Source organism: Myroides odoratimimus (assembly GCF_030326305.1).
GTDB lineage: Bacteria > Bacteroidota > Bacteroidia > Flavobacteriales > Flavobacteriaceae > Flavobacterium > Flavobacterium odoratimimum_A.
Map to the genome: position 1 here is coordinate 1 of NZ_JACAKB010000002.1, position 57671 is coordinate 57671.

The 57671-nt window shown below is 32.9% G+C and carries 50 protein-coding genes and 1 pseudogene (1 of these 51 running past the window's edge); 13 read left to right on the top strand and 38 right to left on the bottom strand.

The features are described 5' to 3' along the window. From HX049_RS01665 to chrA, 5 genes are all read left to right on the top strand, one after another. Positions 1 to 270 (top strand): alpha/beta fold hydrolase (locus HX049_RS01665; protein WP_435793522.1); only part of this gene is annotated, 270 nt, incomplete at its 5' end. A 381-nt stretch (positions 271 to 651) separates the two neighbouring features. Then, positions 652 to 1686, top strand: a complete 1035-nt coding sequence (locus HX049_RS01670) for a PLP-dependent aminotransferase family protein (RefSeq protein WP_286413562.1) — start codon at positions 652 to 654, stop codon at positions 1684 to 1686. 83 nt (positions 1687 to 1769) lie between these two features. Then, positions 1770 to 2207, top strand: a complete 438-nt coding sequence (locus HX049_RS01675; RefSeq protein WP_286413563.1) for a GNAT family N-acetyltransferase — start codon at positions 1770 to 1772, stop codon at positions 2205 to 2207. Between the two features lie 58 nt (positions 2208 to 2265). Beyond that, entirely contained in the window at positions 2266 to 2703 is a 438-nt protein-coding gene (locus HX049_RS01680) for a carboxymuconolactone decarboxylase family protein (protein ID WP_016649729.1), read from the top strand. A gap of 394 nt (positions 2704 to 3097) precedes the next feature. Further along, entirely contained in the window at positions 3098 to 4222 is a 1125-nt protein-coding gene (gene chrA, locus HX049_RS01685; protein ID WP_286413564.1) for a chromate efflux transporter, read from the top strand. A gap of 19 nt (positions 4223 to 4241) precedes the next feature. On the opposite strand, the gene HX049_RS01690 is transcribed toward chrA, so the two are convergent. The 8 genes from HX049_RS01690 to HX049_RS01725 all read right to left on the bottom strand — a co-directional run bounded on the left by HX049_RS01690 (position 4242) and on the right by HX049_RS01725 (position 9732). Then, a complete protein-coding gene (locus tag HX049_RS01690; protein WP_286413565.1) occupies positions 4242 to 4808 on the bottom strand; it encodes a lipocalin family protein in 567 nt (188 codons plus the stop codon). 108 nt (positions 4809 to 4916) lie between these two features. Continuing rightward, positions 4917 to 5951: an ACR3 family arsenite efflux transporter gene (gene arsB / locus HX049_RS01695; RefSeq protein WP_286413566.1), complete on the bottom strand. Its 1035-nt coding sequence runs from the start codon at positions 5949 to 5951 to the stop codon at positions 4917 to 4919. A gap of 3 nt (positions 5952 to 5954) precedes the next feature. Further along, positions 5955 to 6569: a low molecular weight phosphatase family protein gene (locus HX049_RS01700; RefSeq protein ID WP_286413567.1), complete on the bottom strand. Its 615-nt coding sequence runs from the start codon at positions 6567 to 6569 to the stop codon at positions 5955 to 5957. Between the two features lie 17 nt (positions 6570 to 6586). Further along, positions 6587 to 7039, bottom strand: coding sequence for a DUF6428 family protein (locus HX049_RS01705; RefSeq protein ID WP_286413568.1), 453 nt, complete (start codon positions 7037 to 7039; stop codon positions 6587 to 6589). 61 nt (positions 7040 to 7100) lie between these two features. Further along, positions 7101 to 7430, bottom strand: coding sequence for an ArsR/SmtB family transcription factor (locus HX049_RS01710; protein WP_283828345.1), 330 nt, complete (start codon positions 7428 to 7430; stop codon positions 7101 to 7103). A gap of 90 nt (positions 7431 to 7520) precedes the next feature. Next, positions 7521 to 8327, bottom strand: coding sequence for a twin-arginine translocase subunit TatC (gene tatC, locus HX049_RS01715; protein WP_006266561.1), 807 nt, complete (start codon positions 8325 to 8327; stop codon positions 7521 to 7523). Positions 8328 to 8359: 32 nt separating this feature from the next. Further along, positions 8360 to 9178, bottom strand: a complete 819-nt coding sequence (locus HX049_RS01720) for an alpha/beta hydrolase (protein ID WP_006266560.1) — start codon at positions 9176 to 9178, stop codon at positions 8360 to 8362. 242 nt (positions 9179 to 9420) lie between these two features. After that, positions 9421 to 9732: a hypothetical protein gene (locus HX049_RS01725; protein WP_006266559.1), complete on the bottom strand. Its 312-nt coding sequence runs from the start codon at positions 9730 to 9732 to the stop codon at positions 9421 to 9423. 291 nt (positions 9733 to 10023) lie between these two features. On the opposite strand from HX049_RS01725, the gene HX049_RS01730 reads away from it, so the two are divergent. Further along, positions 10024 to 12327 carry a hypothetical protein gene (locus tag HX049_RS01730; RefSeq protein WP_286413569.1) on the top strand — a complete coding sequence of 768 codons (2304 nt, stop codon included), beginning with the start codon at positions 10024 to 10026 and terminating at the stop codon, positions 12325 to 12327. Between the two features lie 190 nt (positions 12328 to 12517). Here the strand turns inward: HX049_RS01730 and HX049_RS01735 are convergent, their stop codons facing one another. From HX049_RS01735 to HX049_RS01785, 11 genes are all read right to left on the bottom strand, one after another. Continuing rightward, positions 12518 to 13510 carry a hypothetical protein gene (locus tag HX049_RS01735; RefSeq protein WP_006266556.1) on the bottom strand — a complete coding sequence of 331 codons (993 nt, stop codon included), beginning with the start codon at positions 13508 to 13510 and terminating at the stop codon, positions 12518 to 12520. A 138-nt stretch (positions 13511 to 13648) separates the two neighbouring features. Continuing rightward, positions 13649 to 15562, bottom strand: a complete 1914-nt coding sequence (locus HX049_RS01740) for a hypothetical protein (RefSeq protein WP_006266554.1) — start codon at positions 15560 to 15562, stop codon at positions 13649 to 13651. A gap of 92 nt (positions 15563 to 15654) precedes the next feature. Further along, on the bottom strand, positions 15655 to 16368 hold the full coding sequence (locus HX049_RS01745; RefSeq protein WP_006266553.1) for an AAA family ATPase: 714 nt from the start codon (positions 16366 to 16368) through the stop codon (positions 15655 to 15657). 13 nt (positions 16369 to 16381) lie between these two features. Beyond that, complete coding sequence (locus HX049_RS01750; protein WP_006266552.1) at positions 16382 to 16795, bottom strand: hypothetical protein; 414 nt, start codon at positions 16793 to 16795, stop codon at positions 16382 to 16384. Between the two features lie 40 nt (positions 16796 to 16835). Further along, a complete protein-coding gene (locus HX049_RS01755; RefSeq protein ID WP_059051413.1) occupies positions 16836 to 17243 on the bottom strand; it encodes an OsmC family peroxiredoxin in 408 nt (135 codons plus the stop codon). Positions 17244 to 17384: 141 nt separating this feature from the next. Then, positions 17385 to 18221 carry a helix-turn-helix domain-containing protein gene (locus HX049_RS01760; protein WP_006266550.1) on the bottom strand — a complete coding sequence of 279 codons (837 nt, stop codon included), beginning with the start codon at positions 18219 to 18221 and terminating at the stop codon, positions 17385 to 17387. A gap of 70 nt (positions 18222 to 18291) precedes the next feature. After that, positions 18292 to 20391 carry a hypothetical protein gene (locus HX049_RS01765; RefSeq protein WP_006266549.1) on the bottom strand — a complete coding sequence of 700 codons (2100 nt, stop codon included), beginning with the start codon at positions 20389 to 20391 and terminating at the stop codon, positions 18292 to 18294. 14 nt (positions 20392 to 20405) lie between these two features. Beyond that, entirely contained in the window at positions 20406 to 21062 is a 657-nt protein-coding gene (locus HX049_RS01770) for a DUF1266 domain-containing protein (protein ID WP_006266548.1), read from the bottom strand. 2 nt (positions 21063 to 21064) lie between these two features. Continuing rightward, positions 21065 to 24934, bottom strand: coding sequence for a hypothetical protein (locus tag HX049_RS01775; RefSeq protein ID WP_006266547.1), 3870 nt, complete (start codon positions 24932 to 24934; stop codon positions 21065 to 21067). 18 nt (positions 24935 to 24952) lie between these two features. Next, the gene (locus tag HX049_RS01780) at positions 24953 to 25522 is read right to left on the bottom strand and encodes a hypothetical protein (RefSeq protein ID WP_006266546.1); all 570 of its coding nucleotides are present in this window, start codon (positions 25520 to 25522) and stop codon (positions 24953 to 24955) included. Between the two features lie 208 nt (positions 25523 to 25730). Beyond that, positions 25731 to 26126, bottom strand: coding sequence for a hypothetical protein (locus tag HX049_RS01785; protein ID WP_006266545.1), 396 nt, complete (start codon positions 26124 to 26126; stop codon positions 25731 to 25733). Positions 26127 to 26276: 150 nt separating this feature from the next. Here HX049_RS01785 and HX049_RS01790 point away from each other — a divergent pair, with 150 nt between their 5' ends. After that, positions 26277 to 27266: a hypothetical protein gene (locus HX049_RS01790; RefSeq protein ID WP_006266544.1), complete on the top strand. Its 990-nt coding sequence runs from the start codon at positions 26277 to 26279 to the stop codon at positions 27264 to 27266. A 7-nt stretch (positions 27267 to 27273) separates the two neighbouring features. On the opposite strand, the gene HX049_RS01795 is transcribed toward HX049_RS01790, so the two are convergent. Together HX049_RS01795 and HX049_RS01800 are read right to left on the bottom strand one after the other, a co-directional pair. Next, the gene (locus HX049_RS01795) at positions 27274 to 27909 is read right to left on the bottom strand and encodes a response regulator transcription factor (protein ID WP_006266543.1); all 636 of its coding nucleotides are present in this window, start codon (positions 27907 to 27909) and stop codon (positions 27274 to 27276) included. A gap of 3 nt (positions 27910 to 27912) precedes the next feature. Next, positions 27913 to 29889, bottom strand: a complete 1977-nt coding sequence (locus tag HX049_RS01800; protein WP_006266541.1) for a tetratricopeptide repeat-containing sensor histidine kinase — start codon at positions 29887 to 29889, stop codon at positions 27913 to 27915. 286 nt (positions 29890 to 30175) lie between these two features. Here HX049_RS01800 and HX049_RS01805 point away from each other — a divergent pair, with 286 nt between their 5' ends. Then, positions 30176 to 32191 carry a BCCT family transporter gene (locus tag HX049_RS01805; protein ID WP_006266540.1) on the top strand — a complete coding sequence of 672 codons (2016 nt, stop codon included), beginning with the start codon at positions 30176 to 30178 and terminating at the stop codon, positions 32189 to 32191. A 76-nt stretch (positions 32192 to 32267) separates the two neighbouring features. Here HX049_RS01805 and HX049_RS18455 read toward each other — a convergent pair. From HX049_RS18455 to nhaA, 3 genes and pseudogenes are all read right to left on the bottom strand, one after another. Then, positions 32268 to 32456: pseudogene (locus tag HX049_RS18455) on the bottom strand (DUF3179 domain-containing (seleno)protein); the annotation flags it as partial. 108 nt (positions 32457 to 32564) lie between these two features. Continuing rightward, positions 32565 to 33887, bottom strand: coding sequence for a DUF389 domain-containing protein (locus tag HX049_RS01810; protein WP_006266539.1), 1323 nt, complete (start codon positions 33885 to 33887; stop codon positions 32565 to 32567). Between the two features lie 8 nt (positions 33888 to 33895). Beyond that, complete coding sequence (gene nhaA / locus HX049_RS01815; protein ID WP_006266538.1) at positions 33896 to 35218, bottom strand: Na+/H+ antiporter NhaA; 1323 nt, start codon at positions 35216 to 35218, stop codon at positions 33896 to 33898. Between the two features lie 709 nt (positions 35219 to 35927). Between nhaA and HX049_RS01820 the strand changes: the two genes are divergently transcribed. Beyond that, positions 35928 to 36398 (top strand): SgcJ/EcaC family oxidoreductase, encoded by a 471-nt coding sequence (locus HX049_RS01820; protein WP_286413572.1) that lies wholly within the window; start codon positions 35928 to 35930, stop codon positions 36396 to 36398. Position 36399: 1 nt separating this feature from the next. Here the strand turns inward: HX049_RS01820 and HX049_RS01825 are convergent, their stop codons facing one another. The 7 genes from HX049_RS01825 to HX049_RS01855 all read right to left on the bottom strand — a co-directional run bounded on the left by HX049_RS01825 (position 36400) and on the right by HX049_RS01855 (position 45212). Further along, the gene (locus HX049_RS01825) at positions 36400 to 36990 is read right to left on the bottom strand and encodes a helix-turn-helix domain-containing protein (RefSeq protein WP_286413573.1); all 591 of its coding nucleotides are present in this window, start codon (positions 36988 to 36990) and stop codon (positions 36400 to 36402) included. Positions 36991 to 37439: 449 nt separating this feature from the next. Beyond that, on the bottom strand, positions 37440 to 38759 hold the full coding sequence (locus HX049_RS01830; RefSeq protein WP_286413574.1) for a DUF4374 domain-containing protein: 1320 nt from the start codon (positions 38757 to 38759) through the stop codon (positions 37440 to 37442). Positions 38760 to 38789: 30 nt separating this feature from the next. Next, entirely contained in the window at positions 38790 to 41132 is a 2343-nt protein-coding gene (locus HX049_RS01835) for a TonB-dependent receptor (protein WP_286413576.1), read from the bottom strand. Positions 41133 to 41477: 345 nt separating this feature from the next. Next, positions 41478 to 42404 carry a 23S rRNA pseudouridine(2604) synthase RluF gene (rluF, locus tag HX049_RS01840; protein WP_286413578.1) on the bottom strand — a complete coding sequence of 309 codons (927 nt, stop codon included), beginning with the start codon at positions 42402 to 42404 and terminating at the stop codon, positions 41478 to 41480. A 49-nt stretch (positions 42405 to 42453) separates the two neighbouring features. Beyond that, positions 42454 to 43284, bottom strand: a complete 831-nt coding sequence (locus HX049_RS01845; protein ID WP_286413579.1) for an alpha/beta hydrolase — start codon at positions 43282 to 43284, stop codon at positions 42454 to 42456. Between the two features lie 51 nt (positions 43285 to 43335). After that, positions 43336 to 44115, bottom strand: coding sequence for a zinc ribbon domain-containing protein (locus tag HX049_RS01850; RefSeq protein WP_131541089.1), 780 nt, complete (start codon positions 44113 to 44115; stop codon positions 43336 to 43338). Between the two features lie 2 nt (positions 44116 to 44117). After that, entirely contained in the window at positions 44118 to 45212 is a 1095-nt protein-coding gene (locus HX049_RS01855) for a Nif3-like dinuclear metal center hexameric protein (RefSeq protein WP_286413580.1), read from the bottom strand. 68 nt (positions 45213 to 45280) lie between these two features. Here HX049_RS01855 and lpxK point away from each other — a divergent pair, with 68 nt between their 5' ends. Together lpxK and HX049_RS01865 are read left to right on the top strand one after the other, a co-directional pair. After that, a complete protein-coding gene (lpxK, locus tag HX049_RS01860; protein WP_286413581.1) occupies positions 45281 to 46306 on the top strand; it encodes a tetraacyldisaccharide 4'-kinase in 1026 nt (341 codons plus the stop codon). Further along, positions 46278 to 47090 carry a purine-nucleoside phosphorylase gene (locus HX049_RS01865; protein WP_131540657.1) on the top strand — a complete coding sequence of 271 codons (813 nt, stop codon included), beginning with the start codon at positions 46278 to 46280 and terminating at the stop codon, positions 47088 to 47090. The genes lpxK and HX049_RS01865 overlap by 29 nt, the downstream gene beginning before the upstream one ends. Before the next feature lie 312 nt (positions 47091 to 47402). On the opposite strand, the gene HX049_RS01870 is transcribed toward HX049_RS01865, so the two are convergent. Continuing rightward, positions 47403 to 49178, bottom strand: coding sequence for a MutS-related protein (locus HX049_RS01870; protein WP_286413583.1), 1776 nt, complete (start codon positions 49176 to 49178; stop codon positions 47403 to 47405). A 205-nt stretch (positions 49179 to 49383) separates the two neighbouring features. Here HX049_RS01870 and HX049_RS01875 point away from each other — a divergent pair, with 205 nt between their 5' ends. Further along, positions 49384 to 50115, top strand: coding sequence for a phytanoyl-CoA dioxygenase family protein (locus HX049_RS01875; RefSeq protein ID WP_286413584.1), 732 nt, complete (start codon positions 49384 to 49386; stop codon positions 50113 to 50115). Positions 50116 to 50179: 64 nt separating this feature from the next. On the opposite strand, the gene HX049_RS01880 is transcribed toward HX049_RS01875, so the two are convergent. Beyond that, the gene (locus tag HX049_RS01880; protein ID WP_286413586.1) at positions 50180 to 50488 is read right to left on the bottom strand and encodes a DUF805 domain-containing protein; all 309 of its coding nucleotides are present in this window, start codon (positions 50486 to 50488) and stop codon (positions 50180 to 50182) included. A gap of 260 nt (positions 50489 to 50748) precedes the next feature. On the opposite strand from HX049_RS01880, the gene HX049_RS01885 reads away from it, so the two are divergent. Continuing rightward, positions 50749 to 53121, top strand: a complete 2373-nt coding sequence (locus HX049_RS01885; RefSeq protein WP_286413588.1) for an erythromycin esterase family protein — start codon at positions 50749 to 50751, stop codon at positions 53119 to 53121. A gap of 48 nt (positions 53122 to 53169) precedes the next feature. Here the strand turns inward: HX049_RS01885 and HX049_RS01890 are convergent, their stop codons facing one another. The 5 genes from HX049_RS01890 to HX049_RS01910 all read right to left on the bottom strand — a co-directional run. Then, entirely contained in the window at positions 53170 to 53586 is a 417-nt protein-coding gene (locus HX049_RS01890; protein ID WP_131540653.1) for a hypothetical protein, read from the bottom strand. A gap of 92 nt (positions 53587 to 53678) precedes the next feature. Beyond that, a complete protein-coding gene (locus HX049_RS01895; protein ID WP_286413590.1) occupies positions 53679 to 54710 on the bottom strand; it encodes an alpha/beta hydrolase in 1032 nt (343 codons plus the stop codon). Positions 54711 to 54826: 116 nt separating this feature from the next. Further along, positions 54827 to 56068, bottom strand: coding sequence for a hypothetical protein (locus HX049_RS01900; RefSeq protein WP_286413593.1), 1242 nt, complete (start codon positions 56066 to 56068; stop codon positions 54827 to 54829). 59 nt (positions 56069 to 56127) lie between these two features. Then, complete coding sequence (locus HX049_RS01905) at positions 56128 to 56568, bottom strand: bleomycin resistance protein (protein ID WP_286413596.1); 441 nt, start codon at positions 56566 to 56568, stop codon at positions 56128 to 56130. Between the two features lie 46 nt (positions 56569 to 56614). Further along, positions 56615 to 57671 carry the 3' portion of an NAD(P)/FAD-dependent oxidoreductase gene (locus HX049_RS01910; RefSeq protein WP_286413598.1) on the bottom strand. 200 nt of this gene lie beyond the right edge of the window, so 1057 of the gene's 1257 nt are visible here — the last part of the coding sequence; its start codon lies beyond the right edge, outside the window; its stop codon occupies positions 56615 to 56617.

Below are 57671 nucleotides of genomic sequence, written 5' to 3' on the forward strand. Positions count from 1 at the left end.
ACAATGACAGCTAGTTACACTACTTGGCTTGATCAAGCTAATGATCCTGAAAGATTAAATATAAAACCAGAAAACCTCAATCAATTTAATGGCAAAATTACACTTATTACAGGATCTGATTCTATCTTAGTATACCCTGCTGTTGCAAAACAAATAAAGCAAAAAGTTAATTCACTAGAATTACAGACTATTCAAGGCGCAGGTCATGGAGGACTTATTTCTCATCCTATACAAACTGCTGATTTAATAAAAAATCACCTAACAAAATAAGATATAGATAGAAATTTAATTAGATCAAACAATCCTTAATGGAGTAACCAAATTATAATCAATAATGGTGGATTCAAAAAAATCGAGAGGAATTCATCAGTGAATACCTATTAACTTAGAAGATAGTATATTTACCACTGACCTACGTAGTTTAGATATAAGAATTATAATACTTTACTTGCTAGGTGAACTAGTAATTGATGTATTTAATCTAAAGAATTCCCCGAGGCTTGCCTCGGGGAATTCTTTAGATTAAATCAAGAAGCCTTTAAATGGACAAACAAATTTAAGGATGTTAAGTTAGGTCAAAACTTTCAGAAGACTAAACTTGCTATTGATGATGGGTTTCCAGATGTCCGCCTTGCCCCCATTGATGAGTTAATGCGTGAATACAGAAGTATCTCCAGAAAATTCTATGGACGTAATTATTTAAAATATGGAAGTCCTCAAGGTTCAGAAAATCTAAGGGAGTCATTGTCTAATTATCTCTCTACCACTCGAGGCTTAAATGCCTCTATCAATGATTTACTAATCACAAAGGGTAGTCAAATGGGGATCTATTTATCCGCTCAATTACTTTTAGATCCAGGAGATACTATTGCCGTAGGTATGTCTAACTATCCTACAGCAGATCAGATTTTTAAACAAGCAGGTGCTAACCTTTTAAGGATACCTATAGATCACAATGGGATGGATGTAGACTATCTGGAAAACAAATTAAAAAAACAAAAAATAAAAGCTGTCTATATCATTCCACATCATCATAGCCCTACTACAGTTACACTAAGTATGGAGCGCAGATTAAAGTTTTTAAAATTGGCCAAAGAACATCAATTTGCAATTATAGAAGATGATTATGACTTTGACTTCCACTATGCTAATAAACCTTATTTACCTTTAGCAAGTATAGATCACAATCAAAATGTAATATATCTTGGATCAATTACTAAGACCTTTGCCCCTGCTCTAAGAATTGGTTTTATGACTGGCCCAGCTAACTTTATATATGCAGCCACCGCCTTAAGAGAACTAATCGATAGACAAGGCGATACAACCTTAGAGGAGGCATTTGCCTCGCTTTTTAATCAGGGAGAAATGAATAGATATTACAGAAAAGCACTTAAGACCTATAAGGAAAGACGCGATACATTCTGCTGTTTATTAGATACTAATTTCTCTAATCAAATTACCTTTAAAGTTCCCGAAGGTGGATTAGCTATTTGGGCTATTTTTAATCCAGAGATAGATCTAATGAAGCTATCTCACAATGCATTAAAACAAGGTTTATATCTAGACAATGGTTTGTTTTACAAGAATGAGGTATTTGCAACTAATGGTATTCGTATGGGATTTGCCTCATTAGATGAAAAAGAAATGATAGAGGCTTGTGCTATTCTAAAAAAAGTAATGTATTAAAATTCACTGGGCTACCTATTATTAATAATCTGGCATGTTGAGCTTATTTGACTCTGTTTTAATTTTACCAAAAATATTAAAATATGGAAAATACATTTGAAATTAAAGCTATTGAAACAGCATCAGAGATTCAAAAATGTTTAGCTGTTGCTTTAATCTTAAGACCACATTTAAACAAAGATACTTGGCTTATTACAATTAATGAAATGCTTAAAAATGAAAAATATGCATTAAAAGGTATCTACGACAAAGAAAATATTGTTGCTTTTATTGGTTATAGAAAAATGACCACGTTACATAGTGGCTCTATTATTTATATCGATGATTTATGTACTGTAGAAAGCTATAGAGGAAAAGGATTTGGAGGTAAACTATTAGCCCACATAAGATCTATAGCTGAATCCGAGTCTATGAATGCTGTAGTATTAGATACTGGTTTTGACAATCACACTGCGCAGAAATTATACTTTAAAAATCACTTCGAACTATCTGCAGTTCACTTACATACTTATTTAAAATAATCTATTCTATAGTTTTATTTGTAACTTATATACTTATAATAATTAAAAAAAATGACAAATGAAAAAACGTATTGACTTATCAAATGTAGTATCAAGTGGTTATAAAAGAATTATTGCACTTGACAGTTTTGTTCAGAATTCAGATTTAGACAAAACTCATCTTGAATTAATAAAGATTAGAGCCTCTCAAATTAATGGTTGTGCGTATTGCCTTAATTTACATACACGTGACGCTATGAATCAAGGAGAAACTGCTCAGCGAATTTTCTTACTAAATGCTTGGAGAGAAACGGAACTATTCACAGAAGAAGAGCGTACTATTTTAGCTATGACAGAGGAAATTACTCTAATTAGTGAGCGTGGTTTAACAGAAGAGACTTATGAAATGGCTACAAAGTTATTCAACGAAGAATACATAGGGTTCATTATTATGGCTATCATTACTATTAATGCATGGAACAGAGTCGCTGTTAGTACACATAAACCAATAGATTAATCAAGATGATAAGAAAGATTGGCTTATTTAAATACAATAAACATACAAGTATCAATAAAATCGAATTAGACATAAAACAGCAAAAGTAAATTAACTTAGAGAGCTACTTTTTATTTAGGTGAGTCGATATTACAGAATGCGATCCGAAAGCAATAGATTATGTTTTTAACGAATTAGATATAAAAAGAGATTTTCTCTCGTGTAAAAATAAGGTTTATTTGATAATGTTGGATATACAGGCAATATTAAGATTATTGAAAAAAGGTTTAAGCCTCATTTTGTTTACATTTAGGTAACCTTTGAATATTGAATTATCATTAGTTTTACCCCCGTTCCTATTACACAATAACGTTGAACACGTCAATTGCAATAAAAACTAAAAATAGGAAGCGATATGTCAGAAAAAATAAGCCTAAAAGAAATAGCCAAAGTCTTTACAAAACTGGGAATTATTGGTTTTGGAGGTCCTGCAGCGCATATTGCGATGATGAGAGAGGAAGTCGTTGTACAAAGAAAATGGATGGATGAACAACACTTCTTAGATCTACTAGGTGCCACCAATTTAATCCCTGGTCCTAATAGTACAGAAATGGCCATTCACATTGGATATGACAAAGGGGGATGGAAAGGCCTCATAATTGCAGGGCTATGTTTTATTCTTCCCGCTGTTTTTCTAACGGGTGTACTCGCCTACTTTTATAAATTGTATGGGCAATTACCGCATATACAACCTTTTATATACGGAATTAAACCAGCAATTATAGCCATTATGCTTGGAGCTGTTTTTCCACTAGCTAAAAAATCTATTAACTCCACCTTTTTAGCCTTTTTGGGGCTAATCGTCTTGGTAGCTTCTTTACTGGGGGTTAATGAAATCTTTTTATTGTTTGGGGCTGGATTTTTAGCCTATGCCCTGTTTTATATCAATACGAGAAAGCAAAATACCTTACAAAGCTTGATTGCATTGCCACTCTTACTTAGCATACAAAGTACGTTTTTCACTACAACCAATCGACAGTTATTTTGGATTTTTCTAAAAATAGGTGCTATACTTTATGGTAGTGGTTATGTGCTATTTGCCTTTTTAGATACAGAACTAGTACAAACAGGGTTGTTAACAAGAGAACAGCTGATGGATGCAATAGCTGTAGGTCAATTCACACCAGGACCTGTTTTCTCTTCCGTTACTTTTATTGGTTTTCAAATTAATGGTTTATCCGGAGCAATTCTTTCAACTATTGCAATTTTTTTACCTTCCTTTGTTCTAGTAGCTTTAATCAACCCATTGATGAAAAAACTTCGCAACTCAAAAGGATTATCTGTCTTTTTAGATGCGGTGAATGTTGCCTCTGTCGCCTTGATTATCGCTATTTGTATAACGATGACACGAGATGTGTTGTTGAATTGGCAACCCCTTGTTATTACCCTACTTAGTGGTATACTCGTTTTTAAATTTAAAAAAGTAAATAGTGCTTTTATTGTTTTAGCAGGAGCTTTGTTGGGTTATATCCTCTTTTAATTGTTCGCTTTTCTTGTATTTATTTAGACTTTATTACCGACATATCTTCCTTGTCATGTTCAACCCAAATCAAACGAGATACATCATAACCAATTTCATTAGCTAGTGTCAAGTATTGTTCTTTAATAGCTTCGGGGATACTTTTTTCTCGAGATAAAATCCATAAATAATCAAGATCTTTTCCTGCTATTAGAGCATACCTATAATCTGAATCTAATGCAATGACATTATAACCCGAATAAAAAGGCCCGAAAAAGCTAACCTTAAGTGCCCCTACATTTTGCTCTGCTCTAAATTTAGCTATTCCTTCTGCTTGTTTCCATTCTTTGGTTTTAACATTAAAACCTCGATTTAAAACCTTGACATTTCCGTTCCCGTCCAAGCTATAGTAAGCTGTGGTATTAGTTAAGTCTTTTTCAAAATAAAAATCAAACCGAGCAATTTCATACCATGTTCCCAAATAACGATTTACATCAAAATTTTCAACGGGTTTAGCTTTTTCTGGTATTCTACTTGCATTACATGACACAAACAAAAAAGATAAAATAGTAAAAAAACTTATTCGATAAAACACTTGTAAATTCATAAAAAATTAGTTTATCTCAAAAATAAAAAAATAAATAATGAATTGATTTATTCTAATAATTAATTTAATAGAAACGACTTTACACCATTTAAAAACAACTATATTTTATCACTTTGTATAATATTTCTTTTTCATCCATAAACTCACTCGTACAAGTAAAATCAGTACAGGAACTTCAACTAAAGGTCCGATAACTCCTACAAAAGCTTGGGGCGAGTGAATTCCGAATACGGCAATAGCAACAGCGATAGCCAGTTCAAAATTATTGCCTGCTGCAGTAAAAGAAATAGCCGCATTTTTATCATAATCCACATGTATTGACTTGTTTACGAAGAAACTAACAAAGAACATCAAAACAAAATAGATAACAAGTGGAATAGCAACTTTGATAACTTGCATTGGCAATTGTACAATCTGCTCTCCTTTTAAGCTAAACATAAGCACAATGGTAAACAGTAAAGCATATAAAGTAAAGGGTGAAATAAAAGGGATAAACTTGCGTTTAAACCAATCTTCTCCTTTTATTTTAATTAGGTACTTATGACTTAAAAAGCCAGCTAAAAATGGAATACCTAAATAAATAAGTACACTCTGTACAACATCGCTCATCTTAATTGAAATAGCATAATCCGCAAATCCAAAATAAGAAGGTAATACGTTGATAAAAAGCCAAACAAAAAAGCTATAAAACAGCACTTGGAACACACTATTTAATGCAATTAGTAAGGCAGCATATTCTCGATTACCTTTTGCTAAATCATTCCATACAATCACCATTGCAATACATCTGGCTAAACCAATAAGGATCAACCCTACCATATAATCAGGTTCATCACGCATGAAAATAATAGCCAGAACAAACATTAAAACAGGTCCTACAATCCAGTTTAAGAAAAGAGATAAGCTTAAGACTTTTTTATCCCTAAAAGCCAATGGTAATAAATTATAATCCACATTAGCCAGTGGAGGATACATCATGATGATTAGTCCTATAGCTAACGGAATATTGGTCGTTCCAATAGATAGTTTATCCATCACATTAGAAACACTTGGAAATACATTTCCTAAGAGAACACCAATCCCCATAGCCAAGAAAATCCAAAGGGTTAAGTATCGATCTAAAAATTTCATTCTAACTTGCATGACTTATTTTTTAATTTGTGACACGATGTAAAACATTTCACTTGCAATTTCAAGGCTTCGATTAAAATATTCTACTTGCTGGTTTTCCGTTCCATCAAATGCCTTAGGATCCTCGAATGTAATAGGTATTCTTCGCTCAGCACCTGCTACAAAAGGACAGCCCTCATCCGCCTGTGAACAAGTCATTACCGCTGCAAAATCGCTACTTGGATTAAAAGCGGCATCGTACTTCTTAGAAAAACCAATAATAGGAATTTCATTATCCCCATACTTTATCGCATAAATAGGATTCTCTCCTTCTGCAATTTTGAACACCTCAAGTCCTTGTTCTTTCAGAACGGTAGCAACCATTGGATACATCGCTGTTTGTTCAGTCCCTCCTGAATAACAAATAACATTTGGAATACCATAATAAGCTGCTGCTACTTGCATCCAAATCTGAGCCAAATGACTTCTTCTTGAATTATGTGTGCAGATAAAATTGATTCGAATTGGAGATTTTGAATCAACCTTCGCTTGAATATAAGCCACTAAAGGAGCCAAAACTTCTTTTCTACTATCACTTATCACTTGTGATTCAAGCATAGCGCTAATTGTAGTTGATACTGTTTTATACATCTTTTACTTTTTTACGATTAACAACATCCAGCATTGGGATCGCAACAACTAGTTTGAGCTGCCTGACTACTTGGGATAATTCCACAAGCATCTTCCGCTAAACAAGCAGTCAATGTGTTTTTTAATAAAAAGTGAGTTCCATTAAATGCTAAGAAATACTTCCCAATCGTTTCTTTACCTTGAACTTCTACTTCAATCTCGGCATCAACAATACCCAATTTTGTTTCTGACAACCTGATAATATTTAATAATTTGCCTGCTTTTAAACGGTGCTGATAATCATCTGCATTCCACAATTGAAAGCTTACCTTTACCTCTTCTCTAATTGTTCCCCCACAGTCAATAAACTTTTTTGTTACTTGACCTACTTCTGTTACATGGAAATGCTCTGCGACAAACGTTCCATCTTCAAATTGAAAATCTACTCGGTCTAAATTTTCTAAAACGGCTTTTACTTCTGATAATTTCATATTTACTTGTTTTTAAATTATTTCAATATCGTAATATTACGATGATATGAATTAAAAAATATTAACAGCAATCGTTTGATGCTATTTTTTGAGCGAAGAACAATTCAAACTCCTTGAAAAATTCATTCCATACTACATCGTCAATACAATAACAAACGGATTTACCCTCAATTGTCCCTTTGATAAGTCCACTATTCTTAAGCTCTTTTAAGTGCTGTGAAATAGTCGCTTGAGCCAATCCAAGTTCTTCTACCAAATCATTGCAAATACAAGCCTCTTGATTGATAATATACTGAAGAATGGCAAGTCTTGCTGGATGCCCTAAAACCTTAAACATAAGCGATAATCTATTCTTTTTATCACTAAATAATTCTGATTTTGTTACTCCCATTATTTTATACTTAAAAATACATCGCAATATTACGATGTATATTTAAACTATGCAAGTTTAATTAATATTGATAGCAAATACGATAATAAATTATTCTGTAATGTGATTAGGCTTCATAAACTTTGAAAAGAAAATACTCACTTCATACAATAAAACTAATGGTATAACCAAAATAACTTGACTCAATACATCTGGAGGTGTAATAATTGCTGATGCTACTAAAATCAAAACATAAGCATATCTGCGATAACCTTTGAGTGTATCTGTTGATAAAATTCCCATCTTGTATAATACTAGAATGACAACTGGCAAAACAAACACAATACCTGATGCTAGTATGGTTGTTCTAACAAGAGAAATATATGAGGTAAGATCGATTTGATTGGCAACAATACTACTAATCTCTATATTCATAAAAAAATGAATAGATAAAGGAACTATAATAAAATATCCAAACAAGACACCTATAAAAAATAAAAGACTTGTGATTGTTACAAATACAACACTGTATCTTGTCTTACTATTATATAATTTAGGTTGTACAAATTTCCAAATTTGATACAAAATCCAAGGAAATGAAGCTATTAGTCCAAAGGTAAAACTAGTCCAAATCATAATCATTAACTGACCATCCATTTTTCGATTTTGAATATCAAAATCAATCCCTTCCATATACAATGATGAACTCAAATTAAAAAAATCTATCAAAGAACGATGCCAAATATAAATAGGAAAATTAGGGTTCTTAGGAGCAAATAATATTTGCTCAAAAATAAAGTTAGTATATAAAAACGCTATGCTACTACATAAGACGATTCCAATAAAACACTTGATTAAAAAACTTCTTAAAAGTCCTACAAAATTTAAAAATGTCTTTTTCTTAATACCTCTATCCATATCTGATTATAAAATGCTAAACTACTGCTATTTTAATTATTTAATATCCAAATTAGGGCTTGTTTTTTAGTTGCTCTAAATATAGTTGTATGTCCTTCATTTGGCTCATCTACATAGTGCCACACTAAATTTTTATTTTCATTTTCTGCTAAAATAGTAGCTAACTTATTTGTATAGGGAGAAATATCAGCAGCATTCGATCCTGCAAACCAAAGCTTTCTTTTTACCGCACTATTTTGATCTAAACTAGCTTTTGCGGTTCTAACTAAATAATGATTATTCCACCATAATGAAGGGTCAAAGGCGATATAGTTTGCAAACATGGCGGGTTCAACAAAAAAGGTTTCCATCACAAACAAACCTGAAGCAGATTCTCCTAATATCGTTTTTTCTTCTTTGGTTCTATATCTTTTATCGATTTCCTTAAATAACTCTTCTTTAATAAAGGCTCTAAACTGATTAGAACCTCCTACCTCGGGTGCAATTTCTTTATCTTTTGCAACAGTTGTAAATCCTGTCAAATCTCTTCTTCTTTGTGTATTTTCAATTCCAACTAAGATTACAGCAGGAATTTTTTGCTCATTTATAAGCTCTTCTATGGTAGATGCGATATGAGGAAAATCCTCTCCTATTCCTCCATCAGCCATATAGATTACGGGCAAAGAATCCTGAGTACTCTCATAATTTTTTGGTGTCCATACATTAATAGTTCTTTCTTCTTTTAATTGATTTGATTCTAGTTTAAAAGTATCATGTTTAGGCACTACATCCTGAATTGTACTCTTATAACCACAACTTGCTAATAAAATGGTATAGCATAAACTTAACAAAAACATAATTTTAAATTTCATTTTAGCGTATTTTTTGATTCACAAAATTATTTCAATAAAAAACAGTAATTAATACCATTAACCTATTAATTTTACTATTTTTGAATGTGAGAAATCTCATTCTTTATTTTTACTACTGTAATTCTAAATTAGATAAAAATAATTTTATTCAATATTAGAGATTTACAGCACTAAACTAGTTCTCCTTATTTACTAGTTGTCTTTAAAAGGAGAATGTCTTTTGGGCTTTCTCTTTTTTACTGCTATAGCTTAAATAAACTTAATAAAAATAAAACTGCTACGATTAAACCTGAATACCTAAAAAACTTGACAAAACGATTAAAATCATAAAATAAAGTTTGTCCGTCAATAAGATTAACAATCATTAGAATAGTACAAGTAATAATTACTATTATCAAAAATAACACAGGAGCAGCAATATAAGATATTATATTGGCTGCAGCCCGTTCATTTGTTCTACTAAAGTCCAAGAAACTAAGTAGCATTCCCAAGACACAAAGCACTGTTAAAACAATAGCTATAACATAACCCACATTTCTAAATAAACTCCCCATTTTTATTAAATTTTTCTTTGTTTATACACCATACTAGATGTACCACTATTTAAAAATCACACCCTAAATAATATATTATATATCAATAATATAGTTTAAATAAAAACTCAAAAAGATCGACCTACTTCTTTCTAACTCCTGTATTAATATCACCTAATTCAGTGAATAATATGTCTAAACAAAATATTTACTTTGATCCATAAATATTTTTTACCATTAACTGATTTATACTATTACTCAAAATCCAAAAATAATTTTAAAATCAGAAACAAAAAAACAAAAAAAATTAATATGTATAAGTTTATTGAATCATTACCTGAATACTATGCTACTATTCAAAGTCAAACTAACTTTCCTAAAGACTATATCAATGATTTATTTTTGATTGGAAAATGTAGCAAAGACACAAACACAGTTAAAGAAATCAGACAAACTTTAGAGCAAAATGCTAGTGAGAAAGTTATTAAAGCCTTCAAAATTCGAAAAAAACTAATCAAGTCAATTGGTATTCCCCAATGGTACGAGGTTTTAAATACCTTATTAGAATATGCAAATATATCGGATGATTTAGATGTTGATTTTATGTATAGTAAACTAGGGTTTGATGTACTTGACGTTAGGGATAGTCATGACCCAACTACTCTGATTCAAAATCCAATACTACTAGGGAGGTTCCCCTCAGTTAGAATTATCAACATCGAAACCTTAAACTTTGAACAAGGACTACCTGATGTTTTTGATAAATTTACTCAACTTGAACAATTAAGCATAGAAGGAGAATATACTAAACTTCCAAAATCAATAGAAGACATAACGACACTACAGTCTTTGGAATTGGAGCTTCCTAAATTAACACATATCAAATTTGACTTTACAAAACTAACTGCTCTAAGGTCTTTAAAGTGTATGAACACCAATTGGCCTACTCCAACACTACCTACCCTGCCTAGAAGTATAGAAACGATAGAGTTTTCTTTAGTAAGCACTCTTAATTCCATTGGAGAAGAACTAAATACACTTCCTGAGCTGAACAAAATTAAAATCATGAAATGTCCAGATTTTACTACGATAAGTGACAAGTTAAACGTACCTAGCCTAACTGTGTTGAGCCTTTGGAAAAATGATAGACTCCAGCTAATTCATCCTAAGGTAATTTTTAATGGTAAGATTACTTGTTTTTCTGGAGAATTGATCAACTTAGAACAACAATATACTTTTGATTCACTGACAAACCTAGTAGTTTCAGACCAGGCAATATTAATATATCTATGTCAAAACCCTGAGTCTTTTCCTAACTTAGATAAATTGAGCTTTTCCAATATGGAAAACCTAACGGAAATAAAAGTGCCATGGTCTAAATTCAATAAACTAACGACCGTTACATTTGAAAATTTAATTGGTGATAACTCTTTATCGCAAAATATAGAACAATGTACCTCGCTTAAACACCTTAGTTTTTTTAACTACCAAACAGTGCAACTACCTAAATCAATCGGACGTATTGAAAAGCTGATGTCTGTAACTATAGAACAATCTAATAAACTAATAATAGACACTTGTTTTCTTCCCAGTGTAATAGATGTACTAAAAATCATAAACTGCGCTGAAATTAAAGTATCTAACAAAATTATATGCGTTGGTAAAGCCTCTATTGAAAACTGCAAAGTTGAAAAGCACAGCGATTTATTCAGCTATCTATCCGTAGAACACTTCACATACTTTCCTTTAAAAAACGATACTTATGAAGTAAATGATATCACTAACTTAATGGTTAAGCCTTATACGCTTATTAGTTTGGACACCAATTTGCCAATAGGTCTATTGACTAATGTGCTGGTTAATTGTGAAAACCTAAAAATTTTAAAAATAAACAGTAACGCAATCTTACCTGATAGTTGTCCTTGCTTATCTGTGGATCAAGAGACCAAATTGCACACCTTACAATTAGAAAACGTTGAGCTTGATAACTTAGATCAACTCTTAACAAACAGTCCTTTACTAGAATCTATTAAATTAAGAGGATATGATCATTTCCCCGCTGTTGAATTACCTTATTTAAAAATAGTTGATTTATCTTATTCAAAAATACCTACACTAGAAGGATTAGATGCTCCAAATTTAGAGGTTGTTGATCTATCTTTATGTTATGAATTTGGATTAGCTGGTGCGAATGCTTTGGTCAAATATCCTAAACTTAAAAAACTTAGGCTTCAAGGAACTAACGACTCCTTGTGCTACGTACCTCAAGAACTTACATGTTTACCGTTGCAAGAACTATACTTATCTGGCTATCAAATAGACATGATACCAACCTATATCGGTCAGTTTAAAGAATTGCGTACACTACACCTTACCAACTTTGATACAGAAGGACTACCAAACTCTTTATTAGACCTTAAAAATCTTGAACGTCTTAGTATTGAAGGATGTAATTTCAGCGAACCTATTCCTGCATCATTTAGATCACTTAAATTAAAAAAATTACAATATACTATCAGTAAATTCAGTGGAGCAAATATGAACCCTAAATATTACAACAACCTCATCACCGATGGATATACTGATTTAGTGAAGTGGTTCACTAATGAAGATTAGTCTAAAAAACAATTAGACTTCTAACTGAAAAAAAAACTATTTATATATTACTCCCGTATAACAATTCCTTAGTTATACGGGAGTTCAGTATCTAACAACTATTTAAAAAGATAACTAGAAGTTAAAAAACTAGTTATTCACTTCTTACTTAGCTTACCCTATGAAAACAGAATATATGCAGAATACCTAATTACAAGGATTTACTTACAAGAAAAGGTTCTTCAGTTTGCTCATCTGTAGGAGCAAACATAATTCCAAGTACCTTAGCACTAAATTCTAAATCGTCAATAGCATAAACTGGTGTAGAAACTCTAGTCTCTAATTCACTATCTGCAATGGTCTTGACTTCTACTTTTTCAGGTTGAAAAACCATAAAAGGCTCTTCTATTCCATCTACATACATTTCAATTTTCAAAATACCTCCATCCTCTGGAAGATATGTAGAATGAGTAAAGTTTATAGTCTTGTCAAACAGTGGAGAAATATAAACCAACAACTTGTTATAACCAAATGAAAACTCATTATTTGGATCAGAAGGCGCTTTAATTCGTGTATATTCAATCACATCACAAGCATAATTGCTTACATAAGCTACCTTATCTAATTTTCTTCTATTAAACTCCTTATAGTCAATAGTACTACCTTCTGTATAAGTTTCTCCTTTAGAAGGTGTATATATAGCATAAGCTGTTTGATTTTCAACTGGCATATCAGTAGCAGGAGCCATTGCTTTTAAGTAAACAGACGCTTGATCTTGATCTTCACTGTGAAAATGATCCATCTGCCAAGTTGCTCCCTTCGCTTTAGCTAAGACTGTACTATTTTTCACATAGTAATCTGCCTTGGTCATACTCATCATTAATGCAAAAGCAGCCATAGGTTTCTTATCAAATAAATCTCCCCATGCTAAAAAAGGATTTTCATCTTTTGGCAAATTTGTCATTAGTGTTTGGAACTGTCCATATACGTCCCCTTTTGAATAATCTATTTTATCCAATAGTCCACCGACATTTATTCCCTTAGTATAAATACTCATAACCATCTTTCCTTCCACAAAAGGAGTAGTCACCACTTCACCTGGTACTTCAGGAGTTTCTTTACCAACATTTACAGCATCATTGCTCTCGGTAGAACAAGAAGTCATAATAAACAAGGCGAAAAGGCCTAAAAACATTTTTTTCATATAATACTTACTTTTTACTATTAGGTAAAAATACGTTAATCAGAAATAAATATCAAAACACAAAATAATTCAAAAACATATCTTTTAATCTTGAAAAAACAATTAACCAAACAAACAGTTTAAACTATTTATTATCAATTAATCAGTAAATAAAAAACGGTACTCTGAATCAAAGTATAAGAACTGAGCATCAATAGGAGCCGCTAATAATGAAATATTTGGGTAAACAATATCCTCTGTACTAATAGTTTGCTCATTTAACCATTTATTCTCACTCACATCTTTTAATTTTATATCCACCTTACTACCAAGTCTTTTAACATATATATAATACAAGTTATGCTGATCATCTTCATTTATATAGTTATATAATACCTCGCCTGATATTAAGTAACCCTTCTGAAAAGTTGCTTTATAGGTAATCCCATTTTTATCAGTATAGCTATAGTCACCATTCAATCGCTCAAACTGAACTTCATAACTAATAATCTCTCTTCCTTGATCATTATAGAAGATTCGTCTTATTTTTGAATCCGCAAAAAAATACTCTTTAGCAAACACTAATCCATTGTGCGCTGTATAGGTAGTTTCAATCTTTTTGCCTTTGCGATAAATATCTTCGCGTATATGACTTAATTCCTCCGTAGTTTCACTTCCGTGATACGGCTGTCCATCGCGATAGACAATATATTTCTTTCCTTTACTTATCAATTCATCGATAGCATTTACCTCATTCGCTGAAGCATATTCTAATTCCTGTAACAGCTCCCCTTGTTCATACCATTGCTCCAAACGAAGTTTTTTGTCTTTATATACATTCTTTCGTAGAATCAAAGGTGTATTAGGATAATCTGCATAAATCTCTTGAATACCATCTATAAATCCATTGACATAAGGACTAATGACTACATTACCATCAGAAAATTCGTAAGTAGTTCCATTCCAAGGAATCCCATCTTTATACTCGACACTAGAAATTAACTCACCCTTTTGATCATAAAACCATCCCTGTCCTTGAGCATAATCAATTTCACTTAATTTATAGTATATTCTTGTTTTTACAACGGGCTCAATCTCTTTCAAAAAATTAATTTCCTTTAAAACCCTTCCTTCTTTCTCAGTTTTTATTTGTTTGATAAAAAAATCATCATAGAAATAGACATTTACACCTGTTTTTGTTTGTTCATTATATGTACCTAAATACTCTTCATTCTGGTTGTAATAATCACTACTTATCAAAACATTTAAATCATCTTGACTATACCAGTTTGTTACTCTGAGCTTTCCATCAGTATAATATACATTTTCCTTATAGTACTTTTCATTTTTATAAAACACCTCATGCTGCAATTGAAAAACTGCTTTAGCTTCCAAGTTAAACTTCCCTTGATAAACAATCGCTCTATCTTGATATTTTAAATAACTGACAAACCTTCCTTGTTTGTACTCATATTTATCACCGTTAAGAGGTACAAACTCACCATTATCTGTTGCATAATTTAGCTCTCCTACTACATCGCCTTTCATGTCAAAATACTGTATGGTATCTACTTTCTTAATTGCATATGGCTGGGTACTATTATTATAATAACAAGTTACTTTGATCTGTTTACCTTTTTCATAAGTGTACAAAACACCTAGATCATAGATTTCTCCTGCAAAAGGCTTCCCTTCTTTAGTAATTAAACGATAAGACTTTTTCTTCAATGAATCGAATGATTCAATACTGTATTGATTCCCTTTGTCATCATATTTGTATACTCCCGTAACCTCACCATCATGACCATAAAAAAAACGCTCTCCTTTATAAATAAAACGGAGCATATCTCTCCTTGCAAAACCTTTGGATACAATATATCCTTCAATAGTATAATCTTCAACAGCACTAAACCCTTGCTTATCCATCGGTCTTATTACTTTATAAAAATTTGCCTTTTCTGGACTGACTAACTGAAAATCATCAATAAGCTTAGTATAAAGTGTATCATTTTTCTGTGCATGAACCAGTGTACATAACAAGAAAACGCTACATATAATAATTTGTTTTAACATCAATCTTTTATCTATTATGCGTTAAAATTACAACAAAACAAATAACTTGTTGCTTAACAAACAATTTAGCTATGTAAACTCTCTGTTTATAATTAAATCTTATCTCTAGCTTCCAATTGATTAATCACCTGTTTTTTTATACTAGTAAGAGCATAATCCTTAGCCTCTGCATAAGAAACATTATATTTTCTCTTAAATAAAGCAAAATGAGAAGGAAAATTAGAAATTAATCTATCGTAATAATTATCTAATTGCTCTTGAGAAGGTAGCTCATAGTTTAGTCGTAGTTGAAACCTTCTCATTAGTGCTTGATCAATGATATCAGCGTGATTAGAGGCACATATTAAAACTGAGTTAGGTGAAAAGTAATCGATTAATTGAATGAGGGTATTGACGATTCTTCTCATCTCGCCCACATCTTTATCATCTACAGCCCTAGATTTACCTATTTGATCAAATTCATCTAGAAATAGAACAGCACGTTCTCTACTTGCTTTTTCAAACACTAGCTTAATATGTTGAGAAGTTTCTCCTAATTTTGCCGAAACAATTGTACTCAAATCTAAAATAATAATTGTTTTATTGAGTCTCTTGGCAAGAGCTTTAGCAGTAGTTGTCTTTCCACAACCTGAACTTCCGTGTAAAAATACTTTATTGTTAACAGGAAGTCCTAAATCTGTCAGTTCCGAAAAATAGGTATATTCTTTTACCAACTGATCGAGTATTATACGCTGTTTTTCATCCAAAAATACATCTTCAAAAGCTAGTGCTTCATTATCTTTAATAAGTAATTCTGATAAATTCATTCTATATGCTATATTAATTTAGTTTTTTTATTAGTCCCTCAATCATAGTTAACACCTTTGGGTTATCTGAATAATTCACCCCTAAATCTATAATCTCAACCAATTCTAGCACCTTAGTTTTTGGCCAATATTGATCTACAACAATCCCAATATCAACGCTATACCCCATTCGTTTACTAGTTGAGTAACCGTTTACCCCTACTGTTTCAGCAGTTAAGAATATCCCTACTGTTTCAAAGGTTATAAGTAAAGATTCCCACCCCATCCCGCTGGGTTGAACTTCAATAAAAAGCTGACATTCATTTAATTGGGTAGAAAAATAATTACGTTGCAAAAAAGCGTCTATTATAGTACTTGTATAATATTGAATTTGTTCAGCTCCTATTTCATTGCCGAACTTCACTTGCTTATTACGTCCATCTTTCATGCTATTATATCTGTTTTGGTGTTGAAAATAACAAACATGACTATTTCAGTAATGCTCTGTAAATTGTAGGAAAATTAAAACTGTTTCCAATTGGACACATTTGTTTTGCTTGCGCTACTACTTGCTGAAAAATAGTATTATCTAATCCTGAAATGACTGCCATAATTTCCAAATCAGCTTGTACGATAACCTCATTGTTGTAGGTGATTTCGCAATTAGTTTCTAACTCCTCTATCTTATACGATGCTTGAGTTAATAACAGGGTAAGTGTCATATTGAAACAAGCAGAATAAGCCGCTGCTATCATTTCTTCTGGTAGTGTTACAGCATAATCCTTTTGCTTTAAAAATGAGTAATTCATCTGATTCAACAACTGATTATCAGACACATAATTCCCTTTTCCTTGTTTTAAATCATCTCGCCAGATTGCCTTAATTGATACTTTCATAATATTACTTTAGTTAATTAAAATCCTTGTACACAAAAAGTAGTGCCATTTTAATTCTACAAAAGTATAAGTAATACTCATTTTCCTCAATGGAGAAAACGCCTCAATTATAGGACATTCTCTCCATACTATAATAGTAGCTCAATAAGGTCGCTTGGACAGTTCTTGATTACGTCTAAAAGCTAAGGGAGTATAACTAGTTTGAATCTTGAAATATCTATTGAAATAAGACACATCTTCATATCCTAAAGAGAAGGCAATTTCTTTTACACTTAAATCAGTATAAGCCAACAAGCGCTTTGCCTGTAGTATAAGACGATTAACAATCACGCAACTTGGAGAAATACCACAACCTTTAGTTATCCGCTTATTTAGAACATTAGTAGTCACATTTAGAAGTGCTGCATAATCACCTACCTTATGTAAATTCATATAGTTCCGATCAACTAATTGACTAAATTTTCTTGAAAATTCTTGGTGTTCAGATAATACTCCCGTATTGTTATTTTCTCGTTTTACCCAAGTCCTAGTTGCCTCAATAATAATATATTTTATCAATATTCTAATTTTCTCTTCACTCCAACTATCTGCTAAATCTTTTTCTCTTTCAATTTCAAGAATATGATTGCACAATACCTCATTTTGTTCTTGTTTTAAATAGACATAGGGAGTTGTTAATACATTACTATACAAAATTCCGTCACACGCTAATTCCTGATCGTGAATTTCTACACAATAAAAATCAGCGTGAAAATAGATTAATTTTCCCTTTGATTGATCTAGAATTTGAAAGGCATGTTCTTCATTAAAAAAAAAGAATGCATCTTGTTCACAAGTATAATTGGTAAAATCAATTTGTATTTGGCTCCCTGCTTTCAAGAATAAAATTTTAAAAAAGCCACTATACTGTTGGTCTAGATTAGACAAGTCTGTCGTAATATCAATGGAGACAGTTCCAAAATATAAGTGTTTCATCATTAATCACTAACTAAGTGAAACAAAAATAATTTATTTTTTATCAGCGGACGTTCTACAATAATGAAATTGTTTATTTCTCTCGAAATACACTAGTATACATACTAAGGTATCGGTTACATTCTGACTGATTACCCAATTTTTCTGTATTTATTTTTTGTCGTATTGCATAATGACTAACACTGCTATCTTTGCGCATTGAGGTAACGGGAAACTTGGTAATTAACTCTTTAAAGCTATCATAGGCTGGCTGGGCTAGATCATTTCTAAAGTATATATTTTGTTCCCAATACAACATTTGATAATCTACACTTGTTACGTCTTCTTTTTTTAACCTTTCTATTAAAGCTAATGAATACTCATATAAGGACTCATCATAAGTTGTACGCCAATAAGCTCTGGCTAGATAAAAACCTTTTTCATAGCTAAAATCAGCTGCTGCTTCGAAAGCCTTAGCCGATTCTAAATTATTACCCATAATCCAATAATATAGTGCATTCGAACGATAGTCTTCTATATACTGTGGATCTTGAACAATCATTGCCTCTGTAACCTTAGGTAGTTGCATCTCAGAACTGCTTAAATACTCAGCATCCACCAAGTAATACAAGATAGCCTCATTACTTTTAGATAATTGATTAATCTGATGCAATTGAACAATTAATTTAGCACACTGCTCATATGCTTTCATTTCATAAAGGAATACTACATAATAATTACGCGTCTCCCAATGTTCTGGTCTTGAAACATGGAAACAAGAAAGTCTATATTGTAAAGCTTCTACAAACTTAGGTGTATCGTTCAAGTACCTACACAAAGTCATAATAAGAAAGTTAATACTCAATCGATAAGGGCTATCTTCTTTTAATTTCATTGCTACTTCTAATGGTTTTAAGGCTTGACAGTATTGACCTAAACCAAAGTTTCCTTTTCCTTGAAGATATAAAGATTCCCCTGTAGGGAGCGAATAAGTATGATAGGTATTCACTAAACTAAGAACATCATGATAGCTTCCCAACATGTCATAATAGTGAGCCATTTCTAAGAGATAGTTAGGCAAACTGGCTCCTTTATATGCGGCCTCTATCAAAATACCTAATGCTGTCTCATCTTCAGGATTTCGCATCATGGTCAAAATACTTCCTTCTGTTAATAAGATACTAGGGTGTTCTTCTACAACTACCTTAGCTACATTGACATATTTCAAGGCTAGATCTAATTCATATTGATGCTTGTGATAAAGTGCTTTATAGTTATAATAATTCACAACTAACTCTCTGTCTTCACAACTATAAGATTTAAAAAAATCTTCAACGTATTGTTCTGTCAACTCTCGCATATCAACAGGTATTACTTCTTTAAAAGCTATTACTTCCATAACTTCCGCCACCTGTACTAACATACCACAGCTATAAAAACAATCAACTAGGTATATTCCCGCTTGAGCACTCAATAATGTCTTACTCCACTTTTGTTCCCATAAAGTGACACACTCCTCTAAATCAAAAATGTCTTTAGCAACATACTGCGCTATTGATAATTCATTTACTTGCTTATCAGATAAATTAAAACGACTTTGATTAAGTAAATCTTCTATGACGCTATGTACTTGTGTCTGCACAGCATAATCTACTAAAATATCAATTTCTCCTTCTTCAAGAATTTCTTTACTTAATAGTTGTTTACTATAATTCACCTGTAAATCCCATAAGCGAAGACGAAGATTATTTGCTTCTGGATAAACAGATAAAGCATGATGTAAGCACCCAATGGCTACATCATACTTTTGTATCTCTTCCATCTTATTAGCGTATCCTAAAAGCAGAGCTAAGCTATTAGGATGATAATCTAATGCTCGCTCATAAAATGCAATATCACAATATTGCTCTAACCCTCCAATAAGCTCAAACTCTCTCAGTTGTTCTGCTCCATAATACTCTAAAACAGAAAGGGCCAGCATTACTTTATCATAGTCGAAATTATCCGAACCAATAAATCGGGTAAAAAACTCAATATAAAAACGATAAAAAGAAACTTCCTCTACGCTTTCTACTGGTGATTTCTCTTCTTGATGAAGATATTCATATCCTTCAATCAACGCTTGTTCACAGGATTGATAATCTCTTTCATTAATACTCTGAGCAATAAAAGTAACTAACTCTTTAAAATTCATTTCTCTTTTTACTTTTAACTAGGATTACTATTTAGCTGATCATTTTGTAACTCGCGTACTATATTCCAATAATTTCCTTTTCGAGAAAAGCTAGTAGGGTTTGCTTGTAAAGAAGCTTCATAAAATTGAATTCCCAACATGATATTTTCCTGTAGTTCTCTTCCATTTACAAATACACGCGAAATGTATTCAGCCAACTCACAATGTCTAGTATAAACTTCCTTCTCTGTTATATATCCCACTACCCCACCTATTCTACAAACTAAACTATAGAGTGCATAATTAAATCCTAAAATACCATAACCTACAATAGCATAGCGTTGTGGATATAATAAACGATATCTATTTTTCAAGTAAGCGCCTTCTAGTTGCTCTAGATGCTCCGCAAAAGCAACCTCATCAAAGTGATATATCTCTTCAATAATATCTTTTACATTAGCATGAAAATACTCACCTTTTTTTAAATTATGTAAGAAAACACGAAACGACTTACTATTCTTGATTTGATGCATTTGCATAAACCTTCGCATATCATAAACATGTTCTTCATTATTTGGATCTAAACCGAAAGGCGTGTCTAATAAAACATCTTGAAAATAATACAACAATAGACCATTAGATATAGATTTTGGATTATTTAAAAAACTACTTAATGCTATACATTCACTCATAACTACGCTTTTAATTGATTTACTAATACACTTAATGCTTGAGAATAATCGGCTGTATAAACACCAGATTGAACCATTGCTTCTATTCCTATAGCATAAGCTCCACTATACATCGTACCATGTAACAATTGAGCAAATACCATGCGAGCCATCGCACCTACTGAAGGATAAGTACCTGATGGGGCTGTCTGTGGATCTAATACAATTAGATATAGTTTTTGATAAAACGCTATAGTTTGATCAACATTAGCAGCCAAGAACTCCTTCACACCAACCATATTGGTCAATATCGGAGAAAAGACAATTGGATTATCAATAGCGCTACGAGTGTAATCATTAAAGTGATAACTAATCATTAGTAAATTTTCTTTGTCAATCGAAAAACTCATCATTAGCCCTGCTATTTCCACATCTGACAACACTGTAGTTACTCCTTGTTGTTCCTCATCAGAAAAGTACTGTTCGCCTTCATCTACTATTGCTTGATTAGCGATCTCATCTATTTGCTCTTGCTGCTGATCACCATAAAACGAGTCTTCTTGCTTCTCTACTTCTTCAAAATGATACTTCTTCAACTCTCTAACAGCCACCTGTAAACGATCTAAGTAATTTGACCAATAACTGTTTTTTTGAATAAAATTGTCAATATAAATAACAAATTCAGGATCAAATTTCTCAGGAGGAAGTTCTTCTAGCATATCGCCAAGATTATCTACAACCAATCTAAAGACCTTTTCTGTTTGATAACTTATATCAACCATCCAATGTTCCTTACCTAGACATCGCAGTAATAAATCTGCTAAAACACTAACTTGCTCTGAAGTCAGCTCATCACTTTTCATTACCCTGAAGGCATCTTTTCTATAGTCTTTTAATAGTTTGCCCACCCAACGCTCATGCTCTCCTTCACTTAGCAAATAATCTTCCAATGCCATATACCCAGTATGTAAGGTAAACCAATTTATTGTTGATTTATCAATGCGTAAGGTAATCTCCACTTGATCACACTCATCATTTAAATCATGGCAACTATCATTCACTAAGGTTACGATATCAATACAACCTTCTAAATTATCCTCATAATAGAAGTCTTCTACAATCTTTAATATCTTCTTGGCGTATAACGACTTAAACTTAACTTCCTCGATTGTATCTAATGTAGCTACCATTTGTTTTAAATAGCCAAATAGAATACTTCTATTACTTTTATGTTGCTCTTCCGTGGGTATCTCTAAATCGTCGAATGTAATTCGTGGCGCTTGAATAAATGCCTCTAAATCACTTCCAAAATCAAGTAATACCAACAACATAAATTGATGAATAGGTTCACTTAAACTTCCCGTTGTTGTGCGATTATCTAACCAATTTAACCACTGATCAGTATTGTGAAAAACAGTTTGGACTATTTCTCGTCCTTCCACTTCTTGATTTACGCCTTTTGCCGTTAATAACCTAGGCAACTTGTATTCATAAGGGCCTATTTCAATATTTTTAAAAATCAACTCAACTAACTGATTTACAAAAGGTTTAAAAACTACTCGATCGCTATAGATAAACCATAGTGTCAAGAAACATAGAGGCAATTGTCCACTTGTTTTTTGTTGAAACTGAACAATGATATTTTTTTGAAACAACTCAGACAACAACTTTTCCTCTATATCAACAGATAGCCACGACACAAGTGCTGCATGCATTTTATACTCCAATGCTATGGGTAGATTAGCTGGGCGACGACTATAATAATACGCTTGTTGATAGTTCCATTGACTATCACAAAGTACTTCCAATAAAGGGTATTGTTTATAACTATCATAAAGACCTAACAGTTCCTGTCCTTGATCTAACACGACAAGACTCTCGATCAACACATCAGAAATAGTATTTGTTAAAGTCATATCTGCCTTTAACACATCTGCGAAGTGATTACCTGATTCACAAATCCAAAGTAGGAAGATATTATAAGGTGAGGAGTCATAGCGGTTACCAATACTCAAACTAGCATTTAACGCAGCTATAAATTCACTCCACTCTCCATTAAAAAAATCATTAATAAAAACATCTGTTGTGGCAAAAGGTCTTCTCTCAAAAGAACCATTGTCCAAACGAACACAATAATGACTATTTAAAACACTATTTTTAAGCTCCTCGTTAGGCAACCATGTATTTGACGTGTCTTCATTAATCAGCAACAGCTCTATAAGCTTAGCAGCTACTTTAAAAGAATGTCTCGGACTCTTTTGAACCAATATGCTTAATACATCAACAACCATTAAACGTATGCCATTCTCTTCCTCACTACTTGTATAATTTTTATAATTATCACCTATAAAAATAAGCATGCGATCTACCGCATCTACACTAGGGAAGTATTCCAACTCACAGACTTTGTTCCAGCCTGCAATAAGATTAAACCCGTCTAAAGTATTGTCAAATTCATTACCTATAAGATATAACTCCTTGGCAAGCTCATCTGTAAACACTAAATGCGCTGGCGCCTCTTCTAATAATTGAATTAGAGAATGACGAAGATTACGGCTAATCAATAAGCTTACAAAGCCTGAGTAATCCAATTCTACTTCCTGATGATCATAAAGACTAATAAAATCCACCCATAAGCGTATTTCATTGTCAGAAAAAGTATCTGTATGACGCTCGAATACAAAATGCGAATTAAACTTTTGAAGCAATAAACCGATGGCTTCATTTACAACTATTTGCCTCGTATATACATCTGTATTTCCTTGATCTTGTAAATACTTATTATACTCAACAAATTGCAGTAAACCATTAAGTTGATAATAATTTAAACCACTCTCTTTTAAGCTTTGAAGCATCAAGTGCTCCTCTCCATAATAAAGCAAATAGTGATACCCTGTAGTTGCTGCACCTTTATTCTTAGCTGTCAATGAAGCCAAACTATCTTGATCATCAACGATTAGTGCACTACTCATAGCTAGATCATAATCCGTATGCGCTGTATAAGCTGGTATCACATCAAAAAGACGAGTCGGCTCCTCTTCTTCTATTTGATTTAAAAAAGAATATAAATGAAGACGAGCTACATCTAAATAAGGCTTAAGTCTATTTATACCTTTTATACGATCAGTTAATTTATCGAAAACTTCAACTAAATCTTTTTCTGGTGAACTTTGCTCAAGATGTTCAAAGGCTTCGTCCACTTTAAAATTTCCAAGGAAACTATTAGGATGAGCAAACCATAAAAAGCCTTCTATACGAACAAATTCATATTCAAACACAGTAGTCAAATCTGCCCATTTCAAATGAATATTTCTATTGACCTGCTCATTGAGGGGATATTGTTTTAACTGAACTAGATTTACTAACTGTCTAACAATACGATGGATACCGTAAGTTTCCTCTTTTAACAAAGAATCCAGTGAAGCTGGCTCAGCTAGCAAATCTTCATACTCTTCTAGTATCTGCTTTGAATATGGAATAAAATTTAGAAGATCCGTTTCCATAGCTATTACAGCCTCATTTATAGGTAATAACAAATAGGGTTCTAACAACTGCAACTGTTGCTTTGCATACTGTATAACTCGATAGTTTTTATAAAACTCATCCTTATACTTTGTAATTTCTGCCTCAGAAAGCTGTTTTATTTTTTCAGGTATTTGCTCCTGATTATATCCTAAACTCTTTAAAATTCTTGCTACTCCAAAGTGTTTTTCTTCTACTACCTTACTTCCACATCCTCTACAAAAATTCCCCTGAGCAGGAGTAAGAGAAGCACACCATCCACAGCGTACATCTACACGAACGCTACCCGCACAAGCCACACATATATCCCCTGGCTGATAATCGCCCGGTTGTGGTGTAGAGCACGATTCACAATAAGTGATAACTGCCATACTATACGAACTATTTTTCTATCTACCTTTTCTAATTTTTGCCCAAATATTTTCTTTTTGAACTGCTGTCATTTCTTTAACTAACTTACCGATAGCTGACTTCGATTCACCTTCCAACTTTAATTGTAAAGCTACCTCATAATCGGAAGAAGCGACAAACTCAGCTCCACAAGAACGGCAAAACTGACCTGGTCCTGTACTCAAACACCAATAACAATTGTGAACTGGTTCTGCTTGAAGTCCACAAGACAAACACAAATCACCAACTTTATAATCCTTCGGCTGCTTAGCTTGACAATGTGCACATTTTACAACATCTGCACTCTCTACGATTACTGCCTCTTGCTTTACCACGGTTTCAGCAACTGCCAAGCTTGCTGCTTGTGTACCTAAAGCCCACTGCATAATTACATGTGCTATTTCGATATCCATAGCTGTAACTTCTATCAAAGTTCGCGTATCACCAATCATAACGAAATCCTCTTTAGATTGAATTCCAGCATCTGCTAATGCCTCAATATCTTCTGTCGTCGCTCCTTTTTTACGCAATATACTTTCTAATAGCTTTGGAAAATTTTCTATACTCATACTTCTAAATTATAGTTGTAAACTAATTAAATACTTCTATAGATATAATTAGTCACTAGGTTATTACTGACTTAGTTCACGATGATTAAAAAATAAAAAGGGAGACTCATCTAATTATGATCCCCCTTTATTATCTATCTAGTTGATATTAACTAAATCAAAAATTAAAAGTCAGACTAAAAATTTTATAAAAAGAATCCTTATATCCTTATAACTTGCTTTCTAAATACTCTCTAATCACTAAATCAGTAAAGAAACCACTATGATGTCCTCCCCAGCAAGCTGTCATTGTTAAAGTTTTTCCAGAAAGGTCTAATTTTTTATTTTCTTCAGCTCCTTCATTTACAATACAGTTTACTTCAATTTTATCCATTGACTCTTGTACTGCTTCTTTCCCAAAATTATCTTTACACACTTCTTTCATTGCATCCATTAAGCGTTGTAAACATACACTTGGCACAAACTTAATATGCTCTAATTCGAAAGTATCCCAGTTGATTTGGATAGGTAGTTCTTTACCTACAATTGCGTTCAATTCTTTTTGATACTCAGTTACGTACTGCTCTTCTATTGCTGTATAAGCTCTTTTTTCTTGTAATCCCATGATTTATATTATTACTATTATTAACATTTCAAAGGTCTTATCTTTGCTATTGGTTTCATAGACCTAAATTCGGTAATTGCGCTTATCACGGAATTCCGTGATATGAAAATTTCCAAAAGTATCTTACCTTGTATTCAAACTTTACAAAAAATGCTAAAAACACTTTTAATAATTGGGTTTTGTTTTCTATCACTAACACTAGCTGTAAATAATCTATCTCTCATTATGGGAGGTATGAGAAAGAAAAAAGCAAATCGTTTAATACAAGAATATCTTGAACATGAATTCAAGGGTCAATTAAAAGCAGTTGAAATTAGACGCTTTTTTAATGCCTCTAATATGAATCCCAATATGTTTTCGGTTATTATCTACGATCATCAATTAGCACAAGTAAGATGGGTTTTATTCTTTGACGCCAAGATTTTAAAAAATGAAAATAGAATTGAACAAGGTGTTTCCTATGCTAAACCAGTAAAAGAACAATACCAAGATGCCTTAGCTGACTACTATACCAAAGAAGATATAAAACTAAAAATGATTGATTTAGATTGTCGTATTGACATTAGTTATGATTCATTAACCATGACATATCTTTTTAACCCAAATCCCAATGAGCTGAAAACGAAAACTAAAAAACTCTTATACTTACTAAATCAACAAAAGGACACACTAAAAATCAATAGTATTTTCACAATTACTATCCATCTTCCAACCTATAATGAGGATATTTTTATGATTGTTATACATAGCATAGAGGACTCATGGCAGGTCAAAGAATGCTTACTAAAACAAGAAACTAATTATTTCAAAACTTTACAAGAAAAATTGCTGCCGAAGCGTATGGATTATTTAGCGGGATTAGACCACCTCTACAGTTCCCATGATTTTTCTTTATTATATGTAGATACAGCTTGTTTCACTAAAGCTGTGTGGGTACATCTGTTAATCGATACAAAAGAAGTAGAACAAGAAAAAAACAGCTATCACAAGACTCCTGTAACAGCTGCTTTATTAGAAACGATTAATCTTACCAACAAAGTAGTCACTCATCGAGAAATCGTACCGATTACTGAACCAAATTCGTTTATTTCTATTTTTGAAGAGATTAAACCATTATTAGCAATAAAGTATACCTTTTAATTATTCACTAATCAAATAGTCCTGATTCAATAGCAAACTTTACCGCTCCTGTAGTTGTCTTAGACCCTGTTTTCAACAAGATATTCTTGCGATGTGTCTCCACCGTATTAACTGATATAAACAGTTTCTCAGAAATTTCTTTAGAAGTCATTTCTTCTGATAAAAGTGCTAGAACTTCTTTCTCCCGTTGAGTCAATTCAATATCTTGATACTTCTTTTTATCAAATACACTTTCCATATAGCGCTGTTTAATAACTTCTGAGAAATATTGCTTGTCATTGATTAATTCCCTTACAGCAACTTGTAACTCCTGCTTATTTGTAAATTTAGGTACAAAACCATCTGCTCCTTTTTGGATTACCTTATGAACAACGCGAGGATTATCAAGCATACTCAAAATTAGAACCTTGACATCTGATTGATTACTCTTTACCCTAGTTAATAACTCTACTCCATCCATCTTGGGCATATTCAAATCGGTAATGACTAATTGTATGTCAAATTGCTCTAATAAACGTAATACTTGTGTTCCTTCTGTTGCTAAATGCACTTGTTTTACTTCCTCCATATCAAGTAATATAGTGTTTAACCCCTCTAAGAACATCAAATGATCATCTGCTATGATTATATTTACTCTACTCACTACTTATTTATTTAAAGGTATATTAATTGTTATGGAAGTCCCATATTTAACATTACTATCTATTTCTATACTTCCTTTGAGTTTTTCTAAACGCTCTCTTATATTGCGCAGTCCTATCCCTTGTTTCTTAACATTGGCAAACCCAACGCCATTATCATGAATAAGAATATTGAGGTGGTCATCGTGTTTGGTCAATTGTACCTCAGCACTTGAAGCCTTAGCATGCTTAACGATATTATTGACCAACTCTTGAACGATGCGATATGCACCAGCCAATACATCATCTGTCAACTTATTAATTTCTGTCTCTGGAAAAAAATAAGCTTTAATTGTCAAATTATTTTTCTGACTTACAGTATCGACGTATTCTTTCAAAAAACTACTAAATCCAATTGAAGAGAAAGCCAGTGGATGCAATTGATGCGATAGCAAACGCAGATCCTTACACGCATTGTTAATTGCTTCTTGCAAACGCTTAGTTTGTTCTCCCGTATCTTGCTGAGAGAAATGATGTTCAAAAGCAATCTTAATTCCTGCTAAATCACTTCCTATTCCATCGTGTAACTCTCGTGCTAATCGAGCTCTTTCTTCCTCTTGTCCTTTCTGATAGCGCTCGATCATAGAAATTTTATGATCTTTAACCATCTCATTAATCTTGTGATTCGCATTTTTCTCAACCTCCACCTGTAGTTGTCTTTGCACTTTCAAACGTTGTAGATAAAAATACATCACAATAATAAAGAGAATTGACACCAAAATAAAACCAATGATAAAAGTATTACGAAGTTGTTTCTGACGAATGACAGCTTGCTCTACTTCTCTAAGCTCTACTTCTTTTAATTCTTGCTCCTTCTCCAGCAACTCTATTTTAGTTTCCTTTAATTCCGTTTCATATTGTTGTTGCAGATCTGCTAAATGCTTCTCTTTCTCAATACTATTAAATTTTGTATTATCGATTATACTTCGATATAAATAATTATATGCTTTTTCATATTGTTTTTGATCTGCATATAGGGAACCTAAATTCAAAAAAAAGTTAGTATTATAGGCTAATATAGAACGTTCTTCAGTAATACTCAATGCTCTCTCAAAATACTTAATTGCTTTCTTTGTATTCCCTACTTTACTCTCACACACTCCTAAATCATTCAATACAATAGCCATATCAGTGACATAATTTAACTCTTCAAGAAGCTTATAAGTATTCTCCAAGTGAGGTATAGCCTCTTTAAACTTATGCTGTTCTACTAATAGTTGAGCAAGGTTAATTTTAACATAGGCCTCCACTGTTTTATTTCCTTCCTCTTGACGAAACTTTAATACAGTCATATAATGCTCCCTAGCTTGATCAAACTTACGCTGCTCTTTCAAAATATTTGCGTAGTTAAACAATGTAGTCAATACCCCATCGGTATCCTCAATAGATTTATACAAATCATTCGCTCTTTTCAAGCTCTCTATAGCCTTATCATATTCATCCTTTTGTATATATAGTGTAGCAACATTCTGATACGCATTTGCCTCTTGAAGTACATCGTCTACAGCTCTAGCTTTTTCAATACATATCATAAAGCTCTCCATTGCCTTGGAGTATAGCGATAAATTCTTATAACTAAGTGCTAATAGATTATAAGCAGCAGGTAAACCTTGCTCCATTTTTAATTTCTCTAAGGATTCAATAGTCTTCAATGCATATTCTATAGACTTCTTATAATCTCCATTAATAGAATTCAAATTTCCTAAAGAATAATAAGCACGAGCTTTTTCCTTCTCTAAGTTATGCTTTTCACTTAAAGCTAACCAAGCAAATGCGGCCTTTCTAGCTTCAAGTGGTTTGGAATATACATTCTGGGAATACACTTTCGATAATGAGTCAATAGTAACTCTCACTGGTTGCTGTGCAATACCCTTTGTGAAAATAAAAAAGATTACTAATTGAAAAATTAAAGTTACTCTACTATCACGATTAGATAAATTCAAAACAATTTTGTATTAATTTCTTATTATTTGCCGCATTCTTTTTAACTAAAATAGCAAAATAAAGCAACAAAAAAACATATGCTTCTGAGGCTTTATAGAAGACAAAACTACAATTTTTAACCTTTAAAAAAATGAAAGTTTACTAGAAATAAAAACTCCAAAAACATCTTCTTTTTAATTCTAAACAACGAAAAACACAGAATAAAACCACAAAAAATACTAAATATTATGTATATTCGAAACAAAAACAATAAAACTATATTTTTAATACATAAAAACAAAAATTATGTCTAAATTTCCTAGAATACGTACAACCTTGAGTAAAGGTGTTATTCTACCAAGTTTAATTTTTATTATTGGAGTCAGTTTACTTGCTGCAATTTTTCCACAGATAACCAATGAGCTATTAAACGTAATCAAAACATTCATCTTTGTTAACCTCAATTGGATATATGTATGGTCTGTAACTATATTTATTATCTTCTTGATTTATTTAATGGCCAGTAAATACGGTAATATTCGCTTAGGAAGAAATAATAGTAAACCCGATTATTCCTTCTTTTCATGGATATCAATGTTATTCGCTGCTGGTATGGGGATTGGGCTAATGTACTTCAGTGTTGCTGAGCCGATCCAACACTATTCAAATGAAGTTTTCAGTAACAATACCGCACTACAACGCGCACAAGATGCACAGATGTACACCTTCTTTCACTGGGGAATACACGCATGGGCTATTTATGCTATTGTTGGTCTAGCACTATCTTATTTTGCTTATAGATATCGTTTACCGCTATCTCTAAGAAGTTGTTTTTATCCTCTTTTAAAAGATAAAATAAAAGGTAAATGGGGAAATATGATTGACGTATTTGCCTTGTGTAGTACCTTCTTTGGTATTACAACAACATTAGGTTTTGGTGTTGTACAGATTAACTCTGGACTTCAAACCTTAAATATTTTACCTGAAAACAGCTTTATCTATCAAGTACTTATTGTAGCTGTATTAGTATCTCTATCTATTATCTCTGCTGTTAGTGGATTAGACAAAGGTGTAAAACTACTAAGTAGTATCAATATCATTGCTGTAGTCGTATTGCTTGTTTTCGTACTCGCTTTAGGCCCTACCGTTTATTTAATTGGAAGCTTTACAGAAGGTATTGGTAATTATATATCAAACTTCTTTACCATGACTTTTAGTACACACTCCTTTAATGATAAAACACAACCCTGGTTTTATGACTGGACTATCCTATACTGGGCATGGTGGATCTCATGGTCTCCATATGTTGGATTGTTTATTGCTAAAATCTCTAAAGGACGTACTATTCGTGAATATATTGCTGCAGTATTATTACTACCGACACTATTCAACTTTATTTGGATGTCTGTATTCGGGAATAGTGCCATTTGGTTTGATATGAATGTAGCTGATGGTGCATTGAGTACTATTGCTAACAACCCAGATGCGTTGATGTTTGAGTTTTTAGCGTACTTACCTCTAAGTTCAATTACTAGCTTCTTAACTATATCAATTATCATCATATTTTTTGTTACTTCTGCAGACTCAGGAATGTTTGTAATGAACAGTATATCAACCAAGAATGCTAGAATATCCCCTAAATGGCAAACTATTGGATGGGGAGTATTACTAGCTGTATTAGCTTTGTTATTGTTAAACGCAGGTGGATTAGGTGCATTACAAAGCATGACCTTAATTACAGCTCTTCCATTCTCTATTATAATGCTATTATTTATCGTAAGCTTGATCAAAGCACTAGTTATCGATAAAAAATATTATGAAACTGACTTTTCTACTACAACGGTTACATGGTCAGGAGATTCATGGAAAGAGCGATTAAAACAAATTGTATCCTTTGACGATAAAGAATCTGTACACAAATTTATTGATACGACAGTCAAAGAAGCCTTTAAAGAGCTAGAAACCGAATTTGCTAAAAATAATATTGATGCTGTTATCAATACTTATGAAGGTCCTTATCGACTAGAAATTGAGATTAAACACGACTTGGTAAATAACTTTATTTACGGTGTCAAAACAGAGTCTAAAATGGTTTCTGATTACTTATTATCAGAAGAAAACTTACCTGATATTAACGATAATAAAACCTTTTATCCAAAAGCTTATTTTGGTGATTATAGACAAGGTTATGATGTTCACATCTTTACTAAAAATGAGCTAATTTCTGACGTATTAAAACACTATGAACGATTCCTTGAAATTATATCTGAAGAGAAAAATGAAATGTTTATCAGTAGTGATTCCAATCATCGTTTAAGATAATATATTACTAGTCAACTTATTCTAGTATCAAAAAAGAACCATATTAGCTTAAAGTTAATATGGTTCTTTTTATATATTACAAATCAATGAACTGAGTATTTGGATGAAAGCGTTTCCAAGAAAACCAATACTCATCAGACAGCCGGATGAGAACTAAATTCTGCTTTTTGTCTCCCGAGAGATACTTTCCATTCAAATCCCAACGTTGAAAACCATTATCTGCTGTAATACATCTAGCTGATAAATCTAACGCTAAATCCTGCTTGTGATCCCATCTAAAAGCAGTTACATTGTTTTGGTGAGCTACTAAAAAAAAAGCCCCCTACTCAAAAAAATAAGTAAGGAGCTCTTTGCGATGTTTTTAATTACTAAGCTACTCTTTAGTATATACAGCCGGCTGGTATGTATTCACTACTAAAACAGTATCTACTTGTAATCGAGCTTTTAACCAATTCGTGATACGTATCTTCTCCGAATTTATAGGTGCAACACTATCTTTATACATTAACACCCAATCAACTTGACTAGTTGTATCGGTTAGATTTCGCTCTACTTTACCTAAAGATACTTGTTCAAGTGATGGGAACAATACTCCGATCTCTCTCACCAAACCAGGCTCGCTCACTTTGTACTTAGCTAACTCGCGCTTTAAATCATTAATAATAACGTCTTTCTCGGATAGGTTACTATTTTGTTTATTGATTTCCTTCATGATTTCAGACTTGATATCTTGCTCATCTTGCTTGAAGGTCAAAGCTACATTATCTATCCCTTTTTCCTGTAAAAGTCGATTATACATCTCTATATTCTCTTTAGACAATTTCTTATCCAAAAAGGCTAACTCTACCTTACGTGGCGAGGTATTATAATTAATTTTTTTATAGATAACTGTTACCCCTCTAGCAGTAAACTCTGTATTGATAAACTCCTCAACAGTCTTGGTAAATTTCTTCTCATTGAATAGATTATAGGCCAAGTAAAAACTTGGTATAATCAACACTAAAATCAATAAACTAATACCGTATCGCATACGTTTCTCCTTTTTTGTATCTAGTGCAGTCGCTGTAGGATATTTCAAGTATTTAATTACTAAGAACGTCGCTATACAAATAAAGAAACAGTTAATCATATACAGATAAAATGCTCCTAAAAAATAACTAAAATTAAAAGTTGCTAAACCATATCCTGCAGTACATAAAGGAGGCATTAAGGCTGTAGCAATCGCTACTCCTGGAATAGGATTTCCTTTCTCTACTCGAGTAATTGAAATCACCCCCACTAATCCACCAAAAAAAGCAATCAACACATCATAAATCGTCGGTGCAGTACGAGCAAGTAATTCTGATTGTACATCTTTAAATGGGCTTAAATAAAAATAAACTGAAGATACAACCAAACTTACAATTGTAGCTATAACCAAGCTTTTAATAGAAATCTTCAGTAATAAAAAGTTATAGGTACCAAGTGCAAAACCAGCTCCTACAATTGGTCCCATCAATGGTGAGATCAACATAGCTCCAATTACCACCGCTGTAGAATTTACATTTAACCCTATCGACGCAATGATAATTGCACATGCCAAAATCCAAAGATTTGATCCTTTAAAAGCAATATTTGCTACTATATTTTCAAGGACTTTTTCGCCCTTCTCCTCACCTTTGTGAAGATTGATGTAATCAAAAAACTTACTAGTCATTTAAAACATTATTTCGTTGACTTACTCAATACCATATAGCCTAGCACACCACCAATGATGGATGCTACAAAAATACCTATCTTCGCTTGAGTCATGTACTCCTCATTAGTAAATGCTAACGAAGTTACAAACAAAGACATTGTGAATCCAATAGAAGCTAGCAAACCTAATCCTAATAGATTTTTCACATTCATTCCTTCAGGGAAAGGAGCTACTTTTAATTTCACTAAAAGCACTGTAAATCCAACTACTCCAACTACTTTCCCTACTAATAAGCCAAGAGCTACACCAAGAGCTACATTAGTACTAAACAAGTGATCCATATCAATATCTAAAGATACCCCAGCATTAGCTAAAGCGAATATAGGGATAATTAGATAGGTTACCATCGGATGCATCATATGTTCTAAACGTTGTAATGGAGGAGTAGCAGCACTACTTGTATGCTCAATCTCTTCTAAGATATGCAATTGTTCGTTTGTTAATGTCGGAATTTTATCATTGGGATCAATGCCTCTAAACCTATCTAACAAACCTTGCATCTTATCGCCATATACTTTCTCGCTAATTCTCACATTTGCAGGAATTGTAAAAGCAGCTAATACTGCTGCAATTGTCGCATGTACTCCTGAAAGCAAAAATGCTGTCCAAACTCCACCAATACCCAAGATTGCATAAAACATAATATTTCTAACTCCCATTTTATTTCCCAAATACATCACTAATAAAATAGCAGCACCAATGATTAAATGTAACATAGAAATCTCAGAGGTATAAAAGAATGCAATCACAAGTACCGCTCCTAAGTCATCTACAATCGCCAATGCAGTTAAGAAAACCTTTAATGTCAAGGGTATACGACTACCCAATAAATACAAGACTCCTAAGGCAAAAGCAATATCTGTTGCCATCGGAATTCCCCATCCATTAGACATCTCTCCACTTGGATTTAGAAAAAAATAAATACCCGCAGGAACAATCATTCCTCCTAATGCAGCTCCAATAGGAAGCATTGCTTTACGTGGGTTTGATAATTCTCCAGCTACAATCTCTCTTTTTAACTCTAGCCCTACAACAAAGAAAAAGATAGCCATTAACCCATCATTAATCCAGTGGTGAATACTATATTCAAAGAAGCTATTGCCTGCCCATTGAAAACCAAATTTATACTCTAATATGTGATGGTACTGTTCTTTAAATGATGTATTTGCTAATATTAACGCTATAATCACACTTATACCTAGAACGATCCCTCCAGATTTTTCTTGTTGCATAAATCGCTGTATCGGTGATACCATCCTCTCAATAGGTGTTTTGTCCAATTGCCTCATAAAAATAACTCTTCTTTTTTAATGTTATACATAGTTTACAAACTCAAAAATAGAAAATTAATTTTGTTAGCTACTATACGACAGTTATTTCTATGAATTCTTATCCTTATTTAACTTTTATAAGATTTTTACTACTTAGATTCAACTAATAAATGCAACAGCATTTATTAGTTGAATCTAAGATAGAATTAAAAATAGTTCAATCTTTTACTCCATAAAAATAGTTAACTAAAGCCAAATAGACACCCCGACAACCAAAAAACACCTTAACAAGTTTAGTATTCCATAACAAAATACATCAAATTAAATTAGTTAACTAATAATATAAAACAAATACAACAAAACACTGAAAAACAAAATAAAAATAAACAAAAGCTAAAACTAATATTTCTACTAAAATATTCGCTTCCATCAATCAAAAAAACAGATGATTATTTAACTTTTTAGTACTTTTTTAATACATTTAAAATCATTATATTTGATTTTAACCTAATTTGCTAAGGTGAGCTATTAGGTGAGTTGGTTTTTTACAAAAAAGACAATAGGTTGATTTAAAGATATTTACGAGGAGTGGTTCGAATCCTGCCACCCCGACAAAAAGGAATCACTTAATAGTGGTTCCTTTTTTATTTACACTCACTTTCTTATTCTACATTAACACCTCTTCATGAATCATTGAGTATCTTCGTAATTATAATAAACAATGACAATGACTAGACAAAATCCAGAAGAAATAGTTCAACAATTTGTAACTGCTTGGAATAAATACGATGCTAACTTACTTGCTGATATTTTTGTAGATGATGCAGACTTTGTCAATGTCACAGGGTTATGGTGGCATAAAAAAGAAGATATTTTTAAAGCTCATGATTATGGCCTACGAGTAATTTTCAAAGAATCTACACTAATAATCAAAAGAACTAAGATCAGATACTTAACAGACACTATAGCTATTGTACATGCAAGACTACAATTAAGTAATCAATCAGCACTAAAAGAAAATGAAACTCCTCAACTTAGAAACAATCTATTTATTTTCGTAACTCAGAAAATAGAAAACAATTGGTACTGTATAGCAGCTCAGAATGCCGAAATACAGAGTGGTAAAGAGACTTTTATTAAAAAGGAAGATGGTTCTTTTGAAGCAGTGAATTATAATCAATTTAAAAATAAAGACTAGTTTAAATATTACATCCTTCCATGGCCTTTTTCTGTTTTAACTCACTAATATACTCTGAAGGCAATACACCTGTATATTTTTTAAAATTAATCGTAAAACGACTATGAGAAGCAAAACCGCTCTTATCTGCTAAATAACTTATCTTATACGTCAGATAATGTGGTTTAGTTGATAAAGTATCTACCATATAAGAAATCCTCAATTCATTAATATACGTAGCAAAGTCTTTTTCTTTATACATATTAATATAGTAAGACACATAGCGATGATTAACTCCTAAACTAGCAGAAAGATTACTCAGTGATATTGATTTATCTAAGTATTTTTTTTGTTTCTCAAACTCTTTTATTTTTTGACACAGATAACTCTCCATGCCTATAGACATATAATTAGTTTGTATATTAGAATCATCACTTATTTGTAGCATCTCTTCCTGTAAAGAAGAATCTCTAACTCTTCTTAGCAATCTTTTTGATTCTATTGAACTACTAAATAGTTTCTCATTTATACTCCATATCATACTTTTCTTTAATAGAGAGGCACACTCCATTGTTCTATTGATGATAATACTTAAAAATAATAAGGTCTTCATATCTATACTTTTATCATTATTCAACTATCGTCCATACCTATACGGTAGTAACTTCCAAATCAAATAATATGTGGTGGTGGATTTTATAGTCGTACTATAATGAAGCAGACTATAACTTTAGGTTTATTTGATAAAAGTATAATCTCTATAACAGAATGTCACCTTTAAGGGGGTGGACAAAGGGGTGGACTTAACACAATTCACACGATATAAGTATTTTAAAAAGCAATACACCTCATTAATAGAGTACTCATTTAAAGATAAACATATACTTATTTAAAGATATTATATCAAAGATTCTTTATATCTCTAATACCTATTTACAGTTAACTACATATTTTTTTATTCTACATCCTTATTCTTCAACAAAAAAAGAGGCTATACAAACTGTATAACCTCTTATAATAAACAACCCTAATTTATTTCGAATACTTTATATAATTAAATTATTATTTTTCTACATTAATTTTACCAATTGTACCAATACTTCCATCAGCTAGATCTTTAATCTCAAGGCCTTTAGTTACTTTAGCAGTTGCCAAATCTAATGTATATACAAATGATTTAGACTCAGCTGTAACAGGTAAGTAAACATCTGATCCATCTATGAATGGAGCTTGAGCTTCTTTTATATTTTCAGCATCTGGCAATCCTTCTATCCATTTAAATTCTCCTGTTGTACCATCAAATATCGCCAGTTTATTATATGGTGTGCTTAATGAATTCCAAGCAATAGCAATATCAGCATTCATATTTAACAAGAACTTATTGTTAGTAAGTGCGTATACTTTATGAACCTTATGTCCCCCTGATAATGACTCAATGTCATATTGATAATTTTTATCAAACTCTAAAGTTTTAGTATTAAATCTTAAAACAGAAGAAGGAATTGGAGAAAAAGAAGGTTTATCTTTACCTAACATAGCATTAGGTGAGAATACATAAACAAATCCATCATTTCCAGATGCAATAGTTGATATACGACTAGAACGGTAACGAGCTACTGCAAAACTCATTCTATCATCTTTCACTACTTTTTCTAACTGTACTCTCTTATTTACATCCGTTTCGCTCTCATTAAATTTAAATACAGCTAGCCACACTCTACTTCGGTAAGCAGATGTATTATCTTCTTTCTCATCTTTATTGATTTTAAATGGTTCGATAGCCATCACAAAACGGTTATTTCCGATATTCTCAAGACCAGCAAAGTTGGCATACTCCCCTTTTTCTGCAATATTTTCTACATTAATATAAGAAGTAAAATTAATCCCTCCTGTATTTCCATCTACGAAGTTAAAAGCCTGAGCCTTTTGTCCTGTAGTTAATTGTACCCCCCCAGTTGTAGCAATCATATATTTACCGAAATTCGTAATAAACTCCTCACGAGTAGGTAAATCAACTGTAGTATGTTTATTCAATTTCCCATCAGGTGTTAATAACCAGCTCTGCATTCCAGAAGGATCTCCTTTTCTATATTCAAAAACATAAGCTCTATTTCCTCCATAAGTATAAACCGTAGTTCCTAATGCCGTTAATCCATTTCCCTTAGCAGATATTTCTCCAGATTTAAGGTCATTGGTAGTCAGTAATAAGTTCGTTTTAGAAGCACTTGCTCCGATTACGTACTTCCACTCTACTTTATTTCCTCCATCAGTTCCCCCTTCTTCAGGTGTAGGAGTACTATTATCATCTGTAGAACAACTAGTCACCGACAATGCCCCAAATATCATAGCAAAAGCAAATGTCGAAAAAACTCTTTTTTTCATTTTAATTGTATTTATTATAGATTAGTAATTTTAGTATGTATAGCGTATTTTAAACATGAAGTTTCTTCCTGGTTTTTGGAAACTATAGTTATCATAAGCTAGTTTATCGAATAGGTTATTAGTCTCTACGGTTAAGTGTATTTTATTATTAAACAAACTGTATGAAGCACTTAGATCATGTACAGCCTGAGACGGAATCCATATAGGATCCTCACCGATTCCTTTAAAATCGTAACTATAATGATCTATATAGCGCAGGTTATAACCTATATTTAAATTGTTATTTTTCTTTCCTAAGTCTTTAATGATAATCCCCACATCAGCTGATCCAAAGAAATAAGGCTCATTAGGAATTCTCTCATTGTAGTATGGATTTTTCACTCCATAATCTCCAATAGTATACTTTTGTTTACTTCTGATATTTTGAGAAGTTAAACTACCTCCTGCATATATAAAATCATTGTATGTATAACGAGCTTCCACATTGATACCATAGCTCTCTACTCCTCCAATATTCACACTAGTTGCACGAGATCCTGAACCATAAGGATTACTGCGGATATAATCTTTAGTATCTCTGTATACAAAACCTGCATCTACAAATACTGCATGTATTTTGTTAATCACACCTGAGTAACTGATATTCAGGTTATAGTTTTTACCCTGTTCTGGTTTTAGACCTGTATTTCCCCATACTAAGTCTCCATCTCCAAATAACTCGCTATCAGTAGGTAGTCTAAATGTATTTTCATAAGAAGCTTTGAACTGTAGATCTTTCCACAAGTATGTAGCAGCGATACCGTATCCTGTTTTATCTACTTTAGTGCTTTCACTTTGATAAGTATGTTTGATACTGTAGTGTTTACCGAATAGAGACACATTCAGATTATCCAGAATATTATAGCGATAAGACAGTGCCATAATATTTTTAAAACTACTTCTTTTTATCTCACTGTTCTTTTCTGATTGAGTTTCTTTTACAGCTAATGGATCTTTTGTCTTTCTGTTGAAGTAGTACATCACATCATTAAAACTAAATGAGTGCTTGTCATTTAATTTATAGTTTACATTAAAAGTAGTTGAACCATTATGATCATAGAACTTAGTCATAGAAGGCCCTCCTCCAGACTCACCTTGTTTTAACGTTTTGATACGTTCACCTGCCCAGTTATATTTATAAGAAGAGGTATCTATATTTTGATTATATCCTCCATTATAATTAGATGTAATACTTACATCTAATCCATCTATAAATAGGTTCTTTTTGCTATATTCTAATGAAGGCATAATTGTTACAGAACGACGTTTCTTGTCTCCGAATACCTTTTCCATAATAGTACCTGTCTGCACACCACGTTTTCCTTCTCCATAAGTAAACCCTAACATCAGTCGGTCAGCATAAGACTTATCTACCACCCCTACTTTAGCCACTACAGTAGCTGTTTGGAATCGGTCATTAAAGCGTCTTACCCATTGTTTTTCTTTAGAATAAACTCCTGATTGCAGATCTACCACAGGGACTAATACTTTATAATCGTTATCTGAGTAGTTCTGAAAAGCATTTAACTGAGCTACTATACCATTATTAAAGGCTTTACTCACATTCAGATGACTCTTGTATGTATGGAATGAACCAGTAGTAAATGAAGCATCTATTTTAGTCTCTTTAGATTTGTTTGTGATAATATTCACTACTCCTCCTAAGGCATCAGATCCGAACTCCACAGGCACTACACCTTTATATACTTCGATTCTATCAACCATTGTGATCGGTAAGTTGTTTATTTTAAACTCACTACCAAATCCTTCCATAGGTACACCATCTATAAAAAATCGAATGTGTTTACCACTAAATCCATTCATTGAGAAATTATAGTCAGATCCCTCACCCCCATCTTTACGCACTTTCACTCCAGACACTCTATCTAGTGCTCCAGCTACATCTAATGATGTATTGTATAGTGGTTTTGCATCTATAGCCACTACGTTATAAGCAGATTCTCTCACTTTCTCGATAGGCTGTTTTACTTGTAGTACTACATTGTCTAAGAAAGAGTTATTTGTATCAAGTTTGAAGTTATGTGTTATACTTTCGCCTGCTTTCACCTCAAATGAATACTCTTTAGATTCATAACTGACGTGTTGTACAACTAATTTATACTTACCAGGTCTCTTTGTTTTAATAGTATATCGTCCTTTATTATCTGTTAACTCACTATGATGAGTATCTAATAAACTGACTGTAGCATAATCAATAGGCTCTCCATTCGCATCTTGTACAACCCCAGAAATGACAACTGGTTTATCTTGTGCAAAAGAAGCAAACTGTCCTATATTAAAAATTGCAAAAATTAATAGTAGATAGTGTTTCATTGTTCTAAGAACTTAATGTTGTGTTAGTAATTATATTATTTAGATTAATTATAAATTGAAGACAAATATATTTACTTATAACTAAATAACCACAACAACTTAGAATAAATATAAATAACAACTCAATACAGACAATAATCGTCATTGTAATACTCTAAAAACAAAACACATTAACCTTTAATATTTTACTAAAATTCACATATTATTAACTAATATCTTTTATAAATAAAAAAAGTCAGAACTACCTATAATTCTGACTTTATTCACAAAATGTGCTTTTAAAGCTTGTTAATTCTAAATAAAAAAGCTTTAGAGATTAGTACAAACAAAAAAAAGAGAACTAAACTAGTTCTCTCTTCTTCTATTTCTTAATCTTTCGTTCTTAACCTCTTTTGGTTTATTCACGCTATTATTGCGTTCTCTATCGAAGTTTTTCTTAGGTCTACGCTCATCCTTAGCATAACTTCCTCCTCTTCTACTTGAGTCTTTACCTGTAGTCATACGACGACGAATACTCTGCTGACTCTCTTGATTCTTATTTAGACTCGCCTCTTCTGTCATTACAGAAGGCTCTATTAAGCGATTAAGCTCATCTAATTCTGCTTTGGTCAAGTCTCTATACGTACCCACAGGTACATCTAGAGAAATATTAATAATACGTATCCTCTTTAATGCAACTACATCATAGTCAAAATACTCACACATACGTCTAATCTGTCTGTTCAAACCTTGAGTAAGAAATATTCTAAACACAGTCTTACTGATCTGTTCTACTCTACACTTCTTAGTCACTGTGTCTAATATTGGTACACCAGCTCCCATACGTTGGATAAAACGATCTGTGATAGGCTTGTTTACAGTGACAATATACTCTTTCTCATGATCGTTCTTTTGGCGCAATATCTTATTCACGATATCTCCATCATTCGTCATCAGAATAAGCCCTTCACTATCCTTATCTAATCGTCCTACTGGAAAGATGCGTTTAGGATAATTAATATAGTCCACGATATTATCGCGTACACTCGTATTAGTAGTACACTCGATACCAATAGGTTTATAAAAAGCTAAATAAACATTCTCTTCATTTTTTTTAACGATTAATTGTCCATTTACGCGTATCTCATCATCTTCAGACACTTTTGTCCCCATCTCTGGCACTACACCATTGACAGTGACTCTCCCCTCATCTATAAGTCTATCTGCTTCTCTTCTAGAACAAAAACCTACTTCAGACAAATATTTATTTAAACGTGTTTGCATTTTTTCCATATCACAAAATTAGCTATTTTATTCGCTATTAAACAATGCTATAACGAAGCTAATTCATAAAATAATTCTTAATTTTTTCGAAGACAATTCTGTCCTGAACAGAGTGTCCTAATCCTTCTGTATAATAAACCTCTATTCCCTTTTGATTAGCTATATCGTGAAAAACTGTACACTCAGCCAATTCCACTACTACATCCTCTTTATCGTGAATAATCAATGTCTGATTAGACAGTGATTTTATAAAGTTGCGACTAGCATATTTCTGCATATCCATATCAATTAACCCTTCTAAGAAGTGCAATAAGTCATTTGACACCTTCTTCCAGTATCCTAACATATCAATATAATTATTGATTACATGCTGAAAACGATCTAGACAAGCCATTAAAACAATCTTCTCTACGAAGTCATATTTCACTACACTCATCTGATGTAATAAAGCAAACGCTCCTAGTGAATGAGCTACAACATACTGTGGTCTAAACGCTCGTAAACAATAATCCATCAAGTGAGAATAATCGATAACACTCAGATTACTTCCATCACTCAGACCTAGTCCCATAGCATCTATACAGATATACTGATACTGATCATCTAAGTAAGTCACTAGTTCTTCCCAACGACCAGCATTACTCTCCCAGCCGTGAAACAGCATAACTAAAGGCAACTCTGATTGCTCCTGATTCCAGCGATAGCATTGAATACTCAATCCATCATAAACAAATCTATCTTGATGAGCTTGAGCCAAAAAGTAAGGAATACTCTTTCGCCTAAGCTGTCCTTTACGAGGTGTAGAGAATAACTTATAAGCAATAGCGCATGCTCTCTTAGGAGCAAATAACGACAATAAATTAATCAATAAACCTAGACACTTAACCATATATAACTTCTAGAAATAAAAAAAGCCTCTTTCACAAGAGGCTTTCTGATATTATAATTTAGCTATAATAGCTTCAATTTTTTCTCTTTCTTCTTCAGCTAAAGCACTGTCTACTAAAATACGCCCACTGTGCTCATCCGTGATGATCTTCTTACGTGCCGCAATCTCTACTTGAGTTTGTGGTGGAATAGTAAAGTAAGATCCTCCTGAAGCACCACGCTCGATAGATACAACAGCCAAACCGTTACGAACACCATTTCTGATTCTGTTATACGCTACTAATAAACGCTCTTCGATATCTTGTTTGAACTCTTCAGACTTCTCTAATAAGATTTTCTCTTCACGCTCAGTCTCAGACATAATACTGTTTAATTCAGCTTCTTTATGTGCTAAGTGTTCTTTTCTTGCAGCTAATTTAGTTTCTGTCTCTGCGATTGTGTTTTTCTTGTGCTCGATGCTAACTTTCATCTCTTTGATGTGTTTTTCAGCAAGCTCTATCTCTAACTTCTGGAACTCTATCTCTTTTTCTAATGAGTTAAACTCTCTATTGTTTTTAACCTCATTTTGTTGCTCAGTATATTTTACGATAGCAGCTTTGAACTCCTCAATAGCAGCTTTTTTATCCTTAATACTCGCTTCGATATTACTTAAGTCTAAATTTGATTTTTCTAAGCGTTTGTTCAGTCCAGCAACCTCATCTTGTAGATCTTCAACTTCAAGAGGCAATTCTCCTCTCATATTTCTGATTTCGTCAATTCTTGAGTCAATCAATTGCAAGTCATAAAGTGCTCTTAACTTCTCTTCAACGGTTAATTCTTTTTTCTTTGTCATCATTATAAGTAGTTAACTGGATTCGTATTTACTGTTGATAAAATAACTGCAAAAGTAGTTATTTTTTTTGAAAGAAAGTCAGTTATATAATTTTTTGTATACCTTTCACTTTCAAAATGCCCTATATCAGCCAAAACCATCTGACTTTCAGCTTGGTAATAATCGTGGTATTTCAAATCTGAGGTGATATAAGCATCAACTTTCTGTGATAATGCTGCTCCTATCGCAAAACTTCCTGAACCTCCTAACACTGCTACTCTCTTTATCGGTTTCCCTAGTAACGCACTATGTCTAATACCTCCTGTACCCGTCTTGGTTTTGACCATCTGTAAGAATGCTACTTCTTCCATCTCTTCTTCTAATTCACCTATCATTCCCATTCCTACATTTTGAAGTTTATTCTCTAAAGTATAGATCTCATAAGCTTTCTCTTCATAGAAGTCTAAGTCAAACAAGGCTTTTAATACCTTACCTTGTAAATGCTTTTCAAATATTACTTCTACTTTGACCTCTTCTACTTCTTCATATTTTAATGGCTCTCCTATGACTGGGCTACTCTTCTCATTCCCTCTGAAACTTCCCTTGCCTTCTGTCGTAAAACTGCACAAATCATAATTACCTATAGCTCCAGCTCCTGCATTAAACAGAGCCTGTCTCACTTCATTTGCATTCACTCGAGGAGCATAAGTCACTAGCTTTTGGATATAGTTCTCTTTCGGTATTAATATACTTGTGTTCTTTAATCCTAGCGTATCACAGAATATCTTATTCACCCCTTCCTGATGATTGTCTAGTGCAGTATGTATAGCATAGATAGCGATATCGTGTTTGATCGCTTTAATTACAGCTCTCTCTACATAGCTCTTTCCTGTTATCTTCTTTAATCCAGAAAACAAGATTGGGTGAAAGCATACTACCATATTACACTTCTTCTCTATCGCCTCGTCTATCACGGTCTCTAAAGCGTCATGACAGACTAGGATCCCACTTACTTCTAAGTTATAGTCCCCTACTAATAACCCGACATTATCAAATCCCTCTGCATACGATAACGGTGTCATCTCTTCTAACACAGTGATTACTTCTCTTAACTTCATTTCTCAAATAATTTTGAACTGTAATTTATATATTTTCTCAAAGATAAAAAAATTGGTAATTTCGTATTATGGAATTACTGCGAAAATTACTCTTCCCTTTTGCCATCTTATATGGCGGGATCACTTCCCTGCGCAATTACCTTTATTCAATAAATATATTGAAGAGAACCTCTTTTAGTACACCTACTATAGTAGTAGGTAACCTAAGTGTAGGTGGTACTGGTAAAACGCCTATGGTGGAATACATAATACGACTTTTAAAAGACAAATACAAAATAGCGACTCTTAGTAGAGGGTATAAACGCAAAAGTGAGGGCTTCTTCCTCGCAGATGAACATACGACTATGGAACAAATCGGTGATGAACCCTTCCAATATCATCACAAGTTTGACAATATAGCTGTAGCGGTAGACGCAAAAAGAGTAAACGGAATAGAGAATATCCTAAAACGAAGAACAGACACCCAAGCCATCGTTCTAGACGATGCTTTTCAGCACCTAGCTGTAAAAGGTGGTTTTAATATTCTACTGACTACTTATGATGAGCCGTACTATAACGATTATATATTGCCGACAGGTAACCTTAGAGAAAGTCGTAGAGGAGCGAAACGAGCAGATATCATCATCGTCACCAAATGCCCTCCTACGTTATCATTGACAGAACAAAACGAGATTGTTAAAAAATTAAATCTCAAACTGGGACAATTGTCTTTTTTTACGTATATTGAATTCAGTAAACTTGCATATTCAAAGGCTGATTCTATCTCAGTAGAAGACTTAAAAAAAGAAGAGTTTTTAATGGTAGCTGGTATTGCTAAACCGCAAAGTTTTTTTGACCATCTAAAGGACGATAAAACAATTTGTTTAACATTTCCTGACCATCATCATTTTTCATCTACTGACATTGAACTAATTTTGAACAAAGCAAAAGAGAATAAGATTATTACAACAGAGAAAGATTATGTCCGCTTAAATGGACTAATCCCCTCGAATAAATTATATTATTTACCAATTCAGACTTCTTTTTTAAACAATCAAGAGGAGTTTGATAAAACAATTTTAAACTATGTGGGAGCAAGTACAAGAAACGGTTAAGTATTTAATTGAAAAGACACAATTCAAACCTGAGATAGGTATTGTATTGGGGTCAGGATTAGGAAACCTTACTGCTGATATTAAAATAGAGCATGAAATTCCTTACTCAGAAATTCCTAATTTTCCAGTATCTACTGTACAAGGACACAAAGGTGCTTTAATCTTTGGTACGATTGGTAATAAAAAAGTAATGGCTATGCAAGGTCGTTTCCATTACTACGAAGGATACGAAATGGCAAAAACAGTATTCCCGATCAGAGTAATGAAGTATATGGGAGTAGAAACACTAATCGTATCTAATGCTTCAGGAGGTGTTAACCCTACATTTAAAGTAGGAGACATTATGATCATCACAGATCATATCAATGCATTCCCTGATCATCCTCTAAGAGGACATAATGATGAGCGTTTCGGACCTCGTTTCGTAAACATGAATGATGCGTATACAGGAACTTTAGTTAAGAAAGCACAAGAAATAGCTAAAGCGAAGAACTTCGATATTAAACAAGGTGTCTACTACGGACTACAAGGGCCAACTTTTGAAACATTGGCTGAGTATAAAATGGTACGCATTGTAGGAGCAGACTGTGTAGGTATGTCTACAGTACCAGAAGTAATCGTAGCTCGTCACATGGATATGAAAGTATTCGGTATCTCTGTTATCTCAGATATGGGGAATGAAGAAGGTATCGTAGAAGCACATCACGAAGATGTACTTAGAGCTGTAGAAGCTGCTGAGCCTATCGCTCGTGAGCTTATTAATGAGTTAATTAAAACTATGTAATTAGTTTTTCTTATAATGTAATTTTAAGAGATACTTCTTCTGCAGAAGTATCTCTTTTTTTAAAGACCTGTTTAGATTCTCTGTGTAGTTTTCTTTAAGAATACTACAGAGTACCTAAACAGGTTCTTTTTTTTACCATCTGTCCTGTGCTAGTATAATAATGGTAGTTTGATCGCATAGTGATTGCATTAAAAACGGCCAAAACTATGCGAGCAGTATGCCATCACTATGCGATAACTATGCGACCACTCCAATAAATGGCACAAAAAAAAGCCACCGAAGTGACTATTTTGAATTTTCTACTACTATAAATTAATCTATAATTTCCATTTTTTTCATAATGAATGTGGCATTCTTATTCTGACACACGCCATCTCTAATCTTGTAATCAAAGTGTAAATCATCTTCTTTTATCTCCACTTCAAAACATTTATTGATAAGAATATCAGGGAATTTATTCGTTGTCTCACATACCTCTAAATCATGGGTAGCGATCACACCATAGGTCTTCTCCCTAATCAACTTATGGATTACTCCTATCGTTCCGCTCTGCTTATCATCAGAGTTCGTTCCTCTAAGTATTTCATCTAGTAATACGAAGCATGGCTCCTCTCTCACCTGTTCGATAATCATCTTTAACCTCTTCACCTCAGCATAGAAGTAAGACTCACTATCTTCTAATGAATCTGTCAATCTCATCGATACAAATAACGGCAGTGGGAAGAAAGTAGCTTTCGTAGCACAGATAGGCGCACCTATACTAGCTAGTACAAGGTTAACCCCTATGGTGCGCAAGAAAGTACTCTTACCAGACATATTAGATCCTGTCAGAATCACAAAGCGTTGGTTGCTAAAATTGATGTCATTACAGACTCTCTTTTTCTCATTCAGCAGAGGATGTCCTAGATCTTTAAACTTCATCTCTCCCTCTTCACTGATAGTTGGGAAGGTATAATGTCTGTTGTTATAAGAGAAATTCGCTAGCGAATTAAGCGCTTCTACTTCTCCTATGATCTCTATTGCTTTAGGTACAAGATGTCCTTTGCTCTGTTTCCAATTTAAAAAGCGGTGTAATACGTGTACGTGATACTGTACAAAACCGTTAAAGACAACCATCACAAAAATATTAGCTATAGTCTCTAACTGCTCGAATAGTCTAGACAGTTCTTTTAACTCTTTACTAGCCTGAAAAGAATCTTTATTTAACTCACTGATATACGATTTCATTTTATCCGTAGTGAAAGTCTCTCTTTCTATACGCTTAATGATAGAACTACAGCTCTCTATAGTCTCATGTACCTTATCTGCTCCTCCTAGCTCTGCCTGAATATTCTTTATCTGTGATAAAGTAAGTATTAGGTTAAAAGAGAATAAGGTAGAGATCACATATCCCATAAAGTCAAGGTCTAACAGAAAGTATAAAACAATCGAAATCCCTAATAGCACAGGTAATACATAACTTAATGCACGGCCTAGTTTACTAATAGGTACTACGGCTGTGTCACTCCACTTCTTTAATCTTGTATACGCTTTCTCATCTAGATTCGACAATTTACTATAAGCATTAATCTCATGTCTCCATTCTACCTTCTGAGAAAGTTCCTTAATCGCTTCTTGATTATCTAAAATAGCTTCTGAAGTCAATTTGCCTTTTAATAAATCTGCAAGCTTTTGTTTTCCTATAAACGTTGCTGTTCTATTTAGGTATTGATACAGGGATTTTTGCCCAAAAATATCTAAGTCAAAAGCATAAGGGTGTTCTGTAGTCTTAAATTCTTCTCCTGCGGCAAAGGGTCTTTTATCCTCCTCTAAGAAGGCAAGCTCATCTGTATTAATCTCTTTAAGAGCCTGTACATAGCGCATCTTCCACGAGTACTCTACGTGTACACGTAGTAATACTAAGAAAGCAACAATAAGCCCTCCTGTAAAATATAAGTAAAAGGTATCTGCGTTAGCCAAAGCTAGATAGAAGAAATAAATAATAGCGAAGAAAACAACCAAGCGTATTGCTCCTACTATTTTATACTTACTTCTTATAGCATTATATTGAGTATTAAATAATAACTGTCTTTTGTTATAAATTTCCATTGATAATTTATTTTTTTTGCCATACCGCCTCTAATGAGACATCAACAAATATACACCAATAAAAATATCTTGTTCATTAATTCTAGTTATAATATTGAGAATCTATTGTGAAAATAAGGGAATAAATAGAACAATTTAAATTAGCATCGCGCTATTTCACTTCACTAGTTTATCTTCGTATTATGAAATCACTAATGACTGCGTTATGTATCTAGACTTTGAACAAAATAGTTATCTATATCTACCTAGTTTCTTTACGGAAGAAGAATTAACATCTATAGAATTGATACTTAACAACTTTCACAAGCAATGGCTAATAGAAAATGAACAAGGGTATAAGAAGGTATTAATCAACAGTCATAGCCTTACGAGTAGTCCTTTTATTACTAAACAAGAAAGGCTAGCATTATTCCAATTCATTGCTCAGGCTAAACTTACAGATATTGTCGAGTCTATCTTTCCCGATAAAGCTAAATTCTTAAATACTCAATTATTCTTTGACCCTTATCACAAAGAACAAAAAAACTATTGGCATAGGGATATTCAGTATACAGGGCTTTCGATAGAAGAACAACAAGAAAAGATTAAGACAGAAAATGTAGTTCACTTTAGAATCCCTTTGAAGAAAGAAAATGGAATAGAAATCATCCCTGCTACTCATCGTCTATGGGATAGCCCTATAGAAGAAGATACTAGACTCTCTCAGCATGGTCGTCATCCAAGTGATGCTCTAGAGCGAGGGCAAGTGTTTAATCTAAATAGGGGTGATCTATTTATCTTCTCCGCGAATAGTATCCACAGAGGGCTATATGGGGATGAGAGATTCTCTTTTGACATCATCTACTGTGATGATACACCCGCTTTTAATGCTTTTATAGACTCTAAAAATCAACCTACAGAAGAAGAATTAATTCTTCTAAACAACAGTGTGTTCTAAGAGTATACCCTTTATACGAAGTAACTAAAAAGGATGTAATGGTATAATACCCATTATATCCTTTTTAGCTTTCTATTGGCTCTGATATAGGCTTCGTCACTTTTATCTCTCTAGATAACATACCTAACCAAGTTTTAAAGTTAAACTGTTCCCACCCTTTCTTACCTAAATCGTGACAGCGTCTAGTCCCTTTACCAAAAAGATAAATATGTAACCCTATAAAGGCTATTAGAAATAGTATTCCGAAAAAAGCGCCACTTAATCTCGCAAATACTGAGAAGCTTAAAAACAATAGCACAAAGTAAGTTACCAGACTTACGATATATGCCTTTCTGTTGATAGTCCCTTTATAAGAAAATGCCTCTTTTATCACAATTATTCAATTTATTTTGAAGCGTCAAATTTAAACAAAAACTAGTAAAAAAATCACTTCCCTTAAGTAAGTAATAGATAAGCTTATTGAGGATAAAGCAACGTTTTGTATAGCTATATTGGTTATTGTTATTTTAATTTCAAAACACATGACACCTTATGATAAATATGTTAAACAATCAAACAACACCTCCTGATTAAACAATAAGAACCTTATATTTAAGGTTATATCTATAACCAACTAGAAATAAACACTATAATATGAGATTTTTATTCACCTTACTAATGGCTTTAGCAATCACCGCAACTAAAGCACAAGAGTTAATCATACAACCACTACTTCCTCCAGATACTAAGGAACTAACAGACCTGTCTTTCCTTAAAGAAGAGCTAAAAGACAAGCAAATCGTCATGTTAGGAGAACAAACACATATGTATGATAATATCTTTGAGATGAAGACAAGAGTAGTTGAATATCTACACCAAGAAATGGGCTTTACTACTTTCGCTATGGAGTCTCCTGTATATGATATATGGAAGATGAATCAACAGGGGTTTAATCCTGATGCGTTTAATCAAGCTATATTTGATGCATGGAGTAATAGCAAAGAGTTTCAAAGATTAGTTAAGTATATAGAAGATAATAACCTTAAAGTGATAGGATATGACCCGCAAATCCTAAATGAGGATATCTTCATAGAAGACTTCTTTACTTACCTAGAGCAACAAAAAATAAGTTTAAAGCTTGACTCGGATGACTTCGGTATCGCATTAGAGGCATTGCTAGTTACTTACAAATACGATAATCAAGATATCAAATTTACTGCTTTTGAAAAAGAGCTTAAAAGAATAATTACTGCTATAGAGAGGTTACCTCAAACAGACACTAATCTTACTTGGGTACAAATCACTAAAGGTCTTCTAAGCACTGCACAATCAGTCAATGATATGAAAGAACCTATTATGACAAGTGACCTTGCCTCTAAAGATGACAACTATCGCGATAAGCAGATGGCGGATAACTTAATACAGTATATTAAAAGGCATCCTCAAGAAAAAATCATGGTGTGGGCTGATAATATCCATGTTATGTACAGCAACCCGAATAGTGGAAATGTACAAGCAAGAGCCTTCATCTCTATGGGACGACAAATAAAAGATTATTATAAAGGGAAAGTATTTAGTCTAGGTACGTTACATGCCAATGATTCCCTATTCGATACAGGGACACGTACATTACATGCTACTCCTATTCAAGAAGGTTCTTTTGAAGATCAGTTACAAAAGTTAAACACTCCTTATCTGTATATTTCTTCTAATCAGGAAGCAATGCATCGACCTATGGACACAAGGCTACTTCACTTCGTAGAGTATACGAAGGAGAGATTAGACTTATTTCACGATGGTTATATATTTCTAAATACTGCTTCACAAGCAGAGCGAAAAAAGATAAAGAAACAAGATACCCAAAACAAGGTAACTGTACCTTCTAAAGAAATTAAGCAAGAACAAGGTTCTTTTAAAGGACAACTAGTAGATAAAGATACTCAACAGCCTATCGCCTTTGCAACTATTATTTTAGTAGAACAAGATATCTATAGAGTAACGGATGATAATGGGTATTATGAACTGCCTTTTGACCCTAAGACAAAAGGCAACTCTACACTAGAGATACAAGCTCTAGGATATGATAACTATACTGTATCCTTAAATGAATTAGCTTCTGTTATCTCCTTAGAAGCCAACTTTGACTTACTAGATGAATTAGTTATCACCAAACAACTTACTCCAAAAGAAGTACTCCGCCTTGCTATCAAAAAGAAAGCTGAGAACCACCCTACTGAACCATTTAACTTCACTAGATTTAGTAATGAATTAATCTATAAGAACGATACTAAAATATTTGACCTTGAAATGATAACTAAAGATTACCAGGAAACCTATTTAGGCTTGAACAGAACAACTTTTGAGGTACAACAAGTAAAATGGAACAATAGAGGTATTAAGAACATAAAAAATACAGACCATATTTTTAGAGGCAGAGAGAATCCAATTCAATACTCTAATATATTACACAAAAGAAAATACAAGAAGTTTAAACTCTCGTTTATAGAATCTAAAGATCCTAATGATAGTAACTTATATGTTATCGCATTCGAAACAGAGAGAGAGGGTTGGAATTACACTAATAAAGCTGATCCCTCTAAATACTCAGGTAGAATTTATATTAATCAAGATAACTATGCCATAGTAAAAGTGGTTGAAACATGGGAATCATCATTAGATGCTGACTATTTAAAAAGTAAGTATAAACACAATTCTAATATAGAGCGTATTGCATTAAGGACTGCTAAGGAAGAAAATATCAGCGTATTCAAAGATCTCCTCAATAATGGTAAATACTATGCTACTAACTTCTTCTATAGATCCTTTAGTGAAGAAACTTATCATAATGGAGAGAAACATAATTTCACCAGCTCTACTGACTCACATTTATTTGATTTAAAAACAAATGACGTCGAATTCATAGAGTATGAATTTAAAAACAAAAGCAAAACTTTACTAGATAGGGTATCTTACAATGAGGACTTTTGGAACAACTTCTACAAAGAAAACCCTCAGTATAAACCATAATTAAGTTAAACAAAAAGAGGCTGTAATGGGATTACAGCCTCTTCTATTTTATTTAGTAATAACAACTATCCCAAATGCACCTCCTCTAGTACCGTACATCATGTCAGTTTGTTTTGACTTCTCATATTTTATTTCCTTCACCTCTTCTATCTTGAGTAAGGCTAAGTCTTTTGATTTAACGAACTTACTCCCCTCTGCACTCCCCTTCTTATCTACTAATAATACATCATAATCTCCTGAATCTACTAAAGGAACAGCTCCTCTATTGTATAGCTTACATGTGTTGATATATAACTCTTCCACATATTCTTGTAAAGATACCTTATTACCAGGGTTCACTTCTGATATTTTCTGTACTGAAGTTGGTAAACTATCTTTAGCATTTATCGTTTTCTCTTGAGGTTCTTGCGCAAAACAGAGCGCTGTAACACCTAGTGCTACAATACTGTATCTTATCTTTTTCATGAGGTATAGCGTGAAATTATGAGCCTCTAATTTACTCTTTCTAATCTTAATATAATGATAAAAATAAGGTATTGAAATGCTAATTAAATCAACTATTGCTTTAACACCCAGTCCACTATTTTTTGTTTAGGTTCTTGATGGATTTCATAACTTTCTCCATCAGCGAAAAAATGATTTTCCCCTTCTAGTACATCTATTGTTATATTCTTATTATGAAAACTCTTAAGCAACTCAACATTGCTAATAGGATCTACTAATACGTCTTGATCTCCTATCATATAAAACATCGGTATAGCTATCGCTCTATACTTATCCTGATTGTCTTTTGCTACTAAATCTTTTTCTGTACGTCCTATTAGAAATCGATACCTCGTTTTAGTTTTCTTATCTGTATATCCTATCTCCTTCATCTTTTTCTTATACATCTTCCAATAGTTCTTATCATCCTTAATTGAAATATAATAATCCGCTAATTCGTTATACACCTTTTCTTTTTCTTCTTGAGTATCATACGCAAAGTAATCTTGAAAACCATTCTCTTCTTGTCTTAGTTGGTATAGAAACATCTCTTTACCAGAAACAACAGGTGATGATAACATCACTAAGAAATCAGGGTCAAAAGAATGAGCATAAGCATCCATAATAGCTATCCCTCCCATGCTATGTCCTATCACACCAATCTTTTTATCCTTTAACTCTTGTCTCTTCTTTAACATCTGAAAGGCAGAAGCTAATTCTGCACCCATCATAGAAGGGCTATATGACATATCTCCACCTCCTGTTCCTCCTGAATTTCCCATCTCTCTTTCATCATATCTAAATACAGCTACATTGTGATCTAATAAGGCTTCTGCTAAATAGCTATGTGTATTACGTGTATTATATCCTGTACCTGGTTTAATAATCACTACTTTATCGAAGCCTGTCAAAGGTATAATCAAACTCCCTTCAAAAGAAACACTATCTATCTTTTCTTTCCAATGAAAGGCAGGTACATTAAATTTAATCGTAGTAAAAGAGTAATTGTCTTTTTTAGGGACATAGGTTTCTAAGTCAGTCTTAGCATTCTGTCCTATACCCATCGAGGTAATCAGTAGAAAGCTGTATAAAATTAAGTGTTTCATAATTATAAGTTTTAGTTAAGTGTTCTATAGATAACTACTTAATCAAAACCTTTAGTATAAAAAAAAGCTACTTTAACATATCGTAAAGTAGCTTTATTCATTCTTATATCAAGTGATTACCACACTAATACGCTATTCTCATTCTTCCAAAGTAACAAACGGAAATCTTCATAAATATCGGCAGTACCAATAGTATGTGTATCTCTTACAGGCTTATTCAAAGTCAACTTGTGTAATATACCTGCATGTGTACCTACATACAATGTCTTCTCATCTTCTGATAATACCATTCCACTTATGGTAGAACCTAAGAAATGTTGCCACAGCTCTCTTCCGTCTTTATGTATTGCTCTGATATATCCATAAGCATCTCCTAAGATATAGTAGTCATTAAAAGCTACACCAGCATACACACGCATTCCTTCATCTAATATTGTAATATCCTCATGATCATCCCACCCTGGTATATCCATTCCATCTAGCTTATCTCCATCTACACCTATCGATATCCCATTGTAAAAATGACAAGAGTTAGTCAATAGTTGTTTATCATCTTTAGTAAACAAACAATAATGTGGATATTCAGATTGTGGACCTACTGATCCTACTTTATCTCCTTCACTGTCCAAAACGATGTGATCGCTACACTGCTCTCCTACTACAATATATTTATTGTCGTGAGATAAAGTAGCATGATCCATAGATAATCCATTGTTTTCTTCCCCTTCTTCTAGTATTGGAAACAACAGTTTCTCTTGTTTAGTATTTAATAAATAAATTCCCTCTGAAGAAATGAACAAGACTTTCTGCCCATCATTAAAAGGAATAAGTCTTGTAATTCCTATATTCGCTAAAGTATCTAATGTAAACTCTGCTATAATTTCTCCTTCCCATCCTTGACGAGTCACTATCTTATCTGCGTATGCTATCGCATAAACAAGATTGCGCATAGACTGTCCGATGCTTTTAATCTCTTTATCTAATGCTACTACTTCTGTTCCTTTTGCTATATATGCTTGTCTTTCTTCATAAGAAGTCCCTTGCATAAAAACAACACTATCTTCTGCTATATAACAAATATCTCCTATATAACTTCCATTATCATCCAACATCTGTACAATTGGAGCGTGTGCAGGAGGAAACTCTTGTCTAAAAGTATCTACTGTACCATTAGCATTTGCCTCTCTTAATAACTCAATAACTGCTTCTGCAAGTTTACCTCTTGTGTCCTCTGCTTCTTTACCATCCCATTTTTCCCAGCCGTGTTCTGTACCGAAAGCAACCATATCATTAATCTCCTTAGCATACTTCTCGCCTTTCTTATACCACTTAGTCTGTAGCTCTTCTCTTGCTTTCATCTCTTCTATGTTTTATCACAGCACTAAAGTATTGACTTATGTCTTCTAATGCAATCACTTTATTCAGCTAATTTTCGCTCTCCTAAGTTCTCGATTAACCTCAATAAATAGCCATCTGGATCTTGTACTAAGAACTGCTTCTGACCGAACTCTACATCTTCTACTCTATACCAACGCTCTTCTACATCAATAAACACATTATATTTAGCCTCTTGAAGTCGTTTTAGAATAGGTATTATGGCATTTACTTCTATTTGAAAGTTTATTCCTCTACCATATGGCTTTTCCATAACGCCTGTCTCCCATTCTCTATCAGCAGGATTATATTGTTCTAACATTACTTGTGCTTCTCCCATACCTAAATAAGCAAAGTGTTCTTCCTTGCGATCATACATTACTTCAAAACCTATGTAATCACACCAGAACTGTAAACTACTAGCTAAGTCAGATACTACAAACTCTGGTACTAAAGCTGCCCATTTTATACTATCACTTCTCATTACACATACTTTTTACTAAAAATACAACTTACTCTATAAAACCTTTTTACACTTGCTTCCCTTTCATCATTTTATTCCAATATAAATAGGGTAACATATATTTCTTCAACATCCATAAGCGCCAATGCTCTTGATCACTATTCGAAATAAACATTTGCTTTAACTTAGGATCAGGCATAAACTCATTCTTATAATTAAACTCAGCCAACACCATCTTTCCATAACCTGTCACTAATGGACAAGAAGAATATCCTAAATACTCTTTATTTGTAGCTTCGCCGTTAGCTATTAGCTTACATAAATTATCTACCACTACAGGAACTTGCTTACGTATTGCAGCACCTGTCTTAGCTGTAGGTAAGCCTGCTACATCTCCTAGTCCGAATACGTTAGCATACTTATTGTGTTGTAAACTGTTTAAATCAACATCTAACCAACCAGCTGTATTTACTAAATTAGATTCTCTTACAAACTGTGGAGCCACTTGAGGCGGTGCTAAATGCAAGAAGTCAAAAGACATTTCTACTATGCTATTATCAGTAGTGATCGTACTTTCATCCGAAATCACCACACACTTATTATCTTGCATATTCATCTGTTTAAAGTATACTTTTCGATTATCAGTATCTATCCTAATCGGATTATGAAATGGCTTGAAATCAATACCGTATCTATCAACCACTTTCATTAAGGTCTCTGCAATAGGTTTAACTCCAAAAATAACACTCCCAGGCATTGGGAAGTGAACTTTAGTATTCTTAGCTATTCCTTTCTTGCGAAAATAATCACATGCCAGATACATGATCTTCTGAGGGGCTCCACCACATTTAATAGGTGTATTCGGTTGAGTGAAAATAGCCGTTCCTCCTTTAAATTCTTGTAATAACTTCCAAGTATATTCTGGATCTATATAGTTACTACACACTACACCTTTCTCTACAGCATCTGCTAATCCTTCTATTAAAGATAAATCATTTACCAAACCAGGACATACTACTAGATAATCATAAGTATAGCTTAGTCCTTCTTTAGTACTTAGGCGATTATTATGAGCATCTATAGAAACCACCATATCGCGAATCCAATCTACTCCACTAGGTATA

Bases quoted from the DNA above. Each gene is read 5' to 3' on its own strand.
- HX049_RS01760 (WP_006266550.1), bottom strand. From the start codon at position 18,221: ATGATGAAACACTTATATTTTGGAACTGTCTCCATTGATATTACGACA.
- rluF (WP_286413578.1), bottom strand. From the start codon at position 42,404: ATGGAAAAAATGCAAACACGTTTAAATAAATATTTGTCTGAAGTAGGT.
- HX049_RS01870 (WP_286413583.1), bottom strand. From the start codon at position 49,178: ATGGAAATTTATAACAAAAGACAGTTATTATTTAATACTCAATATAAT.
- HX049_RS01745 (WP_006266553.1), bottom strand. From the start codon at position 16,368: ATGAATTTATCAGAATTACTTATTAAAGATAATGAAGCACTAGCTTTT.
- HX049_RS01720 (WP_006266560.1), bottom strand. From the start codon at position 9,178: ATGAAATTTAAAATTATGTTTTTGTTAAGTTTATGCTATACCATTTTA.
- HX049_RS01725 (WP_006266559.1), bottom strand. From the start codon at position 9,732: ATGGGGAGTTTATTTAGAAATGTGGGTTATGTTATAGCTATTGTTTTA.
- HX049_RS01905 (WP_286413596.1), bottom strand. From the start codon at position 56,568: ATGAGAAGTGATAGTATAAAATGGGCAGCTTTAGTACCAGAGTTTGTA.
- HX049_RS01825 (WP_286413573.1), bottom strand. From the start codon at position 36,990: ATGAAGACCTTATTATTTTTAAGTATTATCATCAATAGAACAATGGAG.
- nhaA (WP_006266538.1), bottom strand. From the start codon at position 35,218: ATGAGGCAATTGGACAAAACACCTATTGAGAGGATGGTATCACCGATA.
- HX049_RS01680 (WP_016649729.1), top strand. From the start codon at position 2,266: ATGAAAAAACGTATTGACTTATCAAATGTAGTATCAAGTGGTTATAAA.
- HX049_RS01755 (WP_059051413.1), bottom strand. From the start codon at position 17,243: ATGAAAGTATCAATTAAGGCAATCTGGCGAGATGATTTAAAACAAGGA.
- HX049_RS01775 (WP_006266547.1), bottom strand. From the start codon at position 24,934: ATGGCAGTTATCACTTATTGTGAATCGTGCTCTACACCACAACCGGGC.
- HX049_RS01875 (WP_286413584.1), top strand. From the start codon at position 49,384: ATGTATCTAGACTTTGAACAAAATAGTTATCTATATCTACCTAGTTTC.
- HX049_RS01710 (WP_283828345.1), bottom strand. From the start codon at position 7,430: ATGGGAGTAACAAAATCAGAATTATTTAGTGATAAAAAGAATAGATTA.
- HX049_RS01835 (WP_286413576.1), bottom strand. From the start codon at position 41,132: ATGAAACACTATCTACTATTAATTTTTGCAATTTTTAATATAGGACAG.
- HX049_RS01690 (WP_286413565.1), bottom strand. From the start codon at position 4,808: ATGAATTTACAAGTGTTTTATCGAATAAGTTTTTTTACTATTTTATCT.
- HX049_RS01670 (WP_286413562.1), top strand. From the start codon at position 652: ATGCGTGAATACAGAAGTATCTCCAGAAAATTCTATGGACGTAATTAT.
- HX049_RS01855 (WP_286413580.1), bottom strand. From the start codon at position 45,212: ATGAAGTTAAGAGAAGTAATCACTGTGTTAGAAGAGATGACACCGTTA.
- HX049_RS01810 (WP_006266539.1), bottom strand. From the start codon at position 33,887: ATGACTAGTAAGTTTTTTGATTACATCAATCTTCACAAAGGTGAGGAG.
- tatC (WP_006266561.1), bottom strand. From the start codon at position 8,327: ATGGATAGAGGTATTAAGAAAAAGACATTTTTAAATTTTGTAGGACTT.
- HX049_RS01885 (WP_286413588.1), top strand. From the start codon at position 50,749: ATGAGATTTTTATTCACCTTACTAATGGCTTTAGCAATCACCGCAACT.
- HX049_RS01750 (WP_006266552.1), bottom strand. From the start codon at position 16,795: ATGAAAGATGGACGTAATAAGCAAGTGAAGTTCGGCAATGAAATAGGA.
- HX049_RS01675 (WP_286413563.1), top strand. From the start codon at position 1,770: ATGGAAAATACATTTGAAATTAAAGCTATTGAAACAGCATCAGAGATT.
- HX049_RS01700 (WP_286413567.1), bottom strand. From the start codon at position 6,569: ATGTATAAAACAGTATCAACTACAATTAGCGCTATGCTTGAATCACAA.
- HX049_RS01830 (WP_286413574.1), bottom strand. From the start codon at position 38,759: ATGAAAAAAAGAGTTTTTTCGACATTTGCTTTTGCTATGATATTTGGG.
- HX049_RS01730 (WP_286413569.1), top strand. From the start codon at position 10,024: ATGTATAAGTTTATTGAATCATTACCTGAATACTATGCTACTATTCAA.
- chrA (WP_286413564.1), top strand. From the start codon at position 3,098: ATGTCAGAAAAAATAAGCCTAAAAGAAATAGCCAAAGTCTTTACAAAA.
- HX049_RS01850 (WP_131541089.1), bottom strand. From the start codon at position 44,115: ATGACAAAGAAAAAAGAATTAACCGTTGAAGAGAAGTTAAGAGCACTT.
- HX049_RS01770 (WP_006266548.1), bottom strand. From the start codon at position 21,062: ATGAGTGAATGTATAGCATTAAGTAGTTTTTTAAATAATCCAAAATCT.
- HX049_RS01865 (WP_131540657.1), top strand. From the start codon at position 46,278: ATGTGGGAGCAAGTACAAGAAACGGTTAAGTATTTAATTGAAAAGACA.
- HX049_RS01790 (WP_006266544.1), top strand. From the start codon at position 26,277: ATGCTAAAAACACTTTTAATAATTGGGTTTTGTTTTCTATCACTAACA.
- HX049_RS01895 (WP_286413590.1), bottom strand. From the start codon at position 54,710: ATGAAACACTTAATTTTATACAGCTTTCTACTGATTACCTCGATGGGT.
- HX049_RS01890 (WP_131540653.1), bottom strand. From the start codon at position 53,586: ATGAAAAAGATAAGATACAGTATTGTAGCACTAGGTGTTACAGCGCTC.
- HX049_RS01780 (WP_006266546.1), bottom strand. From the start codon at position 25,522: ATGAGTATAGAAAATTTTCCAAAGCTATTAGAAAGTATATTGCGTAAA.
- HX049_RS01740 (WP_006266554.1), bottom strand. From the start codon at position 15,562: ATGTTAAAACAAATTATTATATGTAGCGTTTTCTTGTTATGTACACTG.
- HX049_RS01785 (WP_006266545.1), bottom strand. From the start codon at position 26,126: ATGGGATTACAAGAAAAAAGAGCTTATACAGCAATAGAAGAGCAGTAC.
- arsB (WP_286413566.1), bottom strand. From the start codon at position 5,951: ATGCAAGTTAGAATGAAATTTTTAGATCGATACTTAACCCTTTGGATT.
- HX049_RS01820 (WP_286413572.1), top strand. From the start codon at position 35,928: ATGACTAGACAAAATCCAGAAGAAATAGTTCAACAATTTGTAACTGCT.
- HX049_RS01705 (WP_286413568.1), bottom strand. From the start codon at position 7,039: ATGAAATTATCAGAAGTAAAAGCCGTTTTAGAAAATTTAGACCGAGTA.
- HX049_RS01765 (WP_006266549.1), bottom strand. From the start codon at position 20,391: ATGAATTTTAAAGAGTTAGTTACTTTTATTGCTCAGAGTATTAATGAA.
- lpxK (WP_286413581.1), top strand. From the start codon at position 45,281: ATGGAATTACTGCGAAAATTACTCTTCCCTTTTGCCATCTTATATGGC.
- HX049_RS01735 (WP_006266556.1), bottom strand. From the start codon at position 13,510: ATGAAAAAAATGTTTTTAGGCCTTTTCGCCTTGTTTATTATGACTTCT.
- HX049_RS01900 (WP_286413593.1), bottom strand. From the start codon at position 56,068: ATGAAAGCAAGAGAAGAGCTACAGACTAAGTGGTATAAGAAAGGCGAG.
- HX049_RS01845 (WP_286413579.1), bottom strand. From the start codon at position 43,284: ATGGTTAAGTGTCTAGGTTTATTGATTAATTTATTGTCGTTATTTGCT.
- HX049_RS01805 (WP_006266540.1), top strand. From the start codon at position 30,176: ATGTCTAAATTTCCTAGAATACGTACAACCTTGAGTAAAGGTGTTATT.